The sequence below is a fragment of the Bacillus sp. Je.9.29.b genome, from assembly GCF_051129925.1.
GTDB lineage: Bacteria > Bacillota > Bacilli > Bacillales > Bacillaceae > Bacillus > Bacillus safensis.
The window spans coordinates 172744-229545 of the sequence record NZ_JBCPSO010000007.1 but is presented as its reverse complement, the minus strand read 5'-3'; the positions used below and the strand labels follow the sequence as shown (position 1 = coordinate 229545).

The following is a 56802-nucleotide window of genomic DNA, read 5'->3' as shown; positions in this document are numbered from 1 at the left end:
TTCACCAATCGTTTGAAGCACATCCTCTGTCTTCAAAATGTCCTGCACGATTGGCAGCAATTGCTCAAGCGCTGCTCTTACGACCGTCTCATCACCATCACTTGACTGTAAGGCTTCCAGCAGATGGTCTAAAACGCTCCAAAATTGTTGTGACATGTTTGCACCTTCCTCTTTCAAAAAGAAATTTTTCAGCAAAGAAAAAAGCCCTCTCTCATTTGTGCTTTGAGATAGGAGCTGATCTTGTTCTTCTATTGCTACGATGTCCGCCGTTCCAGCCATTGAATACCCTGTAATGTGGCCTTTCTGAATTTGATCCCAAATCTCTTGGGAAGCCTTTGTTACAAGTACCCAAGATCCTTTTCGAATCAGCTCACCGCCTACCTCAAAATCAGCGGGGGCAATGTATGATTCAACAACCTCGCCCACACCATGTTGAAAATCATGCTGCTTGTCAATGTGGCGAGCATCCTTCATAAAACCATGTGCCGCTCTTTCAATTTCTTTTGCAGACATAAAGTCTTGGTGTGCATCAGGTGTATTCGGTTCATACACGACACCATACACAAGGCGATGAGCATCTTCTGCCTTTGTCAGCACACTAACCTCCTTTTGAAAGTCAGGCTGGCTTTTCTTTGCCTTCATCAAAAAGAATTTCTTTTTGTTTGCGGCTCTGTCCACATAGGAAACATGCGTAATTTTTGCGTTTTTTAATTCTCTTGGCATATGTTCACCCCCTTTCAAAAAAGCGCATGCGCTTCGGTTTATTTCTTCAGCTGATTCGTCTCTCGTTGAGGCTGTTGCTCGGCTGATGTCATGCGGCTTTCTAAAGGTCTGTGATAGAGATTCTCCGGCCATTCCTCTAACGTTTTCCCAAGGATACGTCCCGCTAGATCTCGCAAATCGTTTGGTGACACTGCCCCAGCCTGAATAAACGGTGTCAGAACCTTGGCAATCTCTAATGGATCTCTAAAGTCAGGTCCATTTAATAGGAAACGAACGTGCCAAATATCAAGATCCGGCAGGAAAAGGGTATTGAGTTTTCCTGTGATGAGATGCCGTTCAGGCTGAAATACCTGTTCTTCTGTTGTTTTCCGCGCCGTATCGGCTGTCGCTTTGTTATAGTCTTGAGACTCACCTGTGTAAATAGGCGGCAGGCGAAAAGCAGAGCGGATCTTGTTTCTTGTTTTTTCATCGTATTCTAAAAAGAGTGCATCTTCTTGCAAGATCTCTGCCAGAGATTTGAAGTTCACTTTGACATTTGAGACATCTTCTTCTCCAGTTAACCCTTTTTCCGTCGGGAGACCTTCGACTTCAAGCAAGAGAAACTTATGTGCATGATCAGAGCCTTCAATATCGTCCATATAATCCTGAAGCTGCTGATAGGAAGACTCAGACAGCATTCCATTTTCGACAATGATGGCTCCAGGTACATGCCGCCCTTGTTTAAAATAAAGGTAGTTCAGCTCTTCTGCCTTGCGTGCTCCATACATATTGACGATGTTGCCAATCCAGCGGGGAATTCCATACGTTCCACTGCCGATTTTAAAATGAATCACTTCTGTTGCGCGCAGCGGCTCTGGGGTGGTGTCATCGTATTTGCCTGTTTCACAATGTAAAATGCGCGGATCACCATACTCCTTGAAGAAGACTTTCTTTTCATTGATCACCTGCACATATTTACGGAATCGTTTCTTTCGATTCATTGTTTTCACTTCGCCGTTTTCTGTATACCGGAATTCAACGTCAACTGGCTCACTAAGCTTGCAAATACGGATATGGAGCGCATCTAAATACTCGATTCCTGCCGGCTTTCCCTGACCATCTCGGAGAACCTCTAAAAAACCATTCCCCGTTTTCTCCCGGTCTTCGATGACATAGCCAAGAACCACATCAGCAGACTCATCATAGTTCATGTATTTCGTAAACTCTTCAAGTCTTGTCCATTCCTTCTCTGCTGCCTTCTTTTTTGCCGGTTTCACACCTTCTGCATTAAAGTCAAAGGCGTATTCAACACCAAAACCAAAGCCTAAAATATTGGTCTTATACGCATCAATACATTGCTGAAGAATGGTTGAATATTCTGCCATGCTTTTTAATTCATTGATATTGTAAGGCGGGGGAACAATATCATCCTTTTCGTAGGAAAATTCATCTGCATACATTTGTTTTGTATGATCAGACATGTTTGCCTTCATAATGGTAGCTTTCAATTGTTTCATTGTATGGACCTCCTCTCTCTGTTTGGACGGACACGCTCCGAGGCGGTCTGTTTCAAATCTGTCACTTCATAATCATCCAGCGCATACCAGATGGCTGATAAAGTGTGCGGATCGATTTGAAATTCATCTTCCTCTAGACGTCCATCCTTATCTGCCTTATAGGTTAGTGATTGAAGTTCATAGATGGTATATGGACAAGCATCAGAACAAATAATTTTCTTAAACCGTTTGATTTTTTTTGTATACTGCAAACGTGAGCCTTGGAACTTATGTGCCGCTACCATTTGAAAGCCGCGCTGCCGAAAATAGTGAATGGTTTTAGGTTCGGCTGCGTCAGCTTTAATCTTTTCCTTTGATTCAATGAACTCTTTCAAGTCAAGGGCTGTTTCATCATCTGTTTTCCCGCGGTCGTAATATTCCCAATAAATATATAAGTACTTTTTTTCATGATCGACAGCTAACCGAATGAGCGCATTGTATGATTCAACAAATCCAAAATCCATGCCTGCTCGTTTCAGCGGTCTGTCAATCTGCTGAATGGCTTCTAATACATCAGAATGGCTTCTCACCTCAAATTGAGGAAAAACCTTTGTGCCATTAATGCCGAAATACCCCTTCCTCGCAATGCGATAGAGATCTGGATCATACTCTTTCAGCTCATCCAGCTGCTTCACGTAGCTTTTAGGAAGGAATAGGTTATCTTCCGCCGTGGAGTGATGGTAATACGTATCCTTGATGACAACGGTTCGCTTTTTGTATAATGTTTCGTCATCTAAAACAAATCGCTTCAGCTGTTCATCTCGAAAAAAATGTCTGTACGTCCAATTATCCTGACCAACAGGATTCGTCGATAACATCATATAAAGCGGTAAAGATGGATGCCTCAGCCTTCCAAGCAGCTCTTTAAAACCTTCATAAGAAACCTCTGAACATTCCTCAATCCAAATGATCGAGATGTTGTTGATCGATTTCAATTTTTCAGGCTTGTCCAGTCCTTTAAATAAGATGCTGCTGCCGTTTCGAAACGTTAGTGCAAGCGGCGAACTTCGGCACTTTACCACATGGTCGATGCCGAGGTCGCTGACGATTTCTTGTAATAAAGAAAAGGTTGATTCGCGGTGCGTATCATACACCTCTCGAATGACAAGTGCTGTCCGCTTTTCTTCCAGCAGCTTTAAGACAAGCTTTAAAGCAATGTGATAGCTTTTAGAGGAGCCATAGCCCCCTACTAAAAATTGAAACTTTTGATTCCAATCGAATAGAAAGTGTTCAAAATGAGGATTGACTTCTTTTTCAATCAATGGCGTCATGAGTCGTCCTCTTTTCGCTTGATCATGATTTGAAGATCTTCCTCTTTTTCTTCACGCACTGCTTTTTTCGTTTTTTCAATCGTCAGTTCAATTTGCTTCAGCCTTAATCTTCGTTCATCCTTCGCATGTGCGAGCTCTTCAAACTGTTTTATTAGACGTCTGAGTTCACCCATTGCACGGGATTGTGCATTCAAAAACGTCGCATGCCGATCCCATGAAAATTGAAACGAGTATTCTTCTGAGGTCATGTCTAGTTCTGTCTGAATACCTTCGCCTGTTTCTTCTAATGAAGAAGGCATGTATGCCGCCTTTTTCAGCTCTTTGATCATGTCCTCTTGATCTGCTACATACATGATTCGCTGCGCACGAATAATGGCTGCATATTGAATTTGAATTTGGTCCCAGATTAAATCAAGCGATGTGCGTCCATCCATTTTCTCCATGATTTCAATTGTTTCATCTGAAAGAAATTGATTGAAAATCGAGTGTGCTTGCTTTGACGAAGTTTTTTGTCTTTGCCATCCGTATCGTCTTTTCCACGATTTGACGGTATGGATCGAGACATTGTAATGATCAGCAATTTGCTGGTACGTCATCCCTTTCATATAATCCTGCTTGGCCTCTATCCGTTTATCTTTCATTTACATTCACCTGCCGCCTCCTTTTAATTCGAATGGTTCCCTCTGAAGGAATCATTTGTGTAGGGCTAGCAAACATTCGTTTGGTCTTTCTAACTATAGGTGGCAACTGTAAGACAAGCTTTAGCTGATTTATTTTTGAACAGAAAAAACACCTATTCAGCAGCTCTGAATAGGCGTTCTTGTACTTTTTTGGACATCTTCGTCCGCGCTCTTTCCATATGTTTTTGGACAGTTCCTTTTTTGACATCCAGCATAACCGCAATCTCGCTAAACGATAATCCTTGTGTTGTGTGCATAAAGAACACGTCCTTTTCTCGATCTGTTAAAACAGACAAAGCTTCATCAATTCGTCTTTTGTCTCTCTCACTGACTTCTCTTTCTTTCTCTTGAATAAGGGTATATTCATGTGATAAAGCCTCTAACACTTCTGGATTTGCGAGAATGGTACGCTGATAGACTGAACGTCTGTCCAATCCTCTGCGCGCACCTGGCTCTCTTCCGATTTGAAGCCATTCTACTACGTATTCCAGATCGCTTACCATACTGGCGATCATTTTTTTATCATGCTTGTCTTGAACGGACAGCTGATGTTCTTCTTTTTCTTTAAATGGTTCATATTGTTTTCTAGCATTCTTTAAAGCTCTTTTATATTCAATGAGTAAATCTTGCATATTGGCTCTCTCCCTTTTTTAAGAAAATAAAAAACGGACACCAATCAAGTCCCCTTTTAGCAGGGTCTTGATCAGTGTCCGCAGGCTTTCCGTCTTGGACATAATATTGTGCTTTGATGTGTTCAGTCAGTTAACTGATTTTAAAACCAATCTCGTGATCTACTCTTGCAAAATGACCTTTTGCCGTTTGAATAATGGTTTTTCCATGTTCAGGTACATCCATTTTATAAGCCGTTCCTACATTCCCATCTAACACGATGACTTGAATTTTTCCTTTTTCCATCTCACCGACAAAGGTTTGGTTTTCTTGAATGAATAGTTGTTTTGGCTCGTTCATATGCTTGTCTCCTTTTTTGGTGATGGCCTCGTGCCACCACCTACCGTATTGATAATGATTTCAACTCTTGGACACATACTATAAAACTGAGAAACTCTTAAATCGACCATCTGCAGAGGAACTTCATCGGCTATAGAATGAAGTGCTTCTTGAATATGCTGTAGATTCGGCTGAAAGATGCTGACGTGTACCGGGCGTATCAACCCTTTTTCTGCGTATGTACGCTTTTTTTGGCAGTCAGCTATGTCAAACGGCATGTGATCAAATAAACGAATTTCAAGTGATAGTGCGCCTTTTAATTTTTGCGGGCATTGCCCTTTTGCAGCTGATCGTATTCTTTTCATCAATGTCTCTTTTGTTAACAAATGCTCATGTTCAATGATTAAATGGATGACCATGTTATGATCTCCCGTCATCCTTTGACCACTGGCGAATGTCTTGTTCGTTTTTACTCGCTTTGAGCAAGCATTTCAAAAATGTCATGATTTGCTTCCATCGTTTCACGTTGCCCTGATTCCTCCTTTTTTGTATCATCGACCTTAGCTTCCAGGAGGGTCATATATGTCTCTTTCTCTTCTGCTGTGGCAAAAACCAACATCGGTTTCTGACGATGAAAGGCGATCCAGCCGCCAGCTTGGTCTAAACAAAGCTGTGCTTCTTTTCTAGCATCAAACGTCAGCTGATGTCTCATCTTCTTCAGCTCCCTCCAAGCTGTCCTCAATTTCTGTTTGGTATCCATATCGTTTCATGTCATATAACCAATAGCTTTTTGGATAACCAAAGTCACTCATCTGAGTCACCATTGGATGTTCAATATTCATTCTGCTCGTCTCCCCTTTTCTAAGAACCGATCTTCTCTTAAAGAATTACTCTTTCCGTGTAACTTTTGGCCAAAAAAAAGCTCTTGAACCCCGGTATTCAGCAGATCTGCAATATGCTTTGCTATTTCTAAGCTAGGCTTTGTTCTGCCCATTTCGATATTCGCATAGCCGCTTGTGTACTTATATCCCAATTTTTTCGCCATATAGGTTTGTGTTTTTCCTTGCAATATGCGCTCTTCTCGTAAATTTTCAAGTTTCATCTTTCCACCTCTTACTCAATATGTGTAAGTTATATTCATTATGATAATATACACGAAACGAGTAAGTCAATCATATTTTTATTCTTTTTGTGTATTTATTTATCTTTTCCGTGTAATTCATGATAAAATTTACTCATAACATGAAAAAAGGTGTTTCTGATGGATAATTTGACTGGGAAGATTCTAACTGAATTAAGAGAGAAGCATGGATGGAGCAAGTCAACAGTTGCTAAAAAACTCGGATTAAAGGCAATGTCCACTTATGCAAACTGGGAATACGGCTTGAGAAAACCCGACGGTGAAATGATTGTGAAAATTGCCGAGTTATATGGGGTCTCAACCGATTATCTTCTCACAGGTAAGGACAGAGGCAGGCCCGATGACGATCTTGCAGACGATCCTGATTTGCAAATTGCGTTTAAAGCAGCCTCAGATTTTTCCGAAGAAGCACGAAGACAAACCATCGATTTTATTAACTACATTAGAGAGAAAGAGAAGCAAAAAGGTCGTCAGCCAAAAAAGCGAGACGACCATTGATCATCTCTTTTCATCTGCTTTACGCTGGGACGAACCCAGCTTTTTTTATACCTCTTTTTCCCTTAAAAAAGAAATAGCATATGAATAAAAAATCATGTCTTTTCCAACAAATATGTGACAATTTTCTCCATAATTACTCTTTTTTTCATATATTTTAATTGACAAATAATTCTATTATTATTAATATATGTATATACCAAAAAAAGGAGTGTTATCGATGAAAAAATTCATGAAAATCTGTACATTGTCTGTAGCTGCTGTAGGTGCTCTTACGTTCTCTCAAACTGAAGGTGCTCATGCAGCTGCACAGCCAAAAGAACCAGTCATAGCAAAAGCTCCTATTATGAATAAAGTAATTACGGTGAACCGTACACTTTCTGTAGGTTCTTCAATCGCCGTCTCTCTTCCAGCAAGCCAAATTTCTGTGTCGGGTGCAACGTATGCGATTCAATTAGATCAAACAGCTCCAAACTTCACTTGGATTCGCGCTGTACAACGCGGTTCTGTGACAGTTTCCTACTATAATTCACTAGGCGAGCTTGTGATTAACTATATTACTGTTCGATAAGCAATCTAGCTTTACATATCTAAAGGCGATGACATGAAGTCATCGCCTTTTGGTGTTTAGAGTTGGTTTCATCTGAATCATGATTGCCAACATCCGCCCAATATGTTAACTTTTAATAAAAATAGGTTAACATATTAAGGGGGCATTAATGATGAGAGAGCAGCTGTCTTTGTCTTGGGAAGCAATAGCGGAGAAGGCGATGAAAAATGAACCGATCACGGTGCAAGAGGGTCTAGACATTCTTGAAGCTGACGATAGAGAATTGTTACCTATTATGCATGCAGCCTATCAAGTGCGATTTCATTTTTTTCAAAAAAAGGTGAAATTAAATATGATTTTTAACGCAAAAAGTGGATATTGCCCTGAGAACTGTGGATATTGTTCACAGTCGATGATTTCAAAAGCACCAGTTGAAAGATATACAATGCTTGATCAAAAGACCATTGTAGCTGGTGCGCGTGAAGCTCTCAAAAGAAAAGCCGGGACTTATTGTATTGTGGCAAGCGGGAGAGCGCCTTCTCATAGGGAATTAGATGAAGTCACAGCAGCAGTCAAGGAGATCACTGAAACGATGCCTTTGAAGGTGTGTGCCTGTCTTGGGTTATTAAATGAAGAAAAAGCGAAGCGGCTGAAGGAAGCGGGTGTTCATCGGTATAATCACAATATCAATACACATCATGATCATCATGCTCATATTACGACAACTCATACATACGATGACCGCGTGTCGACCATTGAGCAGGTCAAACAGTCTGGCATGTCACCTTGCTCAGGGGTCATTATTGGAATGGGTGAAACCAATCAGCAAATCGTTGAAATGGCTTTTGCGCTAAGAGCACTTGATGCGGATTCAATTCCAGTCAACTTTCTTCATGCCATCGAAGGAACACCGCTTGAGCATCAAAAACGAACACACCCGATCAAAGCATTGAAAGTGCTGGCAATGATGAGATTTGTCAACCCAACAAAAGAAATTCGGGTATCCGGAGGCAGAGAGTTTAATTTACGGACACTCCAGCCGCTCGCACTTTATGCCGCAAATTCCATTTTTGTTGGTGATTATTTAACAACAAAAGGCCAGCAAGTCCAAACGGATCATCACATCATTGAAGATTTAGGGTTTGAAATAGAAGAATGTGCGTTATAAAAAAAGTCTGCCGATTCTCCGGCAGACTTTTAAGATTAGAATCTTTTATGAAAATCGACAGTTCCGCTTCCATCTTCTCGGTCAAAGCTGCCAACAAACGTCCAGTTAATATATCCACCGTCTCCATTATTGACAAACGTACCATCTTCAAATACCCAAATACCAAACGTAATACCATCATATTCAACACTATCATAGTAGACAACATTGTTCAGACCGCTAAAGTCGTGGTCTTGGCTTAAGTTTTGGACAACTACGTTGTAGTTTTGACCTGCTTCATAGAACGCACTGTATGCAGCATTTTTTACGAATCCATCACGATTTTGAGATGACTTTACTGCTTGTTCAATTTTATCGGCAATGGCTACTGGATCAATTGAGACACTTCCATCAACACCTGTTGTTGTAGCAGCTTCAGCCGTTTGACCAAAAGTCGTAAGAGATAGAGGGGCAGCAATCATTGACGTAGCGATGACAGAACCAACAAACATTTTGCTTGTTTTTCTCATTATTTCTAACTCCTCCTTTAATTGGTATGTTTATGTACTACCCCTTTATCTGTCTCTTAAACACTAATTTATGAAAAAAATTCTTATTCTACCAATTAAGAGGGTATTTTTACTGTTTAATTAGGTGGGATAACAAAAAAACTACTCTTATAAAAGAGTAGTTTACAGTATTACATGAACAGGATAAATAAAATCACACCTAGGATAATTCGGTATATCGCAAAAGGCACCAGTTTGATTTTATTGATCAGTTTTAGGAAGAATCGAACAACAAAGAGAGCCACAACAAACGCACTCACAAAGCCGACGATAAAGAATGGCAGCATGTCAGGTGTTAAATATTCGGCATTTTTCACAAGGGTTAACAAGCTTGCTCCTGCCATAATCGGCATCGCCATGATAAATGTAAAGTCTGCCGCAGCACGGTGATTCAAACCAAGAATAACCCCGCCTGCGATCGTCGAACCTGAGCGCGAGAAGCCTGGCCATAATGCTAAACATTGAAACAGTCCAATATAAAGTGCTTGTCTGTACGTCATGTTATCGACAGAGCTTGTTTCTGTTTTCCGTTTATTGATCCAGTCAGCGACAAGCATTAGAACTGCCCCTAAAATCAAACCGACAGCGACCGTTCTGACGTCAAATAAGTATTTATCAATATAATCTTCAAATAGGAATCCTAAAATGACGGCTGGAACAAGTCCAACTGCAATTTGGGCGATGGTCAGTTTATGCCCGCTGCGCTTTTGCTCTTCGGTGATATTTTTCTTTAAGCCCAATAAGTTTAAAATACGATCTTTAAACACGATCATGACAGCTAAAATTGAGCCTAACTGAATCACGACTTTAAATGTGTTGGCCGCTTCTGGCGTAATAATTTCCTTTGATTTTAACCAAAGATCATCGACAATAATCATGTGACCTGTAGATGAAACAGGTGCGTACTCTGTTAATCCTTCGACAATTCCTAAAACCAGTGCCACGAATAAATCCCATAGATTCATGATTTTCTTTCCTTTCAATTCTGATCTTTTGAACACGCCAAACATCTATGTCCACATAAAGACAAGCTTCCTTCATCGAAAGCTCGTCTTTATGATACTATATTTTTTCAAAAAAAGATTATGACATCAAACCTTTTCTTCTTTATACAAATTGGACCGCATTTTGAACCAATCAAATAAGTGAGTCGTGATGACCTTCAGAACGGCATACGTCGGAATAGCGACAATGATGCCGACCACGTTGAACAATTTACCAGCTGTTAATATAACAAAAATAATCGTAATGGGATGAATATGAAGGTTTTTCCCCATCACCTGAGGAGAAATGAATTTCCCTTCAACTAGCTGAACCACTGTCCAGACTATAATGAGTTTTAACAGCATTACTGGTGACGTCACAAGTGCAATCACAATCGCTGGTGTAATCGCAATTGTTGGACCAAGGTAAGGCACTATGCTTGTACATGCAGCAATGATAGCGAGCAGCAGCGCATAGTCAAGTCCAATGATCATATAACCGATTAACAGAAGAACACCGATACAGAAGCTGACAATGATCTGTCCGCGAATATACGAGCTCAGACGGTGGTTCATTTCGTGAAGCATGATATGTGTATGTTCCCTCATTTTACTTGGGAAAAATTTCAATAGATAGTCAGGCAGCTTTTTACCGTCTTTTAATAGATAAAACAGAATAAACGGCACAGTCACGATCGAGATGATGACTTCTGTGAGCGCCCCTAAGAATGTTCCTACACCGGTAAAGGTGCTTTCCAAAATCTTCGTCGCTTGACTGGATGCTTTACTTACCAATTCAGACACGTTAAAGTTCATCGAGTTTTGCACTTGATTAATAAAGTTACTTCCTGTTAATTGTCTAATTTGATCTTCTACTGTATCGACGTATTTCGGAAGATTATGAAATAGACTCATGGTTTGAGCTTGTAAAAAAGGAATAATGGACACGATGGTCACTGTAATAATCCCAATAATGACAATATATAAAAGCAAAATGGAATAAATTCGCTTGATTCTTGCTTTCTCTAACAAGTTGACAATTGGATTTAATAAATAATACACGACCCCCGTTAAAATAATCGGTAAGGCAATGGTTTTGACGAGTACAATGAGCGGTGTGAAAATAAATGATGTTTTCATGAAAACAAGGATATTCAATCCAATTAATAACAGGACGAGTAAAAAGAGAACAAACTTGTTATCAAGAAAAAATTTTCTAAATCGACTGCTCCACATTTGCATAGAGTTCATATCGTTCCTCCAAACACGGGCTATTTTATGAGTAAATTGTACACTACTTGATCATGATATGGTGATCATTGTTTCAGCTTTTTTTCCCATTTTGCAATAGACATCACCCATACAATGAGAATCGGCTGTCCAATAAGCCTTATCCATAGCAAGGCTTGTTCTGTATTTTCTTGACCTGGAAATGGTATTCCCTCACGAGCAGCAAATAAGTTTGCAGGGAAAATGAGTACAAGATAGACAGCAATGGATTTTGCCGCTGTAATCCTGACATTTGGCAAAAGCAGCAGCACGGCCAGCAGCCATTCAAAACATGCAGTCGCATAGACCATTACATATGGAAATGGCCAGCCTGGCATCATGCGGGCAAAGCCGCTCGGCTCTATCACATGAAAAATACCAGCCGCTATAAATAAAAGCGCAAAGATGTATGTACTTCCTATATGCAGGACGCGCTTCATGTTTCCTCCTCTCCCTTCTATCCTGAGTATTACCCGAAGAAGGAAGAAACTACCCACTTTTCGTACATTTATATCCTTTATGTAAGACGTTTCAGCCTATATAAAGGTTTCATCCGCTTATCAATAAAAAGAATATTCTTTCATACAAACGCTTTCAAAGCATGTATAATCAGAGAAAAGCAGAAGGAGGGAATCACATGATTCGATTTGCTGTCATCGGAACGAACTGGATTACAGATCGGTTCTTACAAGCTGGTGAAGAACTAGCTGATTTTACATGTACAGCCGTCTATTCACGGTCCGCTGAAAAAGGACAGGCCTTTGCCGAAAAATATGGGATTGATACGGTTTTTACGAACTTACAACAAATGGCGGAAAGTGATACGTTTGATGCCGTGTATATTGCGAGTCCAAATGCCCTTCATAAAGAGCAAGCCATGTTGATGATGGAGCATCAAAAGCATGTTTTATGCGAAAAACCATTCGCCTCTCATCGAAAAGAAGTGGAAGAAATGATTGCCGCAGCGAAAAAACATCACGTTTGTTTGATGGAAGCGATGAAAACGACATTTCTGCCTAACTTCCTTCAAATCAAACAGCATCTTGATCAGCTTGGACCTATCAGGCAAGTGGTCGCGCATTACTGTAAATATTCTTCAAGATACGATGCCTATCGAAGCGGCGAGCTTCCAAATGCCTTTAAGCCTGAGCTATCCAATGGTTCTTTAATGGATATCGGGGTGTACCTCGTTTACCCAGTCATATACTTATTTGGTCTGCCGAATCAAATCACCGCGAGAGGCTATAAGCTTTCTTCTGGTGTGGATGGGAACGGTTCAGTCCTTTTACAGTATGACGGGCATCAAGCACTTCTTTTTCATTCTAAAATTTCAACGTCTCATTTATCGGCTGAAATTCAAGGCGAGGATGCCACGATGGTGATTGATCAATTCCACCGTCCGTCACAAATTACGATACATGGCCGTGACGGACATCAAACTGACATCTCTCTCAAAGATGATCAGCCAGCTATGTCTTATGAAATGAATCATTTTATTGAGTGTATTCAGCAGGGAATGGGGCAGTCTCCGGTCAATACATTTGCCTTATCTGTTCAAACCATGTCCGTCATGGACGAAGCGAGAAGACAAATGGGCGTGATGTATCCTGCCGACAGACAAAATGTATAGGGCATGAAATGATGAACAAAGGGCGAAATTATTTTTTTGTTCGCCCTTTGTTTTTTACGTTTCGTGTCAGTCATTTATTTTGCCGCTAACACATCCGCAAATGCTTTTACATACGGCGGAAGGTCTGGCGGGCGTCTGCTGGAGATGAGATGGCCATCTGTGACGACTGCCTCATCGAACCAGTCCGCACCAGCATTGGTCATATCATCTTTAATACCAGGTGTACTTGTCACTTGTCTGCCTTTCAGGATTCCTGCTGATATCAGCACCCAGCCGGCATGACAAATCTGCCCGATTGGTTTTTCCTTTGCATCAAATGTACGGACGATGTCTAATACTTCTGGATAACGGCGCAGTTTATCAGGCGCCCATCCACCAGGGACTAGCACAGCATCATAATCATCAGCTTGAATGGAATAAAAATCTGCATCGGATACCGCCGGCACACCATACTTCCCGATGTACTCATGATTTGCTTTTTCACCTACAAGATGGACAGTTGCTCCCTCTTCTCTTAATCGCAGAACCGGATACCACAGCTCTAAATCTTCAAAATCATCGCTGACAAACGCAATGACCTTCTTATCTGATAAACGCATACTATCTCTCCTCTTCTTTCGATTTCCTCTATTGTACGAGATGTCCTCTTAAAAAGAAAAGCGGTTCCCCTTGAGGAGAACCACTTAACCTTATTCACTGATCTTGAATTTTTTAATTAAATCACGTAATTCTTCCGCCATTTGGGAAAGAGTTGTGGATGAAGAACTAATCTCTTCCATTGAAGCAAGCTGCTCTTCAGCAGATGCTGCGATATCTTGGATGCTTGCTGAACTCTCTCTTGATACATCTGCAATTTCATTCACTGCTTTAGAAATTTGCTCAGAGCCTTTCGACAGCTCGCGCACCGTTGTATTCATTTCATTAATTCTTACTGCGATTTCCGCTGTTTGTTCATTTATTTGTGAGAAGCTTTCTTTCGTTTGATCTGTAATTGTAAGACCATTCTTCACTTCTTCATTCACTGCTTTGAACATATTTTGAGATGTTTCAATTTCAGTGACGATTTCATTCACAAGCTTTTCAATCTCTTTTGCTGAATCCGATGATTGAACCGCTAGTTTACGCACTTCTTCGGCAACAACAGAGAATCCTCTGCCTGACTCGCCTGCGCGTGCTGCTTCAATGGCGGCATTTAGTGCAAGTAAATTCGTTTGATCCGCAATACCGTTAATCACGCCTAAGATGTTTGTGATATCTTTTGATTTATGCTCTAGCCCGTTGATCACGCCTTCAGCTTCTTTCACTGAATGGTCAATCGTCTTCATTTGGCCAACAGTTTGCTCCACAAGCTGTCCGCCTGTTTCCGCAACTGTTTTTGATTGAATAGATGACGCTGTGATGACATCAGACGTTTCGGCAACTTCGTTCAGTCCTTCATTCATTTGTTTTAAATGAGCCGCGCTTTGTTCCACCATTTCGCTTTGATTTTCGTTGCCGTTTGAGAATGTTTCAATAGATGATGTAATATGTTCGGTTGCTTTTGTTGTTTGACCTGCGCTTGCCGTCAGTTCTTCAGATGATGAAGCGACATTCTCAACAGATGTTTGTACAGCTTGAATGACATCTCTTAGGGACTCACTCATTTCATTAAAGCTTGTGCCAAGCTGTCCAATTTCATCTTTTGAGCGGACATCAATTTTTTCTGTTAAATCTCCCTGACTGATCTTCTTCGAAGAAGAGACAAGAGTGGAAAGTGGTTTTGTAATGGAACGGATGATAAAGAAGATTAGAATCCCGCCAATGATAAGCGCGCCGGCTAAAATGATGGCGGCCATGTTAAAGACTGGCTGTGCAGCTTCTTCTACTTCACTGACAAACATCGTCCCGACAATCTTCCAGCCAGTCGCCTTGTTTGTGGTGAACTCCATTTGCTTTTCTTTTCCTTCAAACATATAGCTCATAGCTCCGTTATCTTGTGAATACATTTTTTCTAACCATTCACCAGATAATTTTGTTCCTGCCTTTTTCGTTGGATGTGCCACATATGTACGGTCTGGACTTCCAATAAAGGCATAGCCTTGTTTCCCAATATTAATGCTATTGGACTCTTTAACAAGATTCGCAATGTCTAGGTTCATCGCGATGACGCCTGATCCATCCTCTAATTTTTTAGAGATGGTCACCACAAGTGTACCGGTTGAAGCCGTTGCATATGGTGCTGAAACAGACAGCTCACCGTTTTTCGCCCAGCCGTCTTTATACCAATCACGCTCAGTTGCGACATAATCGGCAGGCATTTTTTGATTAGGATATCTTGAAAACACTTTGCCATCACTTGAAGCAACAAAAATGCCTTCTGTGTCATCATTCATACTCATGAACTGCTCAAAGCGTCCTTGAATATCGGTCGTTCCTTTTTGCTTGAGCTTTTTCTCCGTGATCCATTTGCTAAAGAAATCGGCTGCGTCTGTTTTCACTTTTACAACCTTCGTAATATTTTTATCTAGCTGCTCTACGTTTTCCTTTGCACTTTGCATAATTTGATCATTTAAGGAGGTGCTTGCCGTATGGTATGAAGAGAATGCCAATACGATGATTGGGCATAAAAGAATAAATAAGAAAGAGAATACAAGCTTTTTTGAAATAGATGGCTTTCTGAAATACTGTATGAATTTCATAAAAAAGAAAACTCCTTTTAGTAAGATAGTATATATATCGGAAGTACTACTAGGTTGTTTACTTTTTTAACTTATTAAAGTCTAAATAAGTCCAAATTACCCAATTTATATGCATTGAATGGAAAAACACCTAACGTTTTGGCGTCAGGTGCTTAAGATTGTTGAGGGCTATACTGTTCTTGATTTTAGCCCTTTGTCTTTTCAGTCTGATAGAAAATCTTTGCAGCCGAGCACCGGAACGGAGCGAATTTGACATTCGTGAGTACCGGCGCAGAGACCGGCGGGCGAATGCGAGGGTTTGTCTACACGCTGAAACACCTGACGTTTGCCGTCAGGTGTTTCGCTACTCTCTTACATTTTAAATTGTTTAATAAGCTCCCTTAGTTCTTCTGCCATCTGAGATAAAGTGGCAGAGGATGAGCTGATCTCTTCCATAGATGCCAGCTGCTCTTCTGCTGATGCCGCGATATCTTGGAAGCCTGCTGAGCTTTCTCTTGAGAGCTCTTTGATTTGATTCACCGCATGAGAAATATCATTTGAGCCATGCGATAGCTCTTTGGCTGATCCGTTCATTTGCTTCATTTGTTCTGTTATTTCTGATGTTTTATCAGTGATTTTCTCAAAACTCACTTTCGTTTCATCTGTAATGTTTAATCCAGATTGTACTTCACCTGCTACTTGTTTAAACATTTTCTGCGATTTTTCTATTTCCTCCACAATTTCGTTCGTCAGGCTTTCAATTTCTTTTGAAGAGCTTCCTGACTGCTCTGCCAGCTTGCGGACTTCTTCTGCGACAACAGAGAAGCCTCTGCCTGCTTCACCTGCTCGTGCGGCTTCGATCGCAGCGTTTAAAGCAAGGAGATTCGTTTGATCCGCAATACCGTTGATGACCCCAAGAATGTTTGTAATATCCTTTGATTTCTGCTCTAAGCCTGCAATGACAAGCTCTGCTTCTTTTACTGCCTGCTCTATGGTTTGCATTTGACCTGCTGTTTTTTGAACGAGTTCTCCTCCAGCCTGAGCGGTTTTGCTCGATTCGATCGACGATTCCATCATATGAGAGGTTGTGTCGACCATATGCGATAAGCTCCGATCCATTTCGTTTAACTGGACTGAGCTTTTTTCGATCATATCATTTTGATGTTCAGTGCTGTTTGAGAACTGTTCAATAGATGATGTGATATGCTCGGTCGCTTGAGCTGTCTGTCCTGCACTAGCCGTTAACTCTTCAGACGAAGCAGCCACATTTTCAATGGAATTTTGGACAGCTTGAATGACTTGTTTCAGCTTTGCTGACATGTCGTTAAAGCTCTGCGCTAGCTTACCAATTTCATCGTGCGTACGAACTTCAATATGCTGGGTCAAATCACCTTGACTGATTTTTTCAGCCGATTCAGAGAGCTCTATCAGTGGCTTTCGAATCGATTTAATAATAAAATAAATCGCGATTCCGCCAATGGCAATCGCAGCCGCAAGGATGATCATTGTTAAATCGAGCACTGGCTGTGCGGCTTCTTTTACTTCATTCACATACATCGTTCCAGCAAGCTTCCAGCCGGTTGCTTCATTTGTGGCAAAAAACATTTGCTTCGGCTGGCCATTGTATTCATATTCAAAGCTGCCTTCTTTTTTATCATATAGTTTTGAGATGAAGTCACCAGTCAGCTTTGTCCCCGCCTTATCGGTTTTATGGGCCACATAACGCTGATCTGATGTGGCGATAAACGCATAGCCTTCTTGGCCAATTTTGATGCTGTTTGTATCTTTTACAACCGTATTTAAGCGTACATTCACCCCAATCACACCAGATCCATCTGCTAACTGTTCTGATATTGTGATGAGCAGGTCATCTGATGACTTGTCAGCAAAAGGATTTGAAATGATGAGTTTCTTCTCTCCCATCGATTGCTGAAACCATGGTTCATTTTTTGCGCTCTTTGCATTACCTTTGTGAATCTTGGAATATTCAGTTAGTTTACCATTTTGATCTGCAACAAATACTTCTACTACATCATCATCTGTTTCCGATAATTGCTCTAATTTCTCTTTGAGTAAATCTTTGTTTTTAGCAGTCAATTCTTCCTTTTTGACCGATTTGGATAAATATGAAACAATGTCAATTTTAGGCTGTATATCTTTATTAATGAGTTCGTTTAATTGTTGAACACCATTTGCAGCACTAGACATAATCTCATCATTAAGAGACTTTGAGGCCACTTCATAAGAAAATGCAGCCAATACGAGAATTGGCACTAGGAGAATCGTTAAGAATGCAGTAATTAATTTCTTCGACATCGTAAAGTGCTTAAAAAAGTTGATTTTTTTCATGACTCTACTCCTTTTGATTTATGATTTGTGGTCTTTCTCTTCTATTCTTAGGTAATATGAATTATTTTTCAAGAAATAATGTTCGAAAAACCTAAAAAATAAGTATAATTACCCATTTCTTTTGATTTACTCAATGAAAAAGAGCCTCTAGCTGGAGGCTCTTTTCTTCCTATCTATTCAACCTTAAATTTGCTAATTAAATCGCGTAATTCTTCTGCCATCGAAGAGAGTGTGGCAGAGGACGAGCTGATTTCTTCCATTGATGCCAGCTGTTCTTCTGCTGAAGCAGCAATGTCTTGAATATTTGCCGAGCTTTCACGTGATACATCTGCAATCTCACGTACAGCCTCTGACACATGTGCAGAGCCTTTTGAAAGCTGGACAACGGTTTGATTCATTGTTTGAAGCTGGTCAGAAATTTCTTTTGTCATTTCGAAAATATTGTGGAAGCTTACTTTCGTTTGTTCAGTGAAGCTTAGGCCTGATTGAACTTCTCGATTCACCGCAGTGAATACTTCCTGTGATACGTCGATGTCTTGCACGATTTCTTTAATCAAATTCTCAATTTCTTTTGCCGAGTTGGCAGATTGAACCGCCAGTTTTCTTACTTCTTCTGCTACAACGGAGAAGCCTCTGCCAGATTCACCGGCTCTTGCTGCCTCAATCGCTGCATTTAGTGCAAGTAAATTCGTTTGATCGGCAATTCCATTGATGACACCGAGAATTTGGGTAATGTCTTTAGATTTACTTTCAAGCGCACTGATGACATTCTCTGCTTTTTTCACGGATTGATCAATGACATTCATTTGAGAAGCGGTTTTTTCAACAAGCTGTCCGCCTTCTCCTGCGATATCTGTTGATTTGATCGATGAAGCAGTAATAGATTCAGCTGATTCATTCATATTCTGAAGACCACGGTTCATTTCCTCTAACTCGACTGAGCTCAATTCGACTTTATCATTTTGGCTTTCATTTCCGCTGGAGAATTGTTCAATGGCTAGTGTAATATGCTCTGTTGCTTTACTTGTCTGTCCTGCGCTGGCAGTCAGTTCTTCTGATGAAGATGCGACATTCTCGACTGAAGTTTGAACGGCTCCAATGAGAGATCGCAATGAGTCAATCATCGTATTAAAGCCTTTACCAACTTGTCCAATTTCGTCATCTGACTGGACCTGAAGCTTATCGCGTAAATCACCTTCGCTGACTTTTTTCGAGAAGCGGGCAAGGTTGGATAATCTTTTTGAAATAGAGCGGACGATAAAGAAAATGAGGGTTCCTGCTACAATGAGTGTGACACTGAATACGATAATGGCTGTATTGAAAACGGGCTTTGCCGCTTCTTCTACTTCAGATACGAGCATCGTTCCACCAATTTTCCAGCCGGTTAATTCATTGGTGACATATGCAACCTTTTTATCTGTTCCTTTGAGGGTATAGCTGCCGCTTCCTTCTTTGTTTTTAAAAATAATGCTGGCCAGATTTTCATTGACTTGACTTCCTGGCTTTTGGGTTGGATCTGCTAAAACGGTTTTATCTTTCTCCATGATGAAAGCATAGCCTTTTTGCCCAATTTTGATTTCTTTTAGTTTTTGGAGCAGGCTGTCAATTTCCATATCAAGACCAATGACACCTGAACCATCTTTCATTTTTTGGGCAATTGTGATAACCATTTTGCCTGTGGATGCTGCTACATATGGTTTTGTGATGACTTGTTTTCCGTTTTCTGCTTTCAATGCCTCTTGATACCATGGACGTTCTCTTGGATCGTAGCCATCTGGCATCTTTTGAACTGGATATTGCATAAACAATCCTTTTTCAGAGCCTGCATAGATTGCGGATACATCTTTTTCATTAATTTTTCCAAATTGCTGTAATTCTTTAATGGTCGCATTTCTATTTTTTTCTTGAAGATTAGACGCTTTGAGCGAGTCTGAAAACAGTGTCACGGCATCTGATTTGTTGCCAATATTCTCATTGATTAAGGTATCAAATGCATTGACCTGACTCATCGCACTGCCCATAATCTGTTTGTCTAGCTCTGTCTTTGATGTAAAAAACGCACTAATTGTCAGTGCCACAGTTGGCAGAATAAGGACGACCAAAAAGGCAATGATTAATTTCTTTGAAATGGATGGTTTTTTGAACCATTGGATCATTTTTCCCATTTTAACTTTCCCCCTTTACTTCTCTAAAGTTATTATCGGATGAAAGGTTTATTTTTAGAGGCTGGAAGGGAGGTTTAAAAATAAAAAAAATATCCAGACAATTCTGGATATCTTTTCATCATCATTTAATTAATTTTAAATTGACTTGTGAGCTCTTTTAGTTCCTCTGCCATGTTGGCAAGTGTCACAGAAGAAGATGTGATTTCTTCCATAGATGCTAGCTGCTCTTCTGCAGAAGCCGCAATGTCCTGAATGTTTGCTGCGCTTTCTCTAGAGACTTGGCGCATCTCCTGCATCGCTTGTGAAACAAGCTTTGAACCGCTCGATAGGTCTATGGCTGTATCGTTTAATTGCGACAGTTTTTTCGACATTCCTTCTGCCGCCTTATAAATGTGCTGGAAGCTTTCTTTTGCTTCTTCTGTCATACCGAGTCCTGCGTTTACTTCTCGATTGACTGCTTTGAACATATCTTGAGATTTAGCAATTTCTAGCACAATTTCTTGGATGAGTTTCTCAATTTCTTTCGCTGAATCTGCAGATTGGACAGCTAGTTTTCTCACTTCTTCTGCAACGACGGAGAAGCCGCGTCCTGATTCACCTGCTCTTGCTGCTTCAATTGCTGCATTAAGCGCAAGTAAATTCGTTTGATCCGCGATGCCGTTAATGACATTTAAAATACTCGTAATATCTTTAGACTTGTATTCTAATTCTTTTATGACCTGCTCTGCTTCTTGTACAGATGTATCAATATGTTTCATTTGGTTCGCTGTGCTTTCAACAATTCGGCCGCCTTGACCAGCAGCTTCTGTTGATTGAAGAGAGACAGCAGCCACTTCAGATGAGGTTTGTGACATATCTTGTAATCCTTCGTTCATTGCCACAAGCTGATTCGTACTAGATTCGACTTTCTCGTTTTGTGCTTCATTTCCATTTGAAAATTGTTCAATCGACATCGTGATATGCTCTGTTGCTTGACTCGTTTGGCTGGCACTTGCCGTCAGCTCCTCTGAAGCCGAAGCCACGTTGTCGACAGATTTCTGTACAGCGCGAATGACGTCACGAAGAGATTCACTCATCTTGCTGAAGCTTCTTGTGAGATCTCCTATTTCATCCTTCGATTTGGTTTCCAGGGTTTCTGTTAAATCCCCTTCACTCACCTTTTCTGAGAAATCAACAAGCCTTCTCAGTCCAATGGTAATCGAGCGAACGATGAAGAAGATAGCGACACCGCCAAGGATAAATGAAGAAATTAAAAGAATAATGGCAGAATTCCAAACTGGCTGTGCTGCTTCTTCTGTTTCTGATACAAACATCGTTCCAGCAATTTTCCAACCTGTTAAATCATTTGTGACAAAAACGATACGTTTTTGTTCTCCTTTATTCTCATAAGTTGATGTTCCTTCTTTGCCGCTGTAAAGGATTGATGAAATATTTCCTGTGACTTCAGATCCTGATTTTTCTTCTGGATGGGCTACAATTTGTTTGCTTTTATTTGCAATAATTGGATATCCTTCTCGTCCAATTTTAATTTCTTTGATTTTATCAACAATGTCTTGCACATCAATGTCGATTCCGATCGCTCCCGACCCGTCCTTCAGTCGCTGGGCAATCGTGACCACCATGCCGTTTGTTGTAGCAGAAATGTATGGATTGGTGACAACTGGCTCACCTTTTTCATCCTGCATCGCTTGCTGATACCAATCGCGTGTTGTTGGGTCATAGCCTTTTGGCATGTCTACTTTAGGAAACTGAATGAAATCACGATTTTTACTTGCTGCATAAAATCCAACTACATCATCTTCGTTGATTTTGCTGTATATTTCAAAATGCTCATACAGTTCGTCCTGGTTTTTCTTTTTAAAGTCTGCAGCAGTAGTTGTTTGAGTAAAAAGTTTCACCGCGTTTTCTTTATTCAAAAGCTTTTGCTCGATCATGTCATTCATATCATTGACTCTTGCTTTTGCTCCGTACATGATTTCATGATCTAATTCTTCTTTGGCAATCTGATATGAAATCGTACTAAGTGTAATGATTGGCAAGACGAGAACAAGTGTGAATGAAATAATCAGTCTTTTGGAAATCGATGGTTTTTTCAACCATTTTATTGCACTTTTCATGTTTTTCCTCCTTTTAAACGATATGTTTTATATCGGACATCTTCATAGTATTTTCATGTTTTTCAAATAAAAAGGATGCTAATTTGTTTATTTTCACAAATTGATTCCTTGCCCAAGCACCCTGCATACGCTAATACAAAAGGGGGCGCTTTTCATATGATTATCCTTTCAGGACAGCCAGTGACAAATGAGCTGCTGGCATCGTTTCAGCTAGAGGGACAAAAGCGGATCATTTTGATGCAGTTACAGGCTTCGAATGATACGTTCCGCTATAGGCAAGCATCTGATTTGTTATTTGAGGTCACTTTAAGATCGAACATTATGAATGCTGCAAGAGATTTGGATAAAAGCGGTGCCTCATTTGCCATCTTTCAAAGGTCGCGTGCAAATGATGCGTTTTGGCGAGTATCGGAAGCGGGAGCACTAGAGCTGCGCTATCAAGTGGAGCCATCTAGAGGCATTAAAGACATTTTTGAAAATGGTTCAAAATATGCTTTTGAATGTGCAACGGCAATTGTCATTGTGTTTTATATGGGGGTCTTGCAAACAGTAGGAGAGGAGAAGTTTAATCGAAGACTTCGCAGTTTAACACTGTATGACTGGCACTATGATACTTTGTCGATTTATACAGAGCGCGGGAATGATTTTATCTATGGGGATTGTTTATATTTCGAAAATCCAGAGTTTAGCTATCAGCAGTCGCAATGGCGCGGAGAAAATGTGATTTACTTAGGAGAAGATCAATATTACGGTCATGGGCTTGGAATTTTAACAGCGGCAGAAATTATCGACAAACTAAATAAGAGAAGACGGCCAGGTGCGGTTCAATCCGCTTATTTATTACCGCAGACTACCCGGATGGATGTAATTTATCTCAGGCAAATGTTTGGCAGCTAAAAAAAGCCTCTTGTCTCTTGGTTATGACAAGGGGCTTTTGTATGCCTTGCGTTTACGATAATTTTGGAGTGTGCCAAGCATCGTGTTCGCAAGGACCTCCATTTCTTCTAAATCTTTTCTTGTAACCGGCGAGTCGTGCCGGCTCCATTTCACGTAGCGAACAAAATAGTAATGACGAATGGGCGTAAGGACAGCAGGAGAATGAGGGAAATCATCAAACCAAAATTCAATCTGGCCTTTTTTTCGGTAGGAATGTTTTAAGATGTCCATCCTGTCACACCACCCATCATGATTTTATGTCTGCGTCAGTTCGTGCATGATGTCTTCAACGGTTAAAATCGAGTGAATACGTCCAACCCCCTGTCCTGCCCACAGAGCCATTTGATCAGGGTTACCGCCGGCAGCAGCTGCTTTTCGCATCGGTGTTGTGCATACATGCTGAACTGGATAAGGAAGAACCCGATCTTCATGCAGGCTTTCATCCTCCATCCACTGATTCACAATACCTCTCGCTCTTTTCCCAGAAAAAAGTCTGGTCACCTTTGTTTCACTGCCTTCTGCCTGTAAAATAGCCTTCTTATATACTTCTGCCGCAGCACTTTCCTTGCTGGCTAAAAACCGTGTACCGATTTGAACCGCATCCGCTCCAAGCGCTAGCGCTGCTTTGACACCTGATCGGTCCGTGATGCCTCCGGCGGCAATCAAAGGCACGCGGCAGACCGGTTTGACATCAGAGATCAGGCTGATGAGTCCCAGCAGAGCGTCTCCTTTTGCACGTAAAAATGTGCCGCGGTGCCCTCCTGCTTCACATCCTTGCAGAACAATGGCCTCCATTCCCTTTTCCTCTAAAAGCAGTGCTTCCTCTTTTGTTGTGGCCGTTCCGATTAAAAAGATTCCCTTTTGTTTTAGGTGGTGAATCGTTTGTTCTTTTGGACAAGCAAATGTAAAGGAAACGATCGGAACGTCTTCTTCCAGAAGAATGTTGATTTTCTGTTCAAAATCATCCCACAATTCTTCTTCGCTTGGCATCCTATGAGCTTCGGGCCATACAGGCAGTCTCTTCTCCCAAAACGCCACATCCTCTTTTTTCACATCTGGAATTGGCTCTGGTACAAACACATTGACCTGAAACAGGTGAGTTGTCAGCTGTTTGACCTGTCTAATCTGCTGTCTCAAATCGTCAGGCTGCACATATCCACTTGCCAAGCTGCCAAGCCCTCCGTAATTTGAAACAGCGGCTGCCAGCTGCGGTGTCACAGCTCCTCCTGCCATTGGCGCTTGGATGATTCCATGTTCGATTTGCAGTAACTTTTTGATATCCCCCATTTATTTCCCCCATCTCTTACTCGTTTGACGACACTTGTACATAAAAATGACGATGCCTCGGCCCGTCAAACTCACAGAAATAGATTCCCTGCCACGTGCCAAGCACAAGATCTCCATCATGAATGAGAACATGCTGAGACGCCCCCATATAACTCGCTTTCATATGTGCTGCCGTATTTCCTTCCATATGGCGATCCTTTGGATGTTCCCACGGAAAAACTTCATCAAGCCGGCGAAGCATATCCCGTTTCACATCTGGATCCGCATTTTCATTAATGGTGATCCCGGCTGTCGTATGTGGACAATAGACGATGACAGTTCCGTTTTGTATGCCTGTTTCCCTGACATATTGGAGAACCTCATGTGTGACGTCGATCATGTCATCGCGTCTGTCTGTTTGTACATTGATTTTTTTCATATGAGCTGCTCCTTTTTCACGTTTCTATAAAAACCATACCCTTTTTATGCGAAACAAATCTTCTTATCTAAAGTTTACCAAGCAAAAAAACCTCGTCAAGCAATGCGAGGTTTTTAAGAAAAGTGAACCTTTTTGACTTCAATGGTTCGAATATGGTGGTCTTCAGCATCAATGATCGTAAATTCACAGCCTTCTGCTTCAATCGTATCTCCAATGTCAAAATCAAATTTATGCGTCATCATCCAGCCTGCAATTGTATCAACATCATCATTCTCAATGGCTAAATCCAATAAATCATTTACTTCATCAATCAATGCTTTCCCATCCATCACATAATGGAAATCACCTTTTTTAACGATGTGAGGTGTTTCATCCTGATCATATTCGTCTCGAATCTCTCCGACAATTTCCTCTAATATGTCCTCCACTGTGACAAGTCCCGCTGTACCTCCGTATTCGTCTACGAGCACTGACATATGAATCCGTTCCTTTTGCATCAAAATGAGCAATTCTTGAACAGGGGTGCTTTCAATCACTCGGATCACCGGACGCATTAAGTCTTCAATCGATACATCTTGATTTAGGAAGCTGGCCTTAAATACATCTTTGCTATTAATAACACCAATCACATGATCTTTGTCTTCTTTAATAACAGGGTAGCGTGTGTACCTTTCGTTCAGCATATAATGGGTCACGTCTTCTAAGGTCTGTTCAATCTCTATAGCTGAAATTTCTGTACGCGGAATCATGATCTCTCTTGCCACTCGGTTATCAAATTCAAAGATTTTATTCACATATTTGTACTCAGATAGGTTAATCTCACCCTTCTCATAGCTTTCAGATAAAATGAGACGCAATTCTTCCTCACTGATCGCCACTTCATGTTCTTTGACAGAATGATAACCAAATAATTTCACGATGCTTCGTGCAGCTCCATTTAATGCTTTAATAAACGGGTACATGACTTTATAGAAAAAGATGAGTGGTTTTGCTGTCACAAGGCTGACCGCCTCTGCCTTTTGAATCGCAATTGTTTTAGGCGCGAGTTCTCCCACAACGACATGTAAAAATGTAATGATCACAAACGCGATGATAAACGAAAGGATGTCAGTCAATGCAGAATGAAGCCCGATTTTTTCAAACAGCGGATGCAGAAAATGCTCCACCGTCGGCTCACCCAGCCACCCTAGGCCTAAAGCTGTGATGGTAATGCCAAGTTGGCAGGCGGATAAATATTCGTCGAGATTTGATATCAGCTTTTGAACATGGATGGCTCTCTTATCACCGCTTTCAATCAGCTGGTTGATTTTAGAGCCTCTAATTTTCACAATCGCAAATTCAGTGACAACAAAAAATGCTGTTGCAGCAATGAGTAAAATGACTAAAAATACGTTTAAAATATACAAAAAAACCCTTACCTAACACTGGTAAGGGCTCACCTCCTCTGGCATCAATTAATCATTACGGCCATTTAGGAAGATCATTACAAAACGGAGCAATTCAAACAGGGAGACAAGGGCCGCTGCTACATATGTCAGAGCTGCAGCATTTAACACCTTGTTCACGCCTCTTTCTTCACTGCTTCTAATGATTCCTTCTGAAACAATGATATCTTTTGCACGAGAACTTGCATTAAACTCGACAGGCAATGTCACAAGCTGAAAGAATACAGCTGCTGAGAACAAAATGATCCCAAGCCCGATTAAGTTAAGGCTGCTGAGCAAAATTCCACCAAGGAAAAGAAGCGGAGCAACACCAGATGCAAAGTTCACGACAGGAAAGATCTTATGTCTCAAAACAAGCGCACCATAGGATTCCTGATGCTGCAAGGCATGTCCAACCTCGTGTGATGCGACTGAAATGGCCGAAATGGAGTGGCCGTAGTACACAGGTTCAGATAAACGAACCACACGCTGCGTCGGGTCGTAATGATCAGTCAAAGTTCCTCTTACCGGTTCAACGGGCACGTCATATAACCCGTTGCGATCTAAAATATATCGAGCGGTTTCAGCACCTGTTTTCATACTGGATGCTTCCACCTTTGAATACTTTTCAAAATTATTCTTCACTTTAAATTGTGCCCAAAATGATAATCCCAATGCGGCAAATGTTAAAAAATAAAAAAACAGCATGCTCATCAGCTTCCTTTTATTTTATATATTTATTTACAATTTTAATGACTTTTATGTACCATGTACAGCAAAAAGCACTAGGTCTTTTTTAGGGGGATAACCGCACCAATGAAAAAGAAGAACACACCTAAGCAAGCTGTATAAAAGGTCCCTGTACCATAAAGGTCTTGAAAAAAGTGCAGCCATGAAAAATCATTCATAAAATGATTCACAGCATTTAAATCAAATACGAGTAAGATGACAGCTGATGATAAAAAGTGCGCGCCAATAAAAAGAAGTACGGTCTTTTGAACAAACGACATTCGAATTCCCCTCCTTCTTCTCTCTTATTTTAAGATATGGGTTCTATTTCAATACATGACGAAGATGAAAAAATGTTTCCTCAATCGGGCATACTGACATTAGCAGTCTCCTGAAAGGAAGAGTCCGATGAAATCAAACCGTATCTTTATCGCTTGGCTAAGGTGGCCACTTTATCTTCGAATTGCCATCATCATCTGTTTCTTGCTTCTCTTTTTTGGACAATTAATCGTTTTACTTGAACCGAAGCAGTATCATACGATCTTTGATGGGATCTGGTGGGCGCTTATTACAGTCTCTACGGTTGGCTACGGTGATTTTGTGCCGCAAACCATGCCAGGGCAGGTGGCAGGTATGGCGCTCATTTTTATCGGAGCCAGCTTTGTCACCGCTTATTTCGCCACACTTGCCGCCGCTGTGTTCAGTAAGCAGCACCATTATGTTGAGGGCAAGGTAGCCTTTAAGGGGAAAGGACACCTGATTATCGTCGGCTGGAATGAGAAGACAAACAAACTGCTTCAGTCGTTTCAAACGATTGATCCAGCTATGCCGATTGTGCTGATTGATGACTCCTTGAAAGAAGGGCCTCTTTTGGAAAATGTTCATTTTATTAAAGGACATGGGACCGAAGATGTCACACTGCGTAAAGCCAACATTACCGGTGCAGATGCAATCATGATTACCGCGGATCAGCATGAAAATGAAGTGACAGCCGATATGCAGAGTGTTTTAACCTTACTTGCAGCAAAAGGATTAAACCCTTCTCTATATTGTTTAATTGAAATCTTAACAGATCGTTACGTGAAAAATGCCGAACGTGCTGGTGCCAACCAAGTCATTCATACCTCTGATGCTGTCAATCATTTAATGGTTGAACATTTTCTAATAAAGGAACAGCTTACGGCATTAACAAAAAAACGACAAATGACCTTGCATAAAAACGTCACCATCATACCTGTACCAGCTTCATTAGCCGGAGAAACCTTCTTAACAGCGCTCCATCATTTTTTAGAGCATCATGTGATCATCGTCGGCGTACAAAAAAAAGAAGGACCCATGATGAATCCTCCCTTTGGCTATGAGCTTCATCCAGAGGATGAACTGATCAGCCTTTAAAGCAGTGCGTCTTCTAATTCCTTGACGAGCGAAAAGCCAATCTCAGCATATGCCTTTGATACATCCCCATCTTTCTCTTTTGGTTCTTGGAATTGGTTAAAGGATGCGCCCACATTTCCAACCATCGCATGATCATCTAACTTGTCTTGATATACATGCTTTAAGAGAAATGGATGTCCCATTTTCACCACAACACCTGGCTGATCGAGCTGGCCTTTCTCGGCTGTAAAAGGAACTCTGAGAAAGGTATAGCCATCACGGTTATCAATTTTATAATCAAAATACCCGTGATCATAATCCCAGTTCCCATTAATGACATAACCGAGCGGCTTCATCGTTTCTTCTAAATGGTAAAGTGAAAAGCTTTCACCAGGCAGCCTGGATGGTACATGAATCATACGAAACCCTCCTTTTTTTATTAGGGTTCGTTAAAGAGAGGAATTCATACATTTCCTCTCGCGATTTGGACATTGTTTGTAAACGCGGCATCAAATAAGCTTTGATTGGTTGATTGATTCGTCTCGTTATCACTGCCGGAACCTGCTGTTTCCTTCGTAGCACTCTTAGAACAAATGCGTCCAACATTACCAAAGTTCACGATCGCCTGGCCAGAAATATCATGAATATAAATATGATTCGTCCTCATTTTTCACCCTCCTCCATTCATTATTCTATGTACAGAACATAGGAAAGCTTGCACAGGAATCTGAAGAAAACAAAAAAGGCACACCTTTATGAAAAGGTGTGCAATTTTGTTCTTATGATTGTTTTAAACGGCTTTCAAGCTCTGCTTTTTTCTCTTCGAAGCCTGGTTTTCCTAGTAAAGCAAACATATTCACTTTATAAGCTTCTACTCCAGGCTGATCAAATGGATTGACGCCTAGTAAATATCCAGACATCGCACATGCTTTCTCAAAGAAGTACACGAGGTATCCGAATGTATAAGCATCCATCTCAGGAATTGTCACGATAAGGTTCGGTACTTTTCCATCTGTATGGGCAAGCATCGTTCCTTCAAATGCTTTTTTATTGACGAAATCAACCGTTTTTCCTGCTAGATAGTTCAAGCCATCAAGGTCTTGTTCTTCTGCTTCAATTACAAGCTCATGTCGAGGCTTGTCTACACTCACGATTGTTTCAAACAAGTCTCTTCTTCCTTCTTGAACATATTGGCCAAGTGAATGAAGATCTGTTGAGAAGTTAGCAGATGAAGGATAGATTCCTTTTTCATCTTTCCCTTCACTTTCACCGAATAATTGCTTCCACCATTCTGCGAAATATTGCAGGCCTGGCTCATAGTTAATCAGCATTTCAATTGTTCTGCCTTTATTGTAAAGGACATTGCGGACGACAGCATATTGGTAAGCTGCATTTTCAGAAAGCTCAGATGAAGCGAAGTCTTCGCTTGCTTTTGCCGCACCTTCCATCATCTGATCAATGTCTGCACCGCTCACAGCGATTGGCAAAAGACCGACTGCTGTTAATACAGAATAGCGTCCACCAACATCATCAGGGATGATAAATGATTCGTAGCCTTCTTCAGTTGCTAATGTTTTAAGTGCACCGCGTGCCTTGTCAGTTGTCGCATAAATACGTTTTTTCGCTTCTTCAGCACCGTATTTTTCAATAAGGAGCTTTTTAAAGATGCGGAACGCAATGGCTGGCTCTGTTGTTGTACCAGATTTTGAAATCACGTTAATGGAGAAATCTGCATCTTCCAATAGATCCATCACATCTGTTAAATAAGAAGAACTGATGTTGTTTCCAATAAAAATGATTTGCGGTGTCTTGCGCTTGCCTTTTGGCAAAGTGTTATAGAAAGAATGGTTCAAAAACTCAATCGCCGCACGTGCACCTAGATATGACCCGCCGATTCCGACAACGAGCAGGACGTCAGAGTCAGACTTAATTTTGTCTGCACTTTTTTTAATGCGGGCAAATTCTTCGCGGTCATATTGCTTCGGCAAGTCCACCCAGCCTAAATAGTCACTGCCTGCACCCGTTTGTTCATGAATATTATGATGGGCTACCTTCACAAAATCTTTTAAATATGTAAGCTCATGTTCTTGAAAGAAAGGTAACGCTTTCGAGTAGTCAAATTGAATATGTGTCATCGCTTGTAAGCCCTCCATTACGTTAGTTCTGTCCCTTTCACTTTAGCGGAACTAGCTATTGAAATCAAGTGATCGTCACTGGCATGGCAAAAAGCCGCTTCTCTGGATGAAAAGCGGCAATCTGGATTATAAAGAAGCTTTCAAAATCGCTAGAATATCATCACGGTTAAGTTTCATAAAGTTTCCAAAACCACCGTATTCCATTTCTTTTGCTGCAATGTCGGCAATTTTGTCCAGCTGATCCTCACCAATGTCATAATCAGCTAAACGGCTTGGTGCACCAAGGCTTGTCCAGAAAGCTGACAGTTTGTCGATTCCTTCTAATGCGATGTCACGATCTGATTTTCCTTCTGTTTCGATGTCAAACATGTTCAGCATAAGATTTTTAAAGCGTTCTACATTATGATCGAGCGTGTGGCGCATCCAGTTTGGGAAGAGGATAGCAAGCCCGCCTGCATGCGGAATGTCATAGACAGCCGATACAGCATGCTCAATCGTATGGGACGCCCAGTCGCCAAAGTAACCCATTTGCAGCGTGCCATTTAAAGCAATCGTTCCTGCATAGAGAATCGTTTCACGATGCTCATAGTTTTGTAAGTCTTCCAGCAGTTTTGGTGCTGTCTCGATAACTGTTTGAAGAACAGCAAAACACATCCGGTCCTGTAAAGGCGTGTTTTTCACATTATGGAAGTATTGCTCAAAAACGTGGCTCATCATATCGACCATACCATACACCGTCTGGTTTTCTGGCACAGAGTACGTATGCTCAGGATCTAGAATTGAAAAAGCAGGGTGAGTGACAGAGCTGCCCCACACATATTTTTCATTCGTTTCCCAGTTTGTGATGACAGAGTCAGGGTTCATTTCTGAACCAGTTGCTGCAAGTGTCAGCACTGTGCCAAACGGCAATGCTTTTTGAGCGGTTGTTTTCTTTGAAATAATATCCCACACATCACCGTTATACTCTGCTCCGGCTGCAATCGCTTTTGTACAGTCGATCACACTTCCGCCGCCAACGGCTAATAAGAAATCAATGTTCTCCTTTTGGCAGATATCGATTCCCTTTTTCACTGTTGTGAGGCGCGGGTTTGGTTCAACGCCAGACAGCTCAAACACTTCAGCATCTGCTTCTTTTAACGCACTGATGACATTGTCATAAAGACCATTTTTCTTAATGCTGCCGCCGCCATATACAAGTAACACTCGTTTTCCATAACGAGCGAGTTCGCTTTTGAGTCCTTCTAGCTGTCCTTTTCCAAACATCAATTTTGTTGGATTATAATAAATAAAATTCTCCATCTGTTGAAACATCTCCTTACAACGAATATATCCAAAAACATGAAAGACTACTGTAACATATGTACACGATGAACTCAAAAAAAGATAACTGCCCGCAAGCAGCTATCCCTTTGTTGTTCAATTATAAAGAAGCGTTCAAAATGGCTAAAACATCTTCTTTGTTTAGCTTTTTAAATTGACCAAATTCACCTCGTGCCATTGCACGGTCTGCAATTAAATCAATTTTCTCATCGTTGATGTCATAATCCGCTAAACGGCTTGGTGCACCAAGACTTGTCCAGAAAGCTGACAGCTTGTCGATTCCTTCTAAGCCAACTTCTTCGTCTGTTTTGCCCGCAGGATCTACATCAAATACACGCACCGCTAATTGTTTAAAACGGCCTGGGTTTTCTTGAATCACATGTTTCATCCAGTTCGGGAACAAGATCGCAAGACCGCCTGCATGAGGAATATCATAGACAGCAGATACTGCATGCTCAATGTTATGAGATGCCCAATCACCACGTGCCCCCATTGAAAGCATGCCATTAAGCGCAATAGTGCCAGTGAATAAAATCGTTTCACGCAGCTCGTAGTTCTCTAGATCGTTGATCAACTTCGGTGCCGTTTCAATGACAGTGCGAAGAAGTCCTTCACACATACGATCTTGATAAGGTGTATTTTCTGTGTGATGGAAATATTGTTCGAACACATGTGACATCATGTCAACCATTCCATAAATCGTATGGTTCTTAGGCACAGTGAATGTGTTGACTGGATCAAGAATAGAGAATTTCGGGAAAACTGCTGGACTTCCCCAGCCATACTTCTCATTTGTTTCCCAGTTTGTGATAACTGATCCAGAGTTCATTTCAGAGCCTGTTGCGGCAAGTGTTAACACCGTACCGAACGGAATAGCTTCCATTGGGACGTGTTTGCGTGTCACGATATCCCAAGCATCTCCATCGTACTTCGCACCAGCTGCGATTGCTTTCGTCGCATCAATGACACTGCCGCCGCCAACTGCCAAAATAAAATCAATGCCGTTCTCTTTGCAAAGCTCGACCCCTTTTCTTACTGTTGTTAAGCGCGGGTTAGGCTCTACACCAGCAAGTTCAGTGATTGCAGCTCCTGATTCTTTTAGGATGCTGACAACTTGGTCATAAAGGCCGTTTCGTTTAATACTGCCTCCACCATATACAAGTAATACGTTTTTTCCGTAGTGTTTGAGTTCATCTGAAAGGGCTGATACTTCTCCCTTTCCAAAAATTAATTTCGTTGGGTTCCAATAAGTAAATCGATCCATGTGATCTCCTCCTCGCGCTACATTATGCGCCTCATTCATTCCAAAAGTAAAGTAATTTGCTTTCATCCATTTTCTTACGCATAGTTTGGCTAAAAATCTGCAAAATATAAATGTATTGATGCTGTAGCGAAAGGAGGAATCACGATGAGTGCTATTCAGCGTATTGCCCTCGTGCTCACGATTATCGGTGCTATTAACTGGGGACTAATCGGCTTTTTTCAATTTGACTTAGTAGCAGCGATCTTTGGCGGACAAGGTTCTGCATTATCACGTATTATTTATGGTCTTGTTGGAATTGCAGGTCTTGTCAACCTTGGTCTGTTGTTCAAACCAAGCGAAGAAGCTGTTCGCCGTGACGAGCCAAACCCAGAAGTTCGTTAAATAAAAGGACATAAAAAAGGCTGCCTACATGAGGCAGCCTCAGCGTGTAGACAAACCCTCGCATTCTTTGTCAGGTCTGCGCGCTGGTGCTCACGAATTCTAAATTCGTCCGCAAAAGTAGCCGCCCTTCCTAGACTTCAAAGGTTTTCTATCACGCCGAAAAAGAAGACAAAGGGCTAAAATAAAGATCATTTTAGCCCTTTGTCAACAATCTAAGGCACCGTTTGAAGCGGTGCTTTTTTATTATTTCTTGATAAGGTCTTTACGGTTTGATTGCTCAATCCACTCTTCAAGTTTATCTTTAAGCGTATTGAAACCTTGTGGTGCAGCAGCTTCTTCTTTCACTTGCTGTGGTCTTTGTTTCTTTGGTTTGCTTTCTTTTCTTTCAGGTGCATCTTGTGTCGCACGGATAGAAAGGCTGATTTTACCTGCATTTTCATCAACAGAAAGAACTTTTACTTGTACTTCGTCACCAATTGAAAGGTGCTCGTTGATGTCTTTTACAAAGCCATGTGTTACTTCAGAAATATGCACAAGTCCTTGAGTTTCTTCATCTAATGCAACAAACGCACCATACGCTTGTAATCCTGTTACTTTACCAGTGTAAACACTGCCTACTTCAAACTTTGTCGCCATGATAACAACTCCTAAATAAATGTTTTAATATTCGTTTATACGCAATTAAAAACTATATCATAGAACGGGCAGTTACGCAAAATATTTTTTAAATGGGTTTAGATGAGAAGAAAAGGGGGAATACCTGAAAACAAGAATGCTTTCTAGTATTCCCCCCTAATTTGTGAGGCATGAGTCCATTTGGATTGATGCCTTTTTTTTATTTTAAAATGGCTGATGCTTCTTCCTTCACTTGTCGAGCCTGCAAAAAGCGCTGAATTCTTGAAAGTGATTCCTGAAGATGATCAAGTGACGAAGCATATGAACAGCGGATATGACCCTCACCGCTCGGTCCGAATACATTCCCAGGAACAACAGCCACTTTTTCACTTAGGAGCAGCTCCTCAGCAAATTGTTCTGACGTCATGCCTGTGCTTTTAATCGATGGGAATGCGTAAAACGCTCCGTTTGGCTGGTGGCATGTGAGTCCTAGTTCATTTAAGGAGCCGACAAACAAATTACGGCGCCTTCTGTAGCTTTTCTTCATTTTCTCTACATCTTCAAGCCCATTTTTTAATGCTTCTTCTGCCGCATATTGTGCCATCGCCGGTGCGCACATCATAGAATATTGATGTATTTTCAGCATGGCATCCCGCAATACAGGTGGTGCTGCCACATATCCTAAACGCCAGCCCGTCATGGCAAACCCTTTAGAAAAGCCTGAAATCAAGATCGTTCTTTCCTTCATATCTTGAATAGCCGCGACGCTTGTAAAAGCTTCATCGTACGTCAGCTCTGCATAAATTTCATCCGTAATAATGAGCAGGTCATGCTCTTTCGCAAATTGAGCAATATCTTCAAGCTCTTCCTTTGAATAAACAGACCCAGTTGGATTTGACGGTGAGCAAAGCAAAATCGCTTTTGTCTTCGGCGTCAGCTTCGTGCGAAGATCCGCAGAATCTGCTTTGAAATCTTTTTCAGCGGATGTACTTAAATAGACAGGCACTCCGCCTGCAAGTGTCGTAAGTGCCCCGTATGCTACGAAACAAGGCTCTGGAATGATCACTTCATCCCCGCTGTTTAAAATCGCACGAAAGGCCAAATCAAGTGCCTGGCTTCCGCCAACTGTGATAATGAGTTCTTCTTCTGGACTGTAGTTAATGTGAAACCGCTTATATAAATAGTGGCTCAGTTCTTTTCGCAAAGAAATTAAACCTGCATTCGCCGTATAAGAGGTCAGCCCTTGTTCTAATGACATAATACTTGCCTCTCTGACATTCCAAGCTGTCACGAAATCTGGCTCGCCGACACCAAGGGAGATAACCCCCTCCATTGTGGCAGCCAAATCAAAGAATTTCCGAATACCTGACGGCTGAATGCTTTGTACCGTTTCAGATAAATAAGACTTTTTCATTTAAGGAGACACCACGATTCTTTTGTCATCGTCTCCTGTTTCAAACACTTTCCCATCATGTTTATATCTTTTCAAAATAAAGTGGGTAGTTGTTGAAACAACGGAATCAAGTGTCGATAATTTTTCAGATACGAAGCGGGCAATATCAGACATTGATCTTCCGCGGATCACAACGGAAAGATCGTAAACACCTGACATGAGATAGACAGACTCCACTTCCTGAAACCGATAAATCCGTTCAGCAATTTCATCGAATCCGACGCCTCTTTTTGGTGTCACTTTTACATCAATCATTGCTGTAACGCCTTCATGACCATCCACTTTTCGCCAGTCAATCATGGTTGAATAATCAATAATGACTTTTTGATCTTCAAGTTTTTGAATGATGGCTTCGGCTTCTTCTGTTGTCACGCCTGCCATTTTTGCAATTGTATTTAAATCGGCGCGGCTGTTTTCATCTAAAATCTCTAATATTTCAGTTTCTTTTTCTGTTAGTTTCATTTGATTTTACACCTCAGATTATAAAAGCTAGTTTTAAAAAATCTTCTGAACATTATAGCACGTTTTTCCCATTATGCTAAGCAGGGAAAAGATTCTAATGATAGCTTAAAATCCACTTTTTAGGGTACAATACAGTCACCTAACAGAGAGAGTATCTAGTATCGGAGTGAAGAATGTGGACATTGTTCAGCCAGCTTATATGAAAAGTACATTCGGTTTAGATATCTATTACGAGTACTATCCAAATGAAGGCAAGAAGACATTGATCTTAATTCACGGTCTCTTCTCTTCTACCTTCAGCTATCGAAAGCTCATCCCGCTTCTGAAACAGGACTTCAATTTAATTGCGATTGATCTGCCGCCATTTGGACAGTCCGAGAAGTCGAATACGTTTATTTACAGCTATCGCAACATGGGAAAAATTATTATAGAGCTAGCTGGTTATTTACAGATTCAGCATGCGATTCTAGTGGGTCATTCAATGGGTGGACAGATCGCCTTATACGCTGCATCTGAGCGGCCGGACCTATTTGAAAAGGCGGTTCTATTGTGCAGCTCAGGCTATTTGAATAAGTCAAAAAGATCACTTGTTTACAGCACTTATATTCCTTATTTTTATCTGTATCTAAAAAGAAAGCTTTTAAAGCAGGGCATTATGAAAAATTTAACAGCCGTTGTGCATGATCATTCCATCATTGATCAAGAGATGGTCGACGGCTATTTAAAGCCGTTTTCAGATGATCAAATCTTTCGGGGGATATTTCGTTTGATTCGGCACCGGGAAGGAGATTTAACCTCGGACGTTTTAAAGAAAATGGAAACACCCGTGCTGCTCATTTGGGGCGAGGAAGATCGAATTGTTCCCATTCAAATAGGCGAAAGACTGCACAAAGATCTGCCTAATTCGACCTTACATGCATTAAAAAAAACCGGGCACCTCATTCCTGAGGAAAATCCGGTCTTTGTGTCTGATCAAATCGGACATTTCAGCCTGTCTTAGCGTGAACAGGAGCTGCTGTCTCGTATGACAAAAAGCTGATTCGCTGTATGCTGACAGCTCTCTATCGGAAGGAGCTGTTCAAATGAGTGATGGTAGATGGCTTGAATCTCTTTTGCTAAAGATAACGGGTCTTCTGCGTCGTATAATGCACTGATGACGTCAGCAGGCTCCGTTTCATAAAAATCCTCTCCATAATGAAAAGGGTCCCATGCCTTAATAAATTGAATCATCTCTTCTACAGCTTGACTATCTTTCATCGGTATCACCGCTTATAATAAATTTTGTGATGTTTATTTTAGCACAACCAAGAATGGTTGAAAAACAGCTAGAGGTGGGTTTCATGAATTTCGACGAACAAATCATACGTAAAGGTTCAAAATCAGTGAAATGGGATCAAGCAGAGTCTTTGTTCCTGACAACAGATGCCCTCCCGATGTGGGTGGCTGATATGGATTTTAAAGCCCCGCAGGTCGTCCTTGATGCATTGAAAGAGCGATTAGATCACGGTGTATTTGGCTATGCATTTCAGGATCAGGATACGCAGCAGGCAGTCGCTGGCTGGCTCAAAAGAAGACATGGATGGACAATCCAGACAGATGCCGTCACCTTCACACCAGGAATTGTAACGGCACTTAGTTTTGCTGTTCAAGCCTTTACAGCACCGCACGACGAAGTAGTTATACAGTCACCAGTGTATACACCTTTTTATCAAATGATTGAACGAAATGGACGTACAGTCTCAACCAATCCTTTAAAAATAGAAAACAACCGCTATATGATGGATTTTGATGATTTAGAGAAAAAACTGAGCAGACCACAAGCAAAGCTCATGTTCTTTTGCCATCCGCATAATCCGTCCGGAAGAGCATGGTCAAAAGAGGAATTAAAGCGAGTCGGAGACCTATGTGTAAAGCATGGAGTCACAGTCGTTTCAGATGAGATTCACTCGGATTTGATGCTTTATGGGAAGCAGCATGTGCCCTTCGCCAGCCTTTCTGACGACATTGCACATATCACGGTAACTTGTATTGCGCCGAGTAAAACCTTTAATCTAGCGGGGCTCCAGGCATCTGCTATTATCATTTCAGATGAAGAAAAAAGAACCCTTTTCAATAATGAAGTGCAAAGAAACGGACTGTCCAAACTGAATGCCTTTGCAATTCCAGCGATGGAAGCAGCATACCGCCACGGGGATGAGTGGCTCGATGCCCTTGTTCTTTATCTCGAAGGCAATATGAAGACGGCGATGGACTATATCGACGAAAATCTTCCAAATATGCGTTATATGAAACCAGATGCTTCTTATTTATTGTGGCTGGACATTCGGGATTATCAATTCAGTCAAGCGGAATTGAAACGGAATCTGCTGAAAAAAGGGAAAGTGATCCTAGAGCTTGGTCACGTGTACGGACCCGAAGGAGACGGCTTTATTCGGATGAATCTCGGCTGTCCTGCTGCAACAGTCAGAGAAGGACTGAAACGTCTCCACCAAGCGTTCACGCTATCAGCTGAATAAGACCTATACGATAGAAAGAACATCCTAACGGGTGTTCTCAGCGTGTAGACAAACCCTCGCATTCTTTGTCAGTCCTGCGTGCTGGTGCTCACGAATGTCAAATTCGCTCCGCGCCAGTACTCGTCCTTCCTAGACTTCAAAGGTTTTCTATCACGTTGAAAAGAAGACAAAGGGCTAAAATCAACATCATTTTAGCCCTTTGTCAACAATCTGAGAACATCCTAACGGGTGTTCTTTTTAAAGAAAAAAACCCTCCTTTTATCATATCTACTTTGTACATGAAATGATATAATGAGAGGAATTACAATTATTTACGAGGAGAGCATTTAAATGGAAATGTTCAAGGATTTTCTGCTCCATGTATCTTTTATTCTATTTCCAATCTTTTTATATCATGCGCTATGGTTAAGCCGGACCCCTGCTCATTTCCCAAAAACGAATAAACTGCTCATCACAGTATTCGCATCCATCTCTTCAGCACTATGTATTATGTATCCAGTTGGTTCGATTTTAGATTTGCAGACTGGGCTTCAATCCATTCCCCTTGTACTTGCTATTTTATACGGAGGATATATGGCGGGGATCGTTGCCATCTTGATAAGCATCATTGTCAAATTCGTGATGTACGGCTCTTTCTTATGGATTGGACTCATCGTTGTCCCAATTTACTTTTTTATCCCATTCCTGTTCTACCGAAAATGGCATCAATATTCGAAGCTAAATAAGCTGTTTTACGGAGTGCTTATCGGTTTATCCAAAGGATTCTTTATTTACATTGGACTGCTTGCGGTCAGCTTAATGGCATACAGCCCAGCTTTTATTATGCAGCAAAAGCTCCTTGAGTTATTTTTCTCAACTCTTTACTACATATTCTTTCTTGTGCTCAGTATCTATTCCATTGAATTCGTTAAGGAAAATGCGGAAATGAGATCACAGCTTGTCCAGTCAGAAAAACTGACCATTGTAAGTGAACTTGCTGCAAGTGTTGCCCATGAAGTGCGCAATCCGCTGACAGTTGTGAGAGGCTTTATTCAATTGCTCTTTTCGAGTGATCATACAAAAGAGCCACCTGCCAATAAAGATTATAAAAATCTCGTTCTGTCCGAGTTAGACCGGGCGCAGGACATTATCACGAGCTATCTTGACATTGCAAAACAAAACTATTATCAAATTGAATCTCTTAATCTCTCTAAATTACTTGAGGAATGTGCATCACTGATGACATCCTATGCGAATTTTAAATCGGTCACGATTCATCAATCCATTGAACCTGACTTATACATTCAAGGTGACGTAACGAAGATCAAGCAAGTCATGATTAATTTAATCAAAAATGCGATAGAAGCGGCTCCTGAACATGAAGGGAAAATTGAACTTTTTGCTTCAAAAGAAAATCATAAAATCTGCCTTTATTTCGTTGATAACGGTGTAGGTATGACAGAAAGCCAAATGAAAAAACTTGGCGAACCCTATTACACCTTGAAAAATAAAGGGACTGGACTTGGGCTGACAGTGACTTTTTCAATTATTGAAAATCACCATGGAACGATTCGTTTCAAAAGCTCGCTGCAGTCTGGAACAACCGTCACCGTGAAATTTCCTGAAGATACAAGAAGAAAATGATTAATCCATTTTTTTTGTTCTTTTTTCATCTATCCGCTCCTGCTTCTTAGACGCACGAACGAAGAGACGAAAACAAATAAACGCAGCAATAAAGAAAATCACCGTGGTGATAGCCGCTGGGATGTACTCCCTTTTATCTTCAGGAAAATATAGTAGAAAAAGTACGATGAATGACATCTCGCCATTCCCCCTTTTGCTCGTTTACTTCACTATATTGGCTAAAAGAAATGAAATACCTTCCTATGAGAAGGAAATGGAGGAATTTCACATGACCGACATTCAAATTGGACAAGTTGTGAAAGGTTTTTATAAAACAGGTGTATACTTTGGGGAAGTGACAGCAGTGAAACCATCGACCTATCTCGTTCAAGTAAAAGCCGTTCTGACACATCCCACTCAAGGCGACCTGCATCATCCAAAAGAAGCAGACGTGCCTTTTTTCCAAGAGAGGCGGGCTTTGGCCTATAGAGAACAGACAAATATCCCTCATCATATGGTGAAGCCTTATGATGGCGATATCCCTGATTATGAAGAGTCACTGAAAGAAGCTGTAGATAAATTGAAACAAGCACTCCGTGCGGATAATTCTAAATGGGCTGAAAAATCAAGAGCGTGCCTATCTTCTCTTGAGAAAGATTATTTTCCAGAAGACGTCCGCTAATCAGCCGAATCAAAAAAATGTGAGAAATCGATCAGCTCACCAATTTTGGTTGTTTGCGGATTTTCCACATAGGCTCTGTCTTTTTCAAAAAGGGTGAACAGCTGATAAGTCGTCATGGCATCATCGAGTGCTTTATGATGCTTACCAGCCCCTTCACTGCCGTATTCCTTTGCTGCTTTTCGAAGCCCTGTCAGTGTGCGGTCACCAAAAAAGGTTTTATATTCAAAGGCCAGGTCCCTCAGCTTCCCCTTAAAAGGAAAGGCAATGTGATTGAGCATACAATTTTGCTTCAATACCTTCATGTCCATATTGCCCCACGTAATAATTTCACAATTCTCTCCCCCATCAAGTGACACGAGCTTCTCGATAAATTCCTCAAATGAAATTCCGCTCTCTACATCCTCCTGCGTAATTCCGAGGAAAGATTTACAGCGCTTCGTCAGCTTCGGGAACTTTTTCGGTTTGACGTAGCTAGAGAATGTGTCTATGATCGTTTCATCTGCTGCTTTCACTGCCCCAGCTTCAATAATTTCAGGAAAAAAGTTTTGTGGATGATATTTTCCATCAGGCATCGTAAATTCAAAATCGACCACAAGCACCGTCTTCTGTTCCACCAGTTTCACCTCACTTTTTCGTCAGCTTTTCATTCTCATACCATTATATTAAGACGGACCTTGAAATCACTTCATTTTCGTGAAAATAATGCAGATTCACTATGCCCAACCTATTCATCTGATGAAAGATCGTTTATTTTCCTTTATAATTATTAAGGAACACGAAATAAATAAAGAAGGTGATCTCTATCACAAACAGGAAGAAAAACTTGTACATCATGTGGTTTGTGAACTTTTTTGTATCTGCGAGCATTACAATGATCGTCCCTTTTTTATCACTTTACATAGAATCTCTTGATAGCAGCTATTCAAATGAATTTGTTCAAAGATGGAGCGGCTATGTCTTTGGGGTCACGTTTTTAACAGCCTTCCTGATTTCTCCGATTTGGGGGCGGATTGGCGACCGGCATGGCTATAAAAAGATTTTATTAATTAACGGAATTGGCATCGCCACAAGTATTCTATTAATGGGGCTTGTGCACACCGTGTATCAGCTATTTGCACTAAGGCTCTTCATGGGGCTTGTCACAGGCTTTATCTCGACTTCAATGGCACTGATTTCTGCACAGACCGAAAAGGCAACTGCCGGTAAAACCCTTGGCACGATGCAAATGAGTAATGTTGCCGGAGGATTGTTTGGTCCATTAATGGGTGGATTCATGGCAGACAGCGTCGGATTTATTTATACGTTTTTCCTCACAGCGGCTGTCATTTATGTGTCAGCTATTGTAATTATCTTCGGAGTGAAAGAACATCCGATCCGATCAAAAGAAGCAAAGCGTGTTTCTTACTCACGGAAGGATGTACTCTTTCACATTTTCAAACAGCCTTTGCTTGTGGTCACGATGCTTTTAACGTTTATTACACAAGTAGGGAACTTTAGCATTCAGCCGCTTTTGGCTTTATACATTCATGATTTACATGGTCCTGTCAATCTCGCTTTTTATGCGGGGCTTGCTTTTTCTGCAACTGGACTTGGCAATTTGCTGTTTACGCGAAAATGGGGAGATCTCGGAGATCGAATTGGTCACGACAAGGTGCTGCTTGCCCTTCTCATCCTCTCCTCTATTTTATTTATCCCGCAAGCGATGGCGGATTCGTACGTCATGTTAGTCATTTTCCGTTTCCTATACGGGATGGCACTTGGCGGAATTATTCCGTGTACGACGGCGTATATCCGGATTAAAGCACCTGCTTCTATGCAAGGGGAAGTGCTCGGATACAATGTCAGCTTCCGCTTTCTTGGGAATGTCGTCGGTCCGGTAATCGGCGGCATTGTGGCGAGTCATTACGGGATTCCAGCTGTCTTTTATGTCACTGCCGGCATTTTTCTGTTTGGCGCGTTATTTTTATGGGCTGTCCGCTCGCATGCGAAAACAAAGGAAAGGAGTGTCTGATCATCTTCAGATACTCTTTTTTCTTGCGGAAAAGCCTTATTCACTAGACTTCACGCCCTTTCTTTTCTAAAAATAACCTTCTCGTATCCGCAAAAGAATGGTACGATATGGCTAGAAAATTGAAGAAAGTGAGTGACCTCATGTTTCGTGCAATCATTGGTTGGTTATTACTTGCTGCCCTCATCCCATTATTTGCTCTGACTTTTTATCTATCAAAGGAAGAAGCTGCAAGTGTAAAGCCTGTTAACGAAGTGCTTGATCAAAAAATCAAGCTGGAAAAGATAGATTTTTCCCAAAACAGTTATATGTATGACCGGGATGGTTCTCTTATCTCCGAGATCGTCTCAAACGATGAGAACCGAGTGTTCGTGAAATACAATAACATTCCTGAACCTGTGAAGGAGCTGTTCCTTCGTTCAGAGGACCGCAACTTTTATGACCATAAGGGAATTGACTTTATGGGGGTTGTTCGTGCCCTTGCTGCAAATGTCAAAAACCATGGCATCAGCCAAGGAGCGAGTACGATCACACAGCAGCTGTCCCGCAACTTATATTTAAGCCATGAACGTTCGTTCAGCCGAAAGTTTACGGAGCTGCTCTATTCCTATGAACTTGAGCGGAAATTCTCGAAGGATGAAATTCTCGAAAGCTATTTAAATACGATTTATTTCAGTAATGGTGTTTACGGTGTCGGTTCAGCGGCTAATTACTATTTTGATAAGCCGCTTAGTTCTTTAACACTGGCACAAATGGCATTTATCTCTGCTATTCCAAACAACCCAACACTGTATGACCCATTAAAACAGTTCAAGCACACAAAGAAACGCCAAGAACGACTGCTTGGTATCTTGAAGAAAGATGGCGTCATCACCAAAAAGCAATACAAAAAAGCCGTCAAAGAAAAAATCAGCCTTTCTTTAAGTGAAAAGAAAAACCTATACCCTGACTATGTGACATATGCCAATGAAGAGTTTACCGATCTTGTGTCTGATCAGGAGGGCTTTACAAAACGATTGAAGAAAGCCAAAACAGCTGAAGCGAAAAAGGCGATTCAAAAGGAATTATCTGAAAAGGTCAGTGCCCTGCTCCAGGATGGTGTGAAAATTTATACGGCGCTTGATCCTTCCTTACAGCAAAGAGCCGTCTATCAGCTTAATGCTCAATTGCCTTACCAAGGTGTGGAAGGCGGATCAGCCGTCATTAATCATGAAACGCATCAAATTGTTGCACTTGCTGGCGGGAAAAACTATAAGAAATTTGATTTTAACTACGCTTATCAAGCGCAAAGACAGCCTGGTTCTGCGATTAAGCCGCTTTTAGACTATGCGCCTTATATTGATCAAACCGGCGCAACGGCTTCAAGCACCATCAGTGCCGGCAAGTTTTGCAGCAGCGGATACTGTCCGCAAAACTATAATCATAAAACGTATGGAACAGTCACACTTGAAACAGCCTTTAAACATTCTTACAATACCCCTGCGATCCGAATGCTGGATACAGTGGGTGTCAAAAAAGGCTTCAGCTATTTAGAGAAGTTCTCATTCGAACATATTGTAGCGGAAGATTACCGTCTTCCTTCTGCACTTGGCGGATTTACGAAAGGTTTCTCACCGCTAGAAATAACAGATGCATATACGGTCTTTGGCAACCAAGGAGCCTACACACAAAGTCATTCGATCACAAAAGTGACAGACTTAAACGGTAAGACCCTTTACAAGTGGAAAGAGTCGCCAAAGCAAGTATATTCTCAGCGTACAAATGAAACGATGCGTAAGCTGCTTACCTCCGTTGTGAAAAGTGGGACAGGGAAAAAAGCGAATTTCAACGCCCCTTACATCGGTGGTAAAACAGGGACGTCCAATGATTACAAAGATATTTGGTTTGTGGGACTGACAGATCAGTACACAATGGGTGTCTGGGTTGGAAGAGATAGAGGAACGGTAGAATCGATTTATCATTCAAGCCCGCACTTACGTATTTGGAAAAATACGATGCAATACGCCAGATAAACAGGAGGTTTGATTGCGATGCATTCAACACATCCCCCCCATTTAATCTTATTTGACGGTGTCTGCAACGTGTGCAGCGGCGCTGTTCAGTTTGTGATTAAGCGCGATCCGAATGAACGGATGATGTTCGCTTCCTTACAATCAGATACAGGACAGCGTATTTTAAAGGAAAACGGTTTGCCTTTAGATGAGTTCAATTCATTCATTTATATCGAAAAAGGGACCCTTTATACGAAATCAACAGGCATCTTAAAAGCCGCGCGGCATTTAAAAGGAATCTACAGATGGAGCTTTTTACTCCTTGCCATACCTCGCCCAATCCGTGATTGGTTTTATCAGCTGATGGCAAAAAATCGCTACAAATGGTTTGGTCAAAAAACATCTTGTATGATGCCTACACCCGATATTCAAAAGCGGTTTCTTTCATAAAAAAAAGCATCCTCCATCATTGGAGGATGCTTTCTTTGTCTGCTTATGAAGGCAGACTGGCCATCACACTGTTATAAAGCTTAATAAATAAGTACAAAATACCGATCAAAAACGTCGCCCAAAACAGCAGAATAAACATCATAAATCCAATCAAATTCAGCATAGAAAGCGATTGATAAATGCGAACCACAACCCAGATAAAATAGACAAGACTTGCTAATGCAAAAAGTCCGACTAGCAGAATGAGCTGCTGCGTCAACAGAAATGCAAGCAAGCTGGCAAATAAATAAACAACGGATGCAATCCGAATTTTCTTTAAGTTCTCCCCTTCAGGGTCCTTAGCGAAAAAGAGCAACGCCAGCTCTAATACCGTATCTGCAATCAGTTTTAAGGCAGATAAGATCATAAAATAAACAAGTGCAAAAGCAGCAAAGAGAGCAAGACGAATGCCCTGTTCAGAGAAAAATTCAAGCATTCCTTTTAAAATGCCTGCTTGAGTCAAGAAATCAGTCGTGATACCTACTGTGAAAATCGAAAAAGCAGAGCTGAATAGTAAAATTGAAATCAGCGGAAAATATCCAGTCAAATATGTATTTTTCATAAATAGATCCTTTCTCATAAGCTCACATTTATTATGGCTCACTTAAAACGGATTGACAAGATGCTTTCAAAGTAAACTGACAGCAAAATCAAATTTATGATTTTGCACGTACATTCCTTCACAAACTTACATTTTCCCGTTAAAGTATTACTGTTACGAAAAAATCGTGCGTTAGGGGTATACTCGTGAAAAAAACTTTAAGACTGCAAACACGGCTGACGATCTTTGTGTGCATCGTTGTCCTGATCTCCCTTTGTATCACATTCTTTACGATATGGTCGGAAACAGCCAAGAACATCCATCAGCAGGAACGTGACATTGCTCTTTCTACTGCCAAAATGGTCGCAGAGGCACCGATCACAGCACAATCATTAGAAGATCATTCATATTCCGCATTACGAAAATATACAACAAGTGTTCAGCAAATCACCAAAACCGAATTCGTTGTCGTCATGGATATGAACGGTATCCGCAAAACACACCCGAATCCGCAGAAAATTGGAAAGCGGTTTGCCGGCGGTGATGAAAAAGCAGCATTACAGGGAAAAGAACATATTAGTACGGCTTCTGGAACACTCGGCAGATCCATGCGTGCTTTTGTTCCTGTTTATGATCAAAATGGAAAGCAGCTTGGGGCTGTGGCCGTAGGGATTACGTTAAAGGAAATTGACTTGATTATTCATCAAAGCTTACTTCCACTCTACTTCGTCACATCACTCAGCCTTCTATCTGGCATCATCGGAGCACTCATTGTGGCAAGAAAAGTGAAGAAGATTATGTTTGGACTTGAGCCGGATGAGATCGCCACATTGTTAAAAGAACGAAGTGCCATGCTAGAATCAACAAAAGAAGGGATTCTGGCCGTTGATCAGCACGGTAAAATCAAACTGGCTAATGCAGAGGCAAAACGGCTCTTTCATAATATGGGCATTATGGTTGATCCTAGAGAACAAGATGTGCAAACTCTCCTCCCTTCAAGCGGCTTAAAACAGGTCATTGAAACACGCAAGCCGCTGCTTGATCGTGACGTGAGAATGAATGGACTGGAGCTCGTCTTTAATGAAGTGCCAATTACGGTAAAAGGTGAAATTGTCGGAGCCATCGCCACCTTCCGTGACAAAACAGAAGTGAAACATCTGGCTGAGCAGCTTAGCGGGGTCAAAATGTATGCGAATGCGCTCCGTGCCCAGTCACATGAATTTATGAACAAGCTGCATGTCATTTTAGGATTGGTTCAGCTCAAAAACTACGATGACCTTGGCACCTATATCAAAGATATTGCGATCTATCAGCAAACGGAAACAAATGAAATCATCAACCATGTGAAAAACTCTGTTTTAGCAGGATTTTTACTAGGAAAACAAAGCTATATCAGGGAACAAGGCGCTGCCTTGGAGGTTATTTGCAGCACACAAGTGCCAAATACGGAGGACCCGGCAGTGACGCATGATCTCATTACCGTGATTGGCAACTTGTTAAATAACGCACTCGATGCTGTTTCACATACTGACACGAAAAACATCTCGATCTCCTTCAGATACGTCCATGAGCAGCTTCACATTGAAATCACGGACACAGGTGTTGGTCTCACGAAAGAAGAACAAGACATCATGTTTGATCAAGGCTTTTCAACTAAAGGAGAAGACCGAGGATTCGGACTCTACTTCGTTGACCAAAGCATTAAGAAATTGAACGGACATATGATTGTCACGAGTGAAAAAGGAGAAGGAACGACCTTTAGTCTCCGCATTCCGTATAAACAAAAGGAGGATTCACATGATTAATGTGTTAATAGTAGAAGATGATCCAATGGTTGGGGAGCTGAACAAACGCTACCTGACCCAAATCGATGGCTTTGAGTTAAAGGGGATTGCCACCTCCTTTCAGCAGGCACTTGAAGTGTTAAAAACAGAAGTCATTCACCTCGTACTGCTCGATATTTATATGCCTGGACAAAATGGACTGGCATTACTAACAGAAATTCGCCAGCAAAATCATGCCGTTGATGTCATTGTCATTTCGGCTGCAAATGAAGTCGATGTTGTACAGCAAACGATGCGAAATGGAGCAGTTGATTATTTAATTAAGCCTTTTGAGTTCGAACGATTCCAATCAGCACTGGCAGAGTATAAACGGAAACACGCCCTGTATCAATCCATGAACAGCATTTCGCAAAATGATTTAGATGCGAAGCTTTTTCATAAAAAAGCAGAGGCGGAAAAAGTCCTCTTGCCAAAAGGACTGACCAAAAGCACACTTAAACTCATCTGGACAAGCATTCAATCATTTGGCCAGCAGGCTTTCACAACCGAAGACCTAGCCAATCATACAGAAATCTCTCAAGTCTCCATTAGAAAATACTTGAAATTCCTTGAGGATATCGAAGTGGTGGATGTTGAAATGGCATATGGGACAATTGGACGTCCTGTTTTCCAATATAAACTGAACACGAGCAATATGAATTTGATTCAGCAATATCTTTAAAATACTACATCTGACCTTTCACAAAGGCCAGATGTTTTTTTATGGCATAAGATGTAACAAACCCCTTGATATCAGTGGTTCTGCTGTAGCGGAGCACATCACAAAAGCGGCATTATATCATATTTCAGCAGATAAAAAGACATCAAATAAAGCCATTTAACATTTTTTTAAAAATAAAACAAATTTCTATTTATTTATTCGATCGGAAATGATAAATTATGATTGATTAGTTCAACGAGATATAAGTCTGATGTCTTACATCTTCTCTCCTGCCCTCCATAAGTTTCATGAGAAAGCAGGATAAAATACCCTCTTCAGAAGGGTGAGAAGAGATAGATCGGTCTTTTTTCGTGAGACTTTTCTGAAACTTTTAAATTTTATAGGGGGTTATGTTTTGAAGAAGCGCAAAATTGGACTAGCATTGTCCTTAGTCGTAGCAGCAGGAACCATCCTTGGAGCATGCGGCAACTCTGGCTCAAACAGCGGTGAAAGCAAAAAAGATAAAGATCAATTCACTGTTGCAATGGTAACTGATGTCGGTGGTGTCGATGACAAATCGTTTAACCAATCAGCTTGGGAAGGTTTACAAGCATTTGGGAAAGACAACAATCTAAAAAAAGGTAAAAACGGCTTTGATTACTTACAATCTAAATCAGATGCTGACTATACAACAAACTTAAACACACTTGCTCGTGAGAAATTCGACCTGATTTACGGAATTGGTTTCTTAATGGAAGATGCTATTTCTGAAATTGCGGATCAACGTAAGAAAAACCACTTTGCGATCGTTGATGCAGTCGTGAAAAAAGACAACGTAGCCAGCATTGTATTTAACGAAAACGAAGGATCATTCCTTGTGGGTGTTGCGGCTGCTCTTTCTACAAAATCAAACAAAATTGGATTCGTCGGCGGCGTTGATTCTGAATTAGTCAGAAAATTCGAAGTTGGCTTCCGCGCAGGTGTTGAAGCAGCTAATCCGAAAGCAAAAGTTGAAGTGAAATATGCCGGTGCATTCGATAAGGCTGACATCGGGAAAGCAACAGCTGAAAGCATGTACAAATCTGGCGTCGACATCATCTATCATGCTGCTGGCGGCACTGGAACTGGTGTCTTCACGGAAGCGAAAAACCTGAAAAAAGCAGATCCTAACCGTAAAGTTTGGGTTATCGGTGTAGATAAAGACCAGTATGACGAAGGAAAAGTACCTGGAACAAAACAAAGTGTCACCCTTACTTCTATGGTTAAGAAAGTAGACACAGCGGTACAAGACTTAACAACGAAAGCAAAAGAAGGTAAGTTCCCTGGCGGCGAAGTGATCACATACGGTCTGAAAGAAGGCGCTCTTGACATCTCTCCATCTAAGGAAAACCTTGATAAAGATGTATTAAAGAAAGTTGAAGAATGGAAACAAAAAATCATCAAGGGTGAAGTGAAAATCCCTGCAACACGTGATGAACTAAAAGATTTTAAAGCTTAATTTGAGCAGTGGGATAAGCGCGCCTTATCCCCTTGCCTCTCCTTTACCTCCTCTTTATTCGTAAAAGGTGGTAAAAGAAAAGCTGCAGCCTCGTTTTGCAGCTTTTCTTTTGCTAGTTTTTATCTTCATCAGCACCCTAAAAAAGGAGCGGTTAAACCTGTGGATTATGTCATTGAAATGTTGAATATACGCAAAGAATTCCCTGGCATTGTAGCAAACGACAACATTACGCTACAGCTAAAAAAGGGCGAAATTCATGCGCTGCTTGGTGAAAACGGCGCTGGAAAATCAACGCTCATGAACGTGCTTTTCGGACTGTACCAGCCTGAAAAAGGTGAAATCAAGGTACACGGAAAACCTGTGACCATCTCTAGTCCAAATGATGCTAGTGATTTAGGCATCGGAATGGTGCATCAGCACTTTATGCTTGTCGATACCTTCACTGTCGCTGAAAACATCATTTTAGGTAAAGAGCCCAAGAAGTTTGGAAAGATTGACAAAGAACTAGCCATACAGCAAGTACAAGAGCTTTCTGACCGCTATGGTTTGAAAATAGATCCTGCCGCAAAAGTATCTGACATCTCTGTCGGCATGCAGCAGCGTGCAGAAATCTTAAAAACACTTTACCGCGGCGCTGACATTTTGATCTTCGACGAACCAACGGCCGTTTTAACACCTCAAGAAATCAAAGAACTCATACAAATTATGAAAAACTTAATCAATGAAGGCAAATCCATTATTTTAATCACCCATAAGCTGAAAGAAATTATGGATGCCTGTCATCGCGTGACCATTATCCGAAAAGGCCAAGGCATTCGTACACTTGATGTGGAAAGCACAAATAAAGACGAACTTGCAAGCCTCATGGTTGGCCGTGAAGTGTCATTTAAAACAGATAAAAAAGCTGCTTCTCCTGCTGAGGAAGTTCTTCAAATTCAAGACCTCACAGTAAAAGACGCCAGAGGAATTGAAGCTGTCAAAGAGTTGAACCTCTCAGTGAAGGCTGGCGAAATTGTCGGAATTGCTGGGGTAGATGGCAATGGCCAGTCTGAATTAATTGAAGCCATTACCGGTCTAAAAAAATCAGAATCTGGCACAATCATGCTAAACGGGAAAGCCATTCAAAATCTCCCGCCTCGTAAAGTGACCGAATCTGGGATTGGACATATTCCTCAGGACCGTCATAAACATGGACTTGTACTCGATTTTTCAATTGGAGAAAACATTTCCTTACAAACGTATTATCAGCGTCCTTATTCAAAATTTGGCTTATTGAATATGAAAAATATTTATCAAAAAGCAAAACGAATCATTGCGGAATATGACGTCAGAACACCAAGTGAATATACAGAAGCGCGCGCTCTGTCAGGCGGTAACCAGCAAAAAGCCATTATCGGCCGTGAAGTTGACCGCAATCCTGATTTATTAATTGCCGCTCAGCCGACACGAGGACTTGATGTTGGTGCGATTGAATTTGTTCATAAACGTCTAATCGAGCAAAGAGACGCAGGTAAAGCTGTTTTGCTCATCTCCTTTGAGCTTGATGAAATTATCAATGTCAGTGATAAGATCGCTGTTATTTTCGAAGGCAGCATTGTCGCCATTGTTGATCCAAAAGAAACAACAGAGCAAGAGCTTGGTCTATTAATGGCTGGAAGTACGCAACAGGAAGTGGGGAAAGAAGCAAATGTCTAATCGCTTAACAAATCTGCTGATTCCGCTTATAGCCATTGTACTTGGTCTTTTGGTTGGGGCCATTATTATGCTGGCAAGCGGTTATAGTGTCATCGAAGGCTATAGCGCCCTTTGGAATGGCGTTTTCGGTGAAACCTATTATATGGGAGAAACCATCAGGCAAGTGACACCTTATATTTTATCAGGGCTTGCTGTTGCCTTTGCATTTCGGACAGGCCTGTTTAATATCGGTGTAGAAGGTCAAATGCTTGTTGGCTGGGTAGCTGCTGTATGGATTGGAACAACAGTCCATGCACCTATGTATATTCATCTGCCGCTTGCACTCATCACCGCAGCTGCTGCAGGTGCTTTATGGGGCTTTATTCCTGGTTTTTTAAAAGCTCGTTTTTATGTGCATGAGGTCATCGTTACTATCATGATGAACTACATTGCCCTTCATGTCACAAACTATTTAATCTCAAATGTCTTAACAGATAATAAAGATAAAACAGATAAAATCGATGCCACTGCCTCGCTCCGCTCTGGATTTTTTGAGCAGATCACTGATTTTTCCCGAATGCATAACGGTATTTTTGTTGCCATTATTGCTGCGGTCGTGATGTGGATCATTATTCAAAAAACGTCTAAAGGGTTTGAATTACGAGCAGTTGGAATGAACCAGCAGGCATCACATTATGCTGGTATGACCGTTCGCCGCAATATTATTTATGCGATGCTCATTTCAGGTGCTTTTGCAGGTCTTGCAGGCGCTATGGAAGGTCTTGGTACATTTGAATATGCCTCTATTAAAGGCTCGTTTACTGGCGTAGGTTTTGATGGAATTGCCGTCGCTTTATTAGGTGGAAATACGGCTGTTGGTGTTGTCCTTGCTGCATTATTGCTTGGTGGATTGAAGGTCGGTGCGTTAAATATGCCGCTTGAATCAGGCGTACCGACTGAGGTTGTTGATATTGTCATTGCCATCATCATTCTTTTCGTCGCCTCAAGCTATATTATCCGTCTTGTGATTCAACAAATGAAGAAAAAGGGGGGAAAATAAGTGGGATTTCTGCAAATACTTGAAATCATCGTCCCAGCTACACTTGTTTATGCTGCACCACTTATTTTAACCGCTCTTGGAGGCGTCTTTTCAGAAAGATCAGGTGTTGTCAATATCGGTCTTGAAGGGTTGATGGTCGTCGGAGCATTTTCCAGTATTATCTTTAACTTGTTTTTTGCTGATACGTTTGGAGCCTTGACCCCGTGGCTTGGGCTTCTCGTCGGAATGGCCGTTGGCGGATTGTTCTCACTGATTCATGCAGTGGCGACCATTACCTTCCGAGCTGATCAAACGGTCAGTGGTGTGGCGATTAACATGCTGGCACTTGGCGCAACATTGTTTGTCGTCAAACTGATTTATGGAAAAGCACAAACTGATAAAATTACAGATCCTTTCTATAAAGGAGATATTCCCCTTTTAAGTGACATTCCGATCATTGGTGATATTTTCTTTAAAGATGTTTATTATACGTCTATACTCGCCTTAGCTCTTGCGGTTGTTGCTTGGTTTGTTTTATTTAAAATGCCATTTGGTCTTCGTCTTCGTGCAGTCGGAGAGCATCCAATGGCAGCTGATACAATGGGAATCAAAGTGTACCGGATGCGTTACATCGCTGTTTTCATTAGTGGACTGTTTGGCGGTCTTGGCGGAGCTGTTTATGCCTCAACGATCGCGCTTGATTTCTCACATGCCACCATTACTGGACAAGGCTTCATCGCACTAGCTGCGCTTGTATTCGGTAAATGGCATCCATTTGGCGCAATGGGCGCTGCTTTATTCTTTGGATTTGCTCAAAGTTTAAGCATCATTGGCTCTCTCCTGCCGCTGTTCCAAGATATACCGAATGTGTATATGCTCATAGCACCATATGTGCTCACCATTTTAGCACTTACTGGCTTCATTGGACGTGCCGATGCACCGAAAGCACTTGGTACGCCTTATCTAAAAGGAAAACGATAAATACGATGTATGATCAATCCCCTGAAGGACAAACTACCTTCAGGGGATTTTTGTATGATAAAAAACTCAAAAACTCCTGTTTATTTTACTTTTATTACACTTATTTTAGTTTAATAAATAGAAGAGTGTCATTGAATCTTCTACAATTGAGACAAATAGCATTTGGGGGTGTTTATGTGGCTAATGCACAACAATTGAAATCGATTACAGACGATTCTGACAATAATAAAAGCGTTTTCCGTAAGATCATGTCTTGGAAAATTGGTGTTATTGATCTACCTGTGTATTTAGTACTTGCAGCGATTATTTTAACTGCCGCTTATTTTAATAAAATTCCAGCAAATATGCTTGGTGGTTTCGCTGTTATTATGATTTTGGGGATTTTCCTTGGAGATGTAGGACAACGTATTCCAATCTTAAAAGATATTGGTGGACCGGCGATTCTTTCTTTATTCGTACCATCGTTCCTGGTCTTTTTTAATGTTCTGAATCCGAACTCATTGGAAGCGGTTACGTCTCTTATGAAAACGTCGAACTTCCTTTACTTCTATATCTCTGCTCTTGTAGTAGGTAGTATTCTTGGGATGCAGCGAACTGTTTTAGTACAAGGCCTTATTCGTATGTTTGTTCCTCTCGTTGCAGGTACAATTGCAGCTGTGAGTGCTGGTATCCTTGTTGGCCTTTTAGTTGGTTACACACCGCATCATTCATTCTTCTTTATTATTGTACCGATTATTGCCGGTGGTGTTGGAGAAGGGATTTTGCCATTATCTATCGCTTATTCACAAATTCTTGATGTATCAGCAGAGTCATTAATTTCTCAATTAATTCCTGCGGCTGTCATTGGGAACGTCATTGCCATTATCTGTGCTGGCGCATTGAAGAAGCTTGGTGAAAAACGTCCTGAACTAAACGGAAATGGCCGTCTTGTGAAATCTAAAGAAGCAAACGAAATTTTCGAGCAGCCAGATTTGGATGCAAAAGTTGATTTCGGGTTAATGGGTGCTGGTGTACTCGTTGCTTGTACAACCTTCATCTTTGGTGGTCTGTTAGAAAGCTTTGTTCATATTCCAGGTCCAATCTTAATGATTGTTCTTGCTGCTTTAATCAAATACTTAAACGTGATGCCTCAGCATCTTCAAAACGGCTCACAGCAGTTCTACAAGTTTGTATCTAAAAGCTTTACATGGCCGCTAATGGTTGGTCTTGGTATTCTATACATTCCACTTGATGATGTAGCAACTGTCATCTCCATTCCATTCGTATGCGTATGTATCGCTGTTGTACTCGCAATGGTTGGTTCTGGTTACTTCGTTGGAAAACTAATGAACATGTATCCAGTAGAATCTGCTATTGTCACTGGCTGTCACAGCGGACTTGGCGGTACTGGCGACGTTGCGATTCTTTCAGCTTCTGGAAGAATGGGTCTTATGCCTTTCGCACAAGTATCTACACGACTTGGCGGAGCAGCAACTGTTATCTGTGCAACGATCTTACTCAGAGTGTTTAGTTAAACTACCACACATAAAAAGCATGGGCTCTCACATGGGCCCATGCTTTTTTATATTTCTTTTCTCCTATAGGATCTTATTCATCAGCTAATACAATTCGTAAATATTCCCTGGGCTGAAAAGGATACAGCTTGGTTTCTTGATAGCTCATGTGAAGAAGATGCTCAGAAAACAGCGGCCATTCACTCCCGGCCTGCCACCTTTTTTGATCATTTCGGTCAATCAAGAATGCTCCTCCTAAAATCGTGCAGAATAGGCTTAAGCTGATGGCGATCTTTCGTTTCATTTGATCAGCTCCTTTAAGAAAAGCATGTACGAAAAACAAAACAATATACAATGAGTATCATTTTTGATAAAATTATTTTTGTGGTCAAAAGAACCTAAAACAAATACAGTTTGCTTGAAATCGTTTCAAACCAATGCACTATGGCTGTATTTACGCTATAATTTTAATTACCAGTTCTTTAGAACGTGAATTTATATTGATCAAAGGAGGTTCATTTTCTTGCAGCTTATTCACTTCGCCATCCTATCACCTTTTTTACTCGCTTTTGTTGTACCTTTCCTTTACAAATATGTGAGACGTATACATACAGGATGGTTTGTTCTCATCTTGCCGATTCTTTTATTTACCTATTTCATCCAAATGATACACATCACTTCGAATGGACGAACGCTTTTCTCACAGGCTGAATGGATTCCATCGTTAGGGATGAATTTCACTGTGTATGTCGATGGTCTCAGCCTGTTATTTGCTTTATTAATTACAGGTATCGGCTCACTAGTGGTGCTGTACAGTATTTTCTACTTATCAAAGGAAAAAGAACAGCTTGGCTCTTTCTACACGTATTTGCTCATGTTTATGACCGCGATGCTGGGTGTCGTTCTTTCTGACAACATGGTGGTTCTATACTTGTTTTGGGAGTTAACGAGTATCTCTTCCTTCCTCTTAATTGGGTATTGGTATAAACGGGAGCGCTCTCGGTATGGAGCAACGAAATCACTGCTTATTACTGTTTTTGGCGGATTAGCTATGCTTGGTGGCTTCATCCTCATTTACCTGATTACTGATTCATTCAGTATTCGTGAAGCAGTCAATCAGCTTCAGCTCATTATGGCATCACCTTACTTTATCCCTGCCATGATCCTAATCTTACTAGGTGCCTTTACGAAATCAGCGCAGTTCCCATTCTATATCTGGCTGCCTGATGCAATGGAAGCACCGACCCCTGTGAGCAGTTATCTGCATTCTGCTACGATGGTGAAAGCCGGTATTTATCTTGTTGCCCGCTTCAGTCCAATCTTTGCTATATCAGAGGTATGGTTCTGGACCATTTCCATCGTTGGGCTTGTCACATTATTCTGGGGATCATTCCACGCCGTCCGGCAAAACGATTTGAAAGCCATTCTGGCCTATTCGACAGTGAGCCAGCTCGGCATGATTATGCTCATGCTTGGCGTCGGCGCAGCTGCGATTCATGAAAACAATCCTGCCTTTTTTGGCGCAGCCGTTCTTGCAGCTATTTTTCACCTCATTAACCATGCTACGTTTAAAGGCAGTCTCTTTATGGCAGCTGGTATTATCGATCATGAAACAGGAACTCGTGACATTCGGAAATTAGGCGGATTAATGACGATCATGCCGATTACCTTCACAATTACGTTAATCGGTACATTTTCAATGGCCGGATTACCGCCATTTAACGGTTTCTTAAGTAAAGAGCTATTTTTCACAAGTATGATACGGATTTCTGATATC

General features: G+C 41.2%; 60 protein-coding genes and 3 pseudogenes (2 of these 63 cut by a window edge). 22 read left to right on the top strand and 41 right to left on the bottom strand.

Features of this window, described 5'->3' with window-relative positions; genetic code table 11:
- From AAZR19_RS15770 to AAZR19_RS15725, 10 genes are all read right to left on the bottom strand, one after another.
- Positions 1–723: the 5' portion of an XkdF-like putative serine protease domain-containing protein gene (locus tag AAZR19_RS15770; protein WP_432244166.1), read on the bottom strand. The gene continues 366 nt to the left of window position 1, outside the view; the window shows 723 of its 1089 coding nt (coding positions 1–723); it begins with the start codon at positions 721–723; the stop codon falls past the left edge of the window.
- A 38-nt stretch (positions 724–761) separates the two neighbouring features.
- Positions 762–2219: a phage portal protein gene (locus AAZR19_RS15765; RefSeq protein ID WP_087976209.1), complete on the bottom strand. Its 1458-nt coding sequence runs from the start codon at positions 2217–2219 to the stop codon at positions 762–764.
- On the bottom strand, positions 2216–3517 hold the full coding sequence (locus tag AAZR19_RS15760) for a PBSX family phage terminase large subunit (RefSeq protein ID WP_163115067.1): 1302 nt from the start codon (positions 3515–3517) through the stop codon (positions 2216–2218). The genes AAZR19_RS15765 and AAZR19_RS15760 overlap by 4 nt, the downstream gene beginning before the upstream one ends.
- Before the next feature lie 8 nt (positions 3518–3525).
- A complete protein-coding gene (gene terS / locus AAZR19_RS15755; protein WP_076839883.1) occupies positions 3526–4170 on the bottom strand; it encodes a phage terminase small subunit in 645 nt (214 codons plus the stop codon).
- A gap of 152 nt (positions 4171–4322) precedes the next feature.
- Positions 4323–4841 (bottom strand): sigma-70 family RNA polymerase sigma factor, encoded by a 519-nt coding sequence (locus AAZR19_RS15750; RefSeq protein ID WP_024423267.1) that lies wholly within the window; start codon positions 4839–4841, stop codon positions 4323–4325.
- Positions 4842–4971: 130 nt separating this feature from the next.
- A complete protein-coding gene (locus tag AAZR19_RS15745) occupies positions 4972–5178 on the bottom strand; it encodes an XtrA/YqaO family protein (protein WP_024423268.1) in 207 nt (68 codons plus the stop codon).
- Positions 5175–5576, bottom strand: a complete 402-nt coding sequence (locus AAZR19_RS15740) for a hypothetical protein (RefSeq protein ID WP_034624557.1) — start codon at positions 5574–5576, stop codon at positions 5175–5177. Before AAZR19_RS15740 ends, AAZR19_RS15745 begins: the two co-directional genes overlap by 4 nt.
- Before the next feature lie 50 nt (positions 5577–5626).
- Entirely contained in the window at positions 5627–5869 is a 243-nt protein-coding gene (locus tag AAZR19_RS15735) for a hypothetical protein (protein ID WP_434703697.1), read from the bottom strand.
- Positions 5847–5999, bottom strand: coding sequence for a hypothetical protein (locus AAZR19_RS15730; RefSeq protein ID WP_162860191.1), 153 nt, complete (start codon positions 5997–5999; stop codon positions 5847–5849). The genes AAZR19_RS15735 and AAZR19_RS15730 overlap by 23 nt, the downstream gene beginning before the upstream one ends.
- On the bottom strand, positions 5996–6259 hold the full coding sequence (locus AAZR19_RS15725) for a helix-turn-helix transcriptional regulator (protein ID WP_076839884.1): 264 nt from the start codon (positions 6257–6259) through the stop codon (positions 5996–5998). The genes AAZR19_RS15730 and AAZR19_RS15725 overlap by 4 nt, the downstream gene beginning before the upstream one ends.
- Positions 6260–6418: 159 nt before the next feature.
- Between AAZR19_RS15725 and AAZR19_RS15720 the strand changes: the two genes are divergently transcribed.
- From AAZR19_RS15720 to bioB, 3 genes are all read left to right on the top strand, one after another.
- Positions 6419–6796, top strand: coding sequence for a helix-turn-helix domain-containing protein (locus AAZR19_RS15720; RefSeq protein WP_076839886.1), 378 nt, complete (start codon positions 6419–6421; stop codon positions 6794–6796).
- 217 nt (positions 6797–7013) lie between these two features.
- Positions 7014–7364 carry a hypothetical protein gene (locus AAZR19_RS15715; RefSeq protein ID WP_076839887.1) on the top strand — a complete coding sequence of 117 codons (351 nt, stop codon included), beginning with the start codon at positions 7014–7016 and terminating at the stop codon, positions 7362–7364.
- Between the two features lie 151 nt (positions 7365–7515).
- The gene (gene bioB / locus AAZR19_RS15710) at positions 7516–8511 is read left to right on the top strand and encodes a biotin synthase BioB (protein ID WP_041107600.1); all 996 of its coding nucleotides are present in this window, start codon (positions 7516–7518) and stop codon (positions 8509–8511) included.
- Positions 8512–8546: 35 nt separating this feature from the next.
- On the opposite strand, the gene AAZR19_RS15705 is transcribed toward bioB, so the two are convergent.
- From AAZR19_RS15705 to AAZR19_RS15690, 4 genes are all read right to left on the bottom strand, one after another.
- Positions 8547–9020: a hypothetical protein gene (locus AAZR19_RS15705; protein WP_024423274.1), complete on the bottom strand. Its 474-nt coding sequence runs from the start codon at positions 9018–9020 to the stop codon at positions 8547–8549.
- A gap of 170 nt (positions 9021–9190) precedes the next feature.
- Entirely contained in the window at positions 9191–10024 is an 834-nt protein-coding gene (locus AAZR19_RS15700; protein WP_025094210.1) for an undecaprenyl-diphosphate phosphatase, read from the bottom strand.
- A 126-nt stretch (positions 10025–10150) separates the two neighbouring features.
- Positions 10151–11293, bottom strand: a complete 1143-nt coding sequence (locus tag AAZR19_RS15695; protein WP_024423275.1) for an AI-2E family transporter — start codon at positions 11291–11293, stop codon at positions 10151–10153.
- A 65-nt stretch (positions 11294–11358) separates the two neighbouring features.
- A complete protein-coding gene (locus AAZR19_RS15690) occupies positions 11359–11751 on the bottom strand; it encodes a DoxX family protein (protein ID WP_024423276.1) in 393 nt (130 codons plus the stop codon).
- 197 nt (positions 11752–11948) lie between these two features.
- Between AAZR19_RS15690 and AAZR19_RS15685 the strand changes: the two genes are divergently transcribed.
- Positions 11949–12941: a Gfo/Idh/MocA family protein gene (locus tag AAZR19_RS15685; RefSeq protein ID WP_163114966.1), complete on the top strand. Its 993-nt coding sequence runs from the start codon at positions 11949–11951 to the stop codon at positions 12939–12941.
- Between the two features lie 74 nt (positions 12942–13015).
- On the opposite strand, the gene AAZR19_RS15680 is transcribed toward AAZR19_RS15685, so the two are convergent.
- The 8 genes and pseudogenes from AAZR19_RS15680 to AAZR19_RS15645 form a co-directional block, all read right to left on the bottom strand.
- Entirely contained in the window at positions 13016–13540 is a 525-nt protein-coding gene (locus tag AAZR19_RS15680; protein WP_076839891.1) for a type 1 glutamine amidotransferase domain-containing protein, read from the bottom strand.
- Positions 13541–13630: 90 nt separating this feature from the next.
- On the bottom strand, positions 13631–14584 hold the full coding sequence (locus tag AAZR19_RS15675; RefSeq protein WP_373272898.1) for a methyl-accepting chemotaxis protein: 954 nt from the start codon (positions 14582–14584) through the stop codon (positions 13631–13633).
- Positions 14576–15619 (bottom strand): annotated as a pseudogene (locus AAZR19_RS15670) (HAMP domain-containing protein); the annotation flags it as partial. The gene AAZR19_RS15675 and the pseudogene AAZR19_RS15670, both read right to left, overlap by 9 nt.
- A gap of 351 nt (positions 15620–15970) precedes the next feature.
- Positions 15971–17947: a methyl-accepting chemotaxis protein gene (locus AAZR19_RS15665; RefSeq protein WP_075621916.1), complete on the bottom strand. Its 1977-nt coding sequence runs from the start codon at positions 17945–17947 to the stop codon at positions 15971–15973.
- 173 nt (positions 17948–18120) lie between these two features.
- Positions 18121–19071 (bottom strand): methyl-accepting chemotaxis protein, encoded by a 951-nt coding sequence (locus tag AAZR19_RS15660; protein ID WP_373272900.1) that lies wholly within the window; start codon positions 19069–19071, stop codon positions 18121–18123.
- Positions 19066–19956 (bottom strand): annotated as a pseudogene (locus AAZR19_RS15655) (HAMP domain-containing protein); the annotation flags it as partial. The pseudogene AAZR19_RS15655 and the gene AAZR19_RS15660, both read right to left, overlap by 6 nt.
- A gap of 281 nt (positions 19957–20237) precedes the next feature.
- Positions 20238–21065 carry a methyl-accepting chemotaxis protein gene (locus AAZR19_RS15650; RefSeq protein WP_434703718.1) on the bottom strand — a complete coding sequence of 276 codons (828 nt, stop codon included), beginning with the start codon at positions 21063–21065 and terminating at the stop codon, positions 20238–20240.
- A 114-nt stretch (positions 21066–21179) separates the two neighbouring features.
- Positions 21180–22046: pseudogene (locus AAZR19_RS15645) on the bottom strand (cache domain-containing protein); the annotation flags it as partial.
- Between the two features lie 339 nt (positions 22047–22385).
- On the opposite strand from AAZR19_RS15645, the gene AAZR19_RS15640 reads away from it, so the two are divergent.
- Positions 22386–23126, top strand: coding sequence for a protein-glutamine gamma-glutamyltransferase (locus AAZR19_RS15640; RefSeq protein ID WP_076839898.1), 741 nt, complete (start codon positions 22386–22388; stop codon positions 23124–23126).
- 21 nt (positions 23127–23147) lie between these two features.
- Here the strand turns inward: AAZR19_RS15640 and AAZR19_RS15635 are convergent, their stop codons facing one another.
- The 6 genes from AAZR19_RS15635 to AAZR19_RS15610 all read right to left on the bottom strand — a co-directional run bounded on the left by AAZR19_RS15635 (position 23148) and on the right by AAZR19_RS15610 (position 27304).
- Positions 23148–23396 (bottom strand): hypothetical protein, encoded by a 249-nt coding sequence (locus tag AAZR19_RS15635; protein ID WP_024423284.1) that lies wholly within the window; start codon positions 23394–23396, stop codon positions 23148–23150.
- 24 nt (positions 23397–23420) lie between these two features.
- Entirely contained in the window at positions 23421–24452 is a 1032-nt protein-coding gene (locus tag AAZR19_RS15630; RefSeq protein WP_076839900.1) for a nitronate monooxygenase, read from the bottom strand.
- Between the two features lie 16 nt (positions 24453–24468).
- The gene (locus AAZR19_RS15625; protein WP_039181060.1) at positions 24469–24870 is read right to left on the bottom strand and encodes a secondary thiamine-phosphate synthase enzyme YjbQ; all 402 of its coding nucleotides are present in this window, start codon (positions 24868–24870) and stop codon (positions 24469–24471) included.
- 113 nt (positions 24871–24983) lie between these two features.
- The gene (locus tag AAZR19_RS15620) at positions 24984–26276 is read right to left on the bottom strand and encodes a hemolysin family protein (protein WP_076839903.1); all 1293 of its coding nucleotides are present in this window, start codon (positions 26274–26276) and stop codon (positions 24984–24986) included.
- Between the two features lie 48 nt (positions 26277–26324).
- On the bottom strand, positions 26325–26999 hold the full coding sequence (locus AAZR19_RS15615; protein WP_024423288.1) for a zinc metallopeptidase: 675 nt from the start codon (positions 26997–26999) through the stop codon (positions 26325–26327).
- 80 nt (positions 27000–27079) lie between these two features.
- Positions 27080–27304 (bottom strand): hypothetical protein, encoded by a 225-nt coding sequence (locus AAZR19_RS15610; protein ID WP_041107610.1) that lies wholly within the window; start codon positions 27302–27304, stop codon positions 27080–27082.
- A gap of 127 nt (positions 27305–27431) precedes the next feature.
- Here AAZR19_RS15610 and AAZR19_RS15605 point away from each other — a divergent pair, with 127 nt between their 5' ends.
- Positions 27432–28418, top strand: coding sequence for a potassium channel family protein (locus AAZR19_RS15605; protein ID WP_041107611.1), 987 nt, complete (start codon positions 27432–27434; stop codon positions 28416–28418).
- Here AAZR19_RS15605 and AAZR19_RS15600 read toward each other — a convergent pair.
- The 5 genes from AAZR19_RS15600 to AAZR19_RS15580 all read right to left on the bottom strand — a co-directional run bounded on the left by AAZR19_RS15600 (position 28415) and on the right by AAZR19_RS15580 (position 33116).
- Entirely contained in the window at positions 28415–28816 is a 402-nt protein-coding gene (locus AAZR19_RS15600) for a YugN-like family protein (RefSeq protein WP_024423291.1), read from the bottom strand. The two genes, AAZR19_RS15605 and AAZR19_RS15600, sit on opposite strands and share 4 nt — an antisense overlap.
- Positions 28817–28860: 44 nt before the next feature.
- A complete protein-coding gene (locus tag AAZR19_RS15595; protein WP_226015519.1) occupies positions 28861–29064 on the bottom strand; it encodes a spore germination protein in 204 nt (67 codons plus the stop codon).
- Positions 29065–29176: 112 nt separating this feature from the next.
- Positions 29177–30532, bottom strand: coding sequence for a glucose-6-phosphate isomerase (locus tag AAZR19_RS15590; RefSeq protein ID WP_041107612.1), 1356 nt, complete (start codon positions 30530–30532; stop codon positions 29177–29179).
- A gap of 126 nt (positions 30533–30658) precedes the next feature.
- Positions 30659–31831 (bottom strand): iron-containing alcohol dehydrogenase, encoded by a 1173-nt coding sequence (locus AAZR19_RS15585; protein WP_041107613.1) that lies wholly within the window; start codon positions 31829–31831, stop codon positions 30659–30661.
- A 121-nt stretch (positions 31832–31952) separates the two neighbouring features.
- Positions 31953–33116 carry an iron-containing alcohol dehydrogenase gene (locus AAZR19_RS15580; RefSeq protein WP_041107614.1) on the bottom strand — a complete coding sequence of 388 codons (1164 nt, stop codon included), beginning with the start codon at positions 33114–33116 and terminating at the stop codon, positions 31953–31955.
- 144 nt (positions 33117–33260) lie between these two features.
- Between AAZR19_RS15580 and AAZR19_RS15575 the strand changes: the two genes are divergently transcribed.
- Positions 33261–33497 (top strand): DUF378 domain-containing protein, encoded by a 237-nt coding sequence (locus AAZR19_RS15575; protein WP_003212952.1) that lies wholly within the window; start codon positions 33261–33263, stop codon positions 33495–33497.
- 243 nt (positions 33498–33740) lie between these two features.
- Here the strand turns inward: AAZR19_RS15575 and yugI are convergent, their stop codons facing one another.
- From yugI to AAZR19_RS15560, 3 genes are all read right to left on the bottom strand, one after another.
- Positions 33741–34133: a S1 domain-containing post-transcriptional regulator GSP13 gene (gene yugI, locus AAZR19_RS15570; protein WP_007500519.1), complete on the bottom strand. Its 393-nt coding sequence runs from the start codon at positions 34131–34133 to the stop codon at positions 33741–33743.
- Between the two features lie 199 nt (positions 34134–34332).
- The gene (locus AAZR19_RS15565) at positions 34333–35526 is read right to left on the bottom strand and encodes an aminotransferase (RefSeq protein WP_041107615.1); all 1194 of its coding nucleotides are present in this window, start codon (positions 35524–35526) and stop codon (positions 34333–34335) included.
- The gene (locus AAZR19_RS15560; protein ID WP_003213765.1) at positions 35527–36027 is read right to left on the bottom strand and encodes an Lrp/AsnC family transcriptional regulator; all 501 of its coding nucleotides are present in this window, start codon (positions 36025–36027) and stop codon (positions 35527–35529) included.
- Between the two features lie 175 nt (positions 36028–36202).
- On the opposite strand from AAZR19_RS15560, the gene AAZR19_RS15555 reads away from it, so the two are divergent.
- The gene (locus AAZR19_RS15555) at positions 36203–37027 is read left to right on the top strand and encodes an alpha/beta fold hydrolase (RefSeq protein ID WP_041088502.1); all 825 of its coding nucleotides are present in this window, start codon (positions 36203–36205) and stop codon (positions 37025–37027) included.
- Here the strand turns inward: AAZR19_RS15555 and AAZR19_RS15550 are convergent.
- Positions 37024–37284: a YugE family protein gene (locus AAZR19_RS15550; protein WP_041107617.1), complete on the bottom strand. Its 261-nt coding sequence runs from the start codon at positions 37282–37284 to the stop codon at positions 37024–37026. The genes AAZR19_RS15555 and AAZR19_RS15550 overlap by 4 nt on opposite strands.
- 83 nt (positions 37285–37367) lie before the next feature.
- On the opposite strand from AAZR19_RS15550, the gene AAZR19_RS15545 reads away from it, so the two are divergent.
- Together AAZR19_RS15545 and AAZR19_RS15540 are read left to right on the top strand one after the other, a co-directional pair.
- Complete coding sequence (locus tag AAZR19_RS15545) at positions 37368–38543, top strand: MalY/PatB family protein (RefSeq protein ID WP_434703687.1); 1176 nt, start codon at positions 37368–37370, stop codon at positions 38541–38543.
- Positions 38544–38873: 330 nt separating this feature from the next.
- Entirely contained in the window at positions 38874–40166 is a 1293-nt protein-coding gene (locus tag AAZR19_RS15540; protein ID WP_041107619.1) for a sensor histidine kinase, read from the top strand.
- Here the strand turns inward: AAZR19_RS15540 and AAZR19_RS15535 are convergent, their stop codons facing one another.
- Positions 40167–40343 (bottom strand): hypothetical protein, encoded by a 177-nt coding sequence (locus AAZR19_RS15535; protein WP_226015518.1) that lies wholly within the window; start codon positions 40341–40343, stop codon positions 40167–40169. It lies immediately after the preceding gene.
- Positions 40344–40434: 91 nt separating this feature from the next.
- Here AAZR19_RS15535 and AAZR19_RS15530 point away from each other — a divergent pair, with 91 nt between their 5' ends.
- The gene (locus AAZR19_RS15530; RefSeq protein ID WP_326349956.1) at positions 40435–40827 is read left to right on the top strand and encodes a kinase-associated lipoprotein B; all 393 of its coding nucleotides are present in this window, start codon (positions 40435–40437) and stop codon (positions 40825–40827) included.
- On the opposite strand, the gene kapD is transcribed toward AAZR19_RS15530, so the two are convergent.
- Complete coding sequence (kapD, locus tag AAZR19_RS15525; RefSeq protein WP_041107621.1) at positions 40824–41441, bottom strand: 3'-5' exonuclease KapD; 618 nt, start codon at positions 41439–41441, stop codon at positions 40824–40826. The genes AAZR19_RS15530 and kapD overlap by 4 nt on opposite strands.
- Positions 41442–41659: 218 nt before the next feature.
- On the opposite strand from kapD, the gene AAZR19_RS15520 reads away from it, so the two are divergent.
- From AAZR19_RS15520 to AAZR19_RS15510, 3 genes are all read left to right on the top strand, one after another.
- The gene (locus tag AAZR19_RS15520; protein WP_335371637.1) at positions 41660–42838 is read left to right on the top strand and encodes an MFS transporter; all 1179 of its coding nucleotides are present in this window, start codon (positions 41660–41662) and stop codon (positions 42836–42838) included.
- Between the two features lie 107 nt (positions 42839–42945).
- Positions 42946–44847 carry a transglycosylase domain-containing protein gene (locus AAZR19_RS15515; protein ID WP_434703684.1) on the top strand — a complete coding sequence of 634 codons (1902 nt, stop codon included), beginning with the start codon at positions 42946–42948 and terminating at the stop codon, positions 44845–44847.
- An 18-nt stretch (positions 44848–44865) separates the two neighbouring features.
- A complete protein-coding gene (locus tag AAZR19_RS15510; RefSeq protein WP_024425932.1) occupies positions 44866–45276 on the top strand; it encodes a thiol-disulfide oxidoreductase DCC family protein in 411 nt (136 codons plus the stop codon).
- Between the two features lie 43 nt (positions 45277–45319).
- Here AAZR19_RS15510 and AAZR19_RS15505 read toward each other — a convergent pair whose 3' ends face one another.
- Positions 45320–45877, bottom strand: a complete 558-nt coding sequence (locus tag AAZR19_RS15505) for a YufK family protein (protein ID WP_024423305.1) — start codon at positions 45875–45877, stop codon at positions 45320–45322.
- 185 nt (positions 45878–46062) lie between these two features.
- Between AAZR19_RS15505 and malK the strand changes: the two genes are divergently transcribed.
- From malK to AAZR19_RS15470, 7 genes are all read left to right on the top strand, one after another.
- The gene (gene malK / locus AAZR19_RS15500) at positions 46063–47661 is read left to right on the top strand and encodes a malate sensor histidine kinase MalK (protein ID WP_024423306.1); all 1599 of its coding nucleotides are present in this window, start codon (positions 46063–46065) and stop codon (positions 47659–47661) included.
- A complete protein-coding gene (locus tag AAZR19_RS15495) occupies positions 47654–48361 on the top strand; it encodes a response regulator (protein ID WP_024423307.1) in 708 nt (235 codons plus the stop codon). Before malK ends, AAZR19_RS15495 begins: the two co-directional genes overlap by 8 nt.
- 394 nt (positions 48362–48755) lie before the next feature.
- On the top strand, positions 48756–49838 hold the full coding sequence (locus AAZR19_RS15490) for a BMP family lipoprotein (RefSeq protein ID WP_024425935.1): 1083 nt from the start codon (positions 48756–48758) through the stop codon (positions 49836–49838).
- Between the two features lie 159 nt (positions 49839–49997).
- The gene (locus AAZR19_RS15485) at positions 49998–51533 is read left to right on the top strand and encodes an ABC transporter ATP-binding protein (protein ID WP_087976197.1); all 1536 of its coding nucleotides are present in this window, start codon (positions 49998–50000) and stop codon (positions 51531–51533) included.
- Positions 51526–52572: an ABC transporter permease gene (locus tag AAZR19_RS15480; protein ID WP_075621898.1), complete on the top strand. Its 1047-nt coding sequence runs from the start codon at positions 51526–51528 to the stop codon at positions 52570–52572. Before AAZR19_RS15485 ends, AAZR19_RS15480 begins: the two co-directional genes overlap by 8 nt.
- On the top strand, positions 52573–53532 hold the full coding sequence (locus AAZR19_RS15475) for an ABC transporter permease (protein ID WP_434703680.1): 960 nt from the start codon (positions 52573–52575) through the stop codon (positions 53530–53532).
- Between the two features lie 176 nt (positions 53533–53708).
- On the top strand, positions 53709–55046 hold the full coding sequence (locus AAZR19_RS15470) for a 2-hydroxycarboxylate transporter family protein (protein ID WP_024423312.1): 1338 nt from the start codon (positions 53709–53711) through the stop codon (positions 55044–55046).
- A gap of 73 nt (positions 55047–55119) precedes the next feature.
- On the opposite strand, the gene AAZR19_RS15465 is transcribed toward AAZR19_RS15470, so the two are convergent.
- Positions 55120–55329, bottom strand: a complete 210-nt coding sequence (locus tag AAZR19_RS15465) for a hypothetical protein (protein WP_024423313.1) — start codon at positions 55327–55329, stop codon at positions 55120–55122.
- Between the two features lie 219 nt (positions 55330–55548).
- Here AAZR19_RS15465 and AAZR19_RS15460 point away from each other — a divergent pair, with 219 nt between their 5' ends.
- Positions 55549–56802, top strand: the 5' portion of a protein-coding gene (locus AAZR19_RS15460) for a Na+/H+ antiporter subunit A (RefSeq protein ID WP_434703678.1). 1152 nt of this gene lie beyond the right edge of the window; 1254 of the gene's 2406 nt are visible here — the first part of the coding sequence; it begins with the start codon at positions 55549–55551; its stop codon lies beyond the right edge, outside the window.

What these genes read in the sequence shown, in the direction of transcription:
- AAZR19_RS15685 (WP_163114966.1), top strand. Translation starts at nt 11,949, where the DNA reads ATGATTCGATTTGCTGTCATCGGAACGAACTGGATTACAGATCGGTTC.
- AAZR19_RS15505 (WP_024423305.1), bottom strand. Translation starts at nt 45,877, where the DNA reads ATGAAAAATACATATTTGACTGGATATTTTCCGCTGATTTCAATTTTA.
- AAZR19_RS15550 (WP_041107617.1), bottom strand. Translation starts at nt 37,284, where the DNA reads ATGAAAGATAGTCAAGCTGTAGAAGAGATGATTCAATTTATTAAGGCA.
- AAZR19_RS15700 (WP_025094210.1), bottom strand. Translation starts at nt 10,024, where the DNA reads ATGAATCTATGGGATTTATTCGTGGCACTGGTTTTAGGAATTGTCGAA.
- AAZR19_RS15530 (WP_326349956.1), top strand. Translation starts at nt 40,435, where the DNA reads ATGACCGACATTCAAATTGGACAAGTTGTGAAAGGTTTTTATAAAACA.
- AAZR19_RS15560 (WP_003213765.1), bottom strand. Translation starts at nt 36,027, where the DNA reads ATGAAACTAACAGAAAAAGAAACTGAAATATTAGAGATTTTAGATGAA.
- AAZR19_RS15565 (WP_041107615.1), bottom strand. Translation starts at nt 35,526, where the DNA reads ATGAAAAAGTCTTATTTATCTGAAACGGTACAAAGCATTCAGCCGTCA.
- AAZR19_RS15735 (WP_434703697.1), bottom strand. Translation starts at nt 5,869, where the DNA reads ATGAGACATCAGCTGACGTTTGATGCTAGAAAAGAAGCACAGCTTTGT.
- AAZR19_RS15730 (WP_162860191.1), bottom strand. Translation starts at nt 5,999, where the DNA reads ATGAATATTGAACATCCAATGGTGACTCAGATGAGTGACTTTGGTTAT.
- AAZR19_RS15520 (WP_335371637.1), top strand. Translation starts at nt 41,660, where the DNA reads ATGTGGTTTGTGAACTTTTTTGTATCTGCGAGCATTACAATGATCGTC.
- AAZR19_RS15515 (WP_434703684.1), top strand. Translation starts at nt 42,946, where the DNA reads ATGGCTAGAAAATTGAAGAAAGTGAGTGACCTCATGTTTCGTGCAATC.
- AAZR19_RS15690 (WP_024423276.1), bottom strand. Translation starts at nt 11,751, where the DNA reads ATGAAGCGCGTCCTGCATATAGGAAGTACATACATCTTTGCGCTTTTA.
- AAZR19_RS15625 (WP_039181060.1), bottom strand. Translation starts at nt 24,870, where the DNA reads ATGAAAAAAATCAATGTACAAACAGACAGACGCGATGACATGATCGAC.
- AAZR19_RS15495 (WP_024423307.1), top strand. Translation starts at nt 47,654, where the DNA reads ATGATTAATGTGTTAATAGTAGAAGATGATCCAATGGTTGGGGAGCTG.
- AAZR19_RS15680 (WP_076839891.1), bottom strand. Translation starts at nt 13,540, where the DNA reads ATGCGTTTATCAGATAAGAAGGTCATTGCGTTTGTCAGCGATGATTTT.
- AAZR19_RS15540 (WP_041107619.1), top strand. Translation starts at nt 38,874, where the DNA reads ATGGAAATGTTCAAGGATTTTCTGCTCCATGTATCTTTTATTCTATTT.
- AAZR19_RS15765 (WP_087976209.1), bottom strand. Translation starts at nt 2,219, where the DNA reads ATGAAACAATTGAAAGCTACCATTATGAAGGCAAACATGTCTGATCAT.
- AAZR19_RS15720 (WP_076839886.1), top strand. Translation starts at nt 6,419, where the DNA reads ATGGATAATTTGACTGGGAAGATTCTAACTGAATTAAGAGAGAAGCAT.
- AAZR19_RS15595 (WP_226015519.1), bottom strand. Translation starts at nt 29,064, where the DNA reads ATGAGGACGAATCATATTTATATTCATGATATTTCTGGCCAGGCGATC.
- terS (WP_076839883.1), bottom strand. Translation starts at nt 4,170, where the DNA reads ATGAAAGATAAACGGATAGAGGCCAAGCAGGATTATATGAAAGGGATG.
- AAZR19_RS15640 (WP_076839898.1), top strand. Translation starts at nt 22,386, where the DNA reads ATGATTATCCTTTCAGGACAGCCAGTGACAAATGAGCTGCTGGCATCG.
- AAZR19_RS15750 (WP_024423267.1), bottom strand. Translation starts at nt 4,841, where the DNA reads ATGCAAGATTTACTCATTGAATATAAAAGAGCTTTAAAGAATGCTAGA.
- AAZR19_RS15575 (WP_003212952.1), top strand. Translation starts at nt 33,261, where the DNA reads ATGAGTGCTATTCAGCGTATTGCCCTCGTGCTCACGATTATCGGTGCT.
- AAZR19_RS15600 (WP_024423291.1), bottom strand. Translation starts at nt 28,816, where the DNA reads ATGATTCATGTACCATCCAGGCTGCCTGGTGAAAGCTTTTCACTTTAC.
- AAZR19_RS15665 (WP_075621916.1), bottom strand. Translation starts at nt 17,947, where the DNA reads ATGAAAAAAATCAACTTTTTTAAGCACTTTACGATGTCGAAGAAATTA.
- AAZR19_RS15545 (WP_434703687.1), top strand. Translation starts at nt 37,368, where the DNA reads ATGAATTTCGACGAACAAATCATACGTAAAGGTTCAAAATCAGTGAAA.
- AAZR19_RS15635 (WP_024423284.1), bottom strand. Translation starts at nt 23,396, where the DNA reads ATGGACATCTTAAAACATTCCTACCGAAAAAAAGGCCAGATTGAATTT.
- AAZR19_RS15695 (WP_024423275.1), bottom strand. Translation starts at nt 11,293, where the DNA reads ATGAACTCTATGCAAATGTGGAGCAGTCGATTTAGAAAATTTTTTCTT.
- AAZR19_RS15610 (WP_041107610.1), bottom strand. Translation starts at nt 27,304, where the DNA reads ATGTCGTTTGTTCAAAAGACCGTACTTCTTTTTATTGGCGCGCACTTT.
- AAZR19_RS15480 (WP_075621898.1), top strand. Translation starts at nt 51,526, where the DNA reads ATGTCTAATCGCTTAACAAATCTGCTGATTCCGCTTATAGCCATTGTA.
- yugI (WP_007500519.1), bottom strand. Translation starts at nt 34,133, where the DNA reads ATGGCGACAAAGTTTGAAGTAGGCAGTGTTTACACTGGTAAAGTAACA.
- AAZR19_RS15580 (WP_041107614.1), bottom strand. Translation starts at nt 33,116, where the DNA reads ATGGATCGATTTACTTATTGGAACCCAACGAAATTAATTTTTGGAAAG.
- AAZR19_RS15660 (WP_373272900.1), bottom strand. Translation starts at nt 19,071, where the DNA reads ATGATTGACTCATTGCGATCTCTCATTGGAGCCGTTCAAACTTCAGTC.
- AAZR19_RS15715 (WP_076839887.1), top strand. Translation starts at nt 7,014, where the DNA reads ATGAAAAAATTCATGAAAATCTGTACATTGTCTGTAGCTGCTGTAGGT.
- AAZR19_RS15605 (WP_041107611.1), top strand. Translation starts at nt 27,432, where the DNA reads ATGAAATCAAACCGTATCTTTATCGCTTGGCTAAGGTGGCCACTTTAT.
- bioB (WP_041107600.1), top strand. Translation starts at nt 7,516, where the DNA reads ATGAGAGAGCAGCTGTCTTTGTCTTGGGAAGCAATAGCGGAGAAGGCG.
- AAZR19_RS15465 (WP_024423313.1), bottom strand. Translation starts at nt 55,329, where the DNA reads ATGAAACGAAAGATCGCCATCAGCTTAAGCCTATTCTGCACGATTTTA.
- AAZR19_RS15725 (WP_076839884.1), bottom strand. Translation starts at nt 6,259, where the DNA reads ATGAAACTTGAAAATTTACGAGAAGAGCGCATATTGCAAGGAAAAACA.
- AAZR19_RS15650 (WP_434703718.1), bottom strand. Translation starts at nt 21,065, where the DNA reads ATGTCGATTGAACAATTTTCAAATGGAAATGAAGCACAAAACGAGAAA.
- AAZR19_RS15590 (WP_041107612.1), bottom strand. Translation starts at nt 30,532, where the DNA reads ATGACACATATTCAATTTGACTACTCGAAAGCGTTACCTTTCTTTCAA.
- AAZR19_RS15630 (WP_076839900.1), bottom strand. Translation starts at nt 24,452, where the DNA reads ATGGGGGATATCAAAAAGTTACTGCAAATCGAACATGGAATCATCCAA.
- AAZR19_RS15740 (WP_034624557.1), bottom strand. Translation starts at nt 5,576, where the DNA reads ATGGTCATCCATTTAATCATTGAACATGAGCATTTGTTAACAAAAGAG.
- AAZR19_RS15705 (WP_024423274.1), bottom strand. Translation starts at nt 9,020, where the DNA reads ATGAGAAAAACAAGCAAAATGTTTGTTGGTTCTGTCATCGCTACGTCA.
- AAZR19_RS15535 (WP_226015518.1), bottom strand. Translation starts at nt 40,343, where the DNA reads ATGTCATTCATCGTACTTTTTCTACTATATTTTCCTGAAGATAAAAGG.
- AAZR19_RS15745 (WP_024423268.1), bottom strand. Translation starts at nt 5,178, where the DNA reads ATGAACGAGCCAAAACAACTATTCATTCAAGAAAACCAAACCTTTGTC.
- AAZR19_RS15675 (WP_373272898.1), bottom strand. Translation starts at nt 14,584, where the DNA reads ATGAGTGAGTCCCTAAGAGATGTCATTCAAGCTGTACAAACATCTGTT.
- AAZR19_RS15585 (WP_041107613.1), bottom strand. Translation starts at nt 31,831, where the DNA reads ATGGAGAATTTTATTTATTATAATCCAACAAAATTGATGTTTGGAAAA.
- AAZR19_RS15510 (WP_024425932.1), top strand. Translation starts at nt 44,866, where the DNA reads ATGCATTCAACACATCCCCCCCATTTAATCTTATTTGACGGTGTCTGC.